Origin of the sequence: Novosphingobium sp. PhB57 (genome assembly GCF_004342985.1) — a bacterium.
In the GTDB taxonomy this organism is placed as follows: Bacteria; Pseudomonadota; Alphaproteobacteria; order Sphingomonadales; family Sphingomonadaceae; genus Novosphingobium.
The window spans coordinates 346,029-403,699 of record NZ_SMBO01000004.1; the positions used below are offsets into that span (position 1 = coordinate 346,029).

Annotated in this window: 49 protein-coding genes (2 of these 49 cut by a window edge); 22 read left to right on the plus strand and 27 right to left on the minus strand. The window is 67.0% G+C overall.

Going from position 1 to position 57,671, the window contains the following annotated elements; all coding sequences use genetic code 11:
* Positions 1-330, plus strand: the 3' portion of a protein-coding gene (locus EDF58_RS14740; RefSeq protein ID WP_132266923.1) for an ATP-binding protein. Its footprint begins 1,179 nt before the window's first position; 330 of the gene's 1,509 nt are visible here — the last part of the coding sequence; the start codon falls outside the window, past its left edge; it ends in the stop codon at positions 328-330.
* A 99-nt stretch (positions 331-429) separates the two neighbouring features.
* Positions 430-1,845 carry a CapA family protein gene (locus EDF58_RS14745; RefSeq protein WP_132266925.1) on the plus strand — a complete coding sequence of 472 codons (1,416 nt, stop codon included), beginning with the start codon at positions 430-432 and terminating at the stop codon, positions 1,843-1,845.
* A 70-nt stretch (positions 1,846-1,915) separates the two neighbouring features.
* On the opposite strand, the gene EDF58_RS14750 is transcribed toward EDF58_RS14745, so the two are convergent.
* Positions 1,916-2,818, minus strand: coding sequence for an alpha/beta hydrolase (locus tag EDF58_RS14750; protein ID WP_243654269.1), 903 nt, complete (start codon positions 2,816-2,818; stop codon positions 1,916-1,918).
* Between the two features lie 293 nt (positions 2,819-3,111).
* On the opposite strand from EDF58_RS14750, the gene EDF58_RS14755 reads away from it, so the two are divergent.
* Together EDF58_RS14755 and EDF58_RS14760 are read left to right on the plus strand one after the other, a co-directional pair.
* Positions 3,112-3,900 carry an alpha/beta hydrolase gene (locus EDF58_RS14755; RefSeq protein WP_132266926.1) on the plus strand — a complete coding sequence of 263 codons (789 nt, stop codon included), beginning with the start codon at positions 3,112-3,114 and terminating at the stop codon, positions 3,898-3,900.
* Entirely contained in the window at positions 3,897-5,051 is a 1,155-nt protein-coding gene (locus EDF58_RS14760) for a PAS domain-containing sensor histidine kinase (RefSeq protein ID WP_207912995.1), read from the plus strand. The genes EDF58_RS14755 and EDF58_RS14760 overlap by 4 nt, the downstream gene beginning before the upstream one ends.
* 15 nt (positions 5,052-5,066) lie before the next feature.
* On the opposite strand, the gene EDF58_RS14765 is transcribed toward EDF58_RS14760, so the two are convergent.
* The 4 genes from EDF58_RS14765 to EDF58_RS14780 form a co-directional block, all read right to left on the minus strand.
* A complete protein-coding gene (locus EDF58_RS14765; RefSeq protein WP_132266928.1) occupies positions 5,067-6,497 on the minus strand; it encodes a DUF1593 domain-containing protein in 1,431 nt (476 codons plus the stop codon).
* A gap of 65 nt (positions 6,498-6,562) precedes the next feature.
* A complete protein-coding gene (locus EDF58_RS14770; protein ID WP_132266930.1) occupies positions 6,563-9,310 on the minus strand; it encodes a TonB-dependent receptor in 2,748 nt (915 codons plus the stop codon).
* An 80-nt stretch (positions 9,311-9,390) separates the two neighbouring features.
* On the minus strand, positions 9,391-10,662 hold the full coding sequence (locus tag EDF58_RS14775; RefSeq protein ID WP_243654270.1) for an MFS transporter: 1,272 nt from the start codon (positions 10,660-10,662) through the stop codon (positions 9,391-9,393).
* Positions 10,662-11,816 carry a mandelate racemase/muconate lactonizing enzyme family protein gene (locus EDF58_RS14780; RefSeq protein ID WP_132266933.1) on the minus strand — a complete coding sequence of 385 codons (1,155 nt, stop codon included), beginning with the start codon at positions 11,814-11,816 and terminating at the stop codon, positions 10,662-10,664. Before EDF58_RS14780 ends, EDF58_RS14775 begins: the two co-directional genes overlap by 1 nt.
* A 150-nt stretch (positions 11,817-11,966) precedes the next feature.
* Here EDF58_RS14780 and EDF58_RS14785 point away from each other — a divergent pair, with 150 nt between their 5' ends.
* Positions 11,967-12,710, plus strand: coding sequence for a FadR/GntR family transcriptional regulator (locus tag EDF58_RS14785; protein WP_132266935.1), 744 nt, complete (start codon positions 11,967-11,969; stop codon positions 12,708-12,710).
* A gap of 43 nt (positions 12,711-12,753) precedes the next feature.
* Here EDF58_RS14785 and EDF58_RS14790 read toward each other — a convergent pair whose 3' ends face one another.
* Entirely contained in the window at positions 12,754-13,113 is a 360-nt protein-coding gene (locus EDF58_RS14790; RefSeq protein ID WP_132266937.1) for an L-rhamnose mutarotase, read from the minus strand.
* Positions 13,114-13,186: 73 nt separating this feature from the next.
* On the opposite strand from EDF58_RS14790, the gene EDF58_RS14795 reads away from it, so the two are divergent.
* The 11 genes from EDF58_RS14795 to EDF58_RS14845 all read left to right on the plus strand — a co-directional run bounded on the left by EDF58_RS14795 (position 13,187) and on the right by EDF58_RS14845 (position 26,027).
* Positions 13,187-14,365 carry an aldose 1-epimerase family protein gene (locus EDF58_RS14795; RefSeq protein WP_132266939.1) on the plus strand — a complete coding sequence of 393 codons (1,179 nt, stop codon included), beginning with the start codon at positions 13,187-13,189 and terminating at the stop codon, positions 14,363-14,365.
* Positions 14,362-15,108 carry an SDR family oxidoreductase gene (locus EDF58_RS14800; RefSeq protein ID WP_132266941.1) on the plus strand — a complete coding sequence of 249 codons (747 nt, stop codon included), beginning with the start codon at positions 14,362-14,364 and terminating at the stop codon, positions 15,106-15,108. The genes EDF58_RS14795 and EDF58_RS14800 overlap by 4 nt, the downstream gene beginning before the upstream one ends.
* Positions 15,109-15,119: 11 nt before the next feature.
* Positions 15,120-16,310 carry a CoA transferase gene (locus tag EDF58_RS14805; protein ID WP_132266942.1) on the plus strand — a complete coding sequence of 397 codons (1,191 nt, stop codon included), beginning with the start codon at positions 15,120-15,122 and terminating at the stop codon, positions 16,308-16,310.
* Entirely contained in the window at positions 16,307-17,443 is a 1,137-nt protein-coding gene (locus EDF58_RS14810) for an extracellular solute-binding protein (protein ID WP_132266944.1), read from the plus strand. Before EDF58_RS14805 ends, EDF58_RS14810 begins: the two co-directional genes overlap by 4 nt.
* Entirely contained in the window at positions 17,440-18,210 is a 771-nt protein-coding gene (locus EDF58_RS14815) for an enoyl-CoA hydratase/isomerase family protein (protein ID WP_132266946.1), read from the plus strand. Before EDF58_RS14810 ends, EDF58_RS14815 begins: the two co-directional genes overlap by 4 nt.
* Positions 18,211-18,212: 2 nt before the next feature.
* Positions 18,213-19,379, plus strand: a complete 1,167-nt coding sequence (locus EDF58_RS14820) for a fumarylacetoacetate hydrolase family protein (protein WP_132266948.1) — start codon at positions 18,213-18,215, stop codon at positions 19,377-19,379.
* Positions 19,376-20,335 carry a D-glycerate dehydrogenase gene (locus EDF58_RS14825; RefSeq protein ID WP_132266950.1) on the plus strand — a complete coding sequence of 320 codons (960 nt, stop codon included), beginning with the start codon at positions 19,376-19,378 and terminating at the stop codon, positions 20,333-20,335. Before EDF58_RS14820 ends, EDF58_RS14825 begins: the two co-directional genes overlap by 4 nt.
* Positions 20,319-21,128, plus strand: a complete 810-nt coding sequence (locus EDF58_RS14830) for a kinase (RefSeq protein WP_132266952.1) — start codon at positions 20,319-20,321, stop codon at positions 21,126-21,128. Before EDF58_RS14825 ends, EDF58_RS14830 begins: the two co-directional genes overlap by 17 nt.
* Positions 21,125-22,255, plus strand: a complete 1,131-nt coding sequence (gene lldD, locus EDF58_RS14835; protein WP_132266953.1) for an FMN-dependent L-lactate dehydrogenase LldD — start codon at positions 21,125-21,127, stop codon at positions 22,253-22,255. The genes EDF58_RS14830 and lldD overlap by 4 nt, the downstream gene beginning before the upstream one ends.
* Before the next feature lie 72 nt (positions 22,256-22,327).
* Complete coding sequence (locus EDF58_RS14840) at positions 22,328-23,953, plus strand: glycosyl hydrolase family 28-related protein (protein WP_132266955.1); 1,626 nt, start codon at positions 22,328-22,330, stop codon at positions 23,951-23,953.
* Between the two features lie 10 nt (positions 23,954-23,963).
* Positions 23,964-26,027 carry a glycoside hydrolase family 2 TIM barrel-domain containing protein gene (locus EDF58_RS14845; protein ID WP_132266957.1) on the plus strand — a complete coding sequence of 688 codons (2,064 nt, stop codon included), beginning with the start codon at positions 23,964-23,966 and terminating at the stop codon, positions 26,025-26,027.
* A 19-nt stretch (positions 26,028-26,046) separates the two neighbouring features.
* Here the strand turns inward: EDF58_RS14845 and EDF58_RS14850 are convergent, their stop codons facing one another.
* From EDF58_RS14850 to EDF58_RS14865, 4 genes are all read right to left on the minus strand, one after another.
* Positions 26,047-29,268 (minus strand): alpha-L-rhamnosidase, encoded by a 3,222-nt coding sequence (locus EDF58_RS14850; RefSeq protein WP_132266958.1) that lies wholly within the window; start codon positions 29,266-29,268, stop codon positions 26,047-26,049.
* Positions 29,265-31,274, minus strand: a complete 2,010-nt coding sequence (locus EDF58_RS14855; protein WP_132266960.1) for a right-handed parallel beta-helix repeat-containing protein — start codon at positions 31,272-31,274, stop codon at positions 29,265-29,267. The genes EDF58_RS14850 and EDF58_RS14855 overlap by 4 nt, the downstream gene beginning before the upstream one ends.
* A 52-nt stretch (positions 31,275-31,326) precedes the next feature.
* A complete protein-coding gene (locus EDF58_RS14860; RefSeq protein WP_132266962.1) occupies positions 31,327-32,055 on the minus strand; it encodes an SDR family oxidoreductase in 729 nt (242 codons plus the stop codon).
* Positions 32,056-32,116: 61 nt separating this feature from the next.
* Positions 32,117-32,965 carry a fumarylacetoacetate hydrolase family protein gene (locus tag EDF58_RS14865; protein ID WP_132266963.1) on the minus strand — a complete coding sequence of 283 codons (849 nt, stop codon included), beginning with the start codon at positions 32,963-32,965 and terminating at the stop codon, positions 32,117-32,119.
* 183 nt (positions 32,966-33,148) lie between these two features.
* Here EDF58_RS14865 and EDF58_RS14870 point away from each other — a divergent pair, with 183 nt between their 5' ends.
* Entirely contained in the window at positions 33,149-33,988 is an 840-nt protein-coding gene (locus EDF58_RS14870) for an amidohydrolase family protein (RefSeq protein WP_243654271.1), read from the plus strand.
* A gap of 2 nt (positions 33,989-33,990) precedes the next feature.
* Positions 33,991-34,995 carry an aldo/keto reductase gene (locus tag EDF58_RS14875; RefSeq protein ID WP_132266965.1) on the plus strand — a complete coding sequence of 335 codons (1,005 nt, stop codon included), beginning with the start codon at positions 33,991-33,993 and terminating at the stop codon, positions 34,993-34,995.
* A 43-nt stretch (positions 34,996-35,038) separates the two neighbouring features.
* On the opposite strand, the gene EDF58_RS14880 is transcribed toward EDF58_RS14875, so the two are convergent.
* Genes EDF58_RS14880 through EDF58_RS14910 form a run of 7 tightly spaced genes read right to left on the minus strand, consistent with a single transcriptional unit; the run spans position 35,039 to position 42,214 of the window.
* On the minus strand, positions 35,039-35,962 hold the full coding sequence (locus EDF58_RS14880) for an SDR family NAD(P)-dependent oxidoreductase (RefSeq protein ID WP_132266967.1): 924 nt from the start codon (positions 35,960-35,962) through the stop codon (positions 35,039-35,041).
* Complete coding sequence (locus tag EDF58_RS14885) at positions 35,959-36,846, minus strand: SDR family NAD(P)-dependent oxidoreductase (RefSeq protein WP_132266968.1); 888 nt, start codon at positions 36,844-36,846, stop codon at positions 35,959-35,961. Before EDF58_RS14885 ends, EDF58_RS14880 begins: the two co-directional genes overlap by 4 nt.
* Positions 36,847-36,851: 5 nt before the next feature.
* Positions 36,852-37,418, minus strand: coding sequence for a nuclear transport factor 2 family protein (locus tag EDF58_RS14890; protein ID WP_132266970.1), 567 nt, complete (start codon positions 37,416-37,418; stop codon positions 36,852-36,854).
* Positions 37,408-38,304 (minus strand): SDR family NAD(P)-dependent oxidoreductase, encoded by an 897-nt coding sequence (locus EDF58_RS14895; RefSeq protein ID WP_132266971.1) that lies wholly within the window; start codon positions 38,302-38,304, stop codon positions 37,408-37,410. Before EDF58_RS14895 ends, EDF58_RS14890 begins: the two co-directional genes overlap by 11 nt.
* Positions 38,301-38,831 carry a nuclear transport factor 2 family protein gene (locus EDF58_RS14900; protein WP_132266973.1) on the minus strand — a complete coding sequence of 177 codons (531 nt, stop codon included), beginning with the start codon at positions 38,829-38,831 and terminating at the stop codon, positions 38,301-38,303. Before EDF58_RS14900 ends, EDF58_RS14895 begins: the two co-directional genes overlap by 4 nt.
* 36 nt (positions 38,832-38,867) lie before the next feature.
* Complete coding sequence (locus tag EDF58_RS14905; protein ID WP_243654288.1) at positions 38,868-39,869, minus strand: NAD(P)-dependent alcohol dehydrogenase; 1,002 nt, start codon at positions 39,867-39,869, stop codon at positions 38,868-38,870.
* Between the two features lie 5 nt (positions 39,870-39,874).
* Positions 39,875-42,214, minus strand: a complete 2,340-nt coding sequence (locus EDF58_RS14910; RefSeq protein WP_243654272.1) for a TonB-dependent receptor — start codon at positions 42,212-42,214, stop codon at positions 39,875-39,877.
* A gap of 251 nt (positions 42,215-42,465) precedes the next feature.
* On the opposite strand from EDF58_RS14910, the gene EDF58_RS14915 reads away from it, so the two are divergent.
* From EDF58_RS14915 to EDF58_RS14925, 3 genes are all read left to right on the plus strand, one after another.
* Entirely contained in the window at positions 42,466-43,548 is a 1,083-nt protein-coding gene (locus tag EDF58_RS14915) for an AraC family transcriptional regulator ligand-binding domain-containing protein (protein WP_165921428.1), read from the plus strand.
* A 91-nt stretch (positions 43,549-43,639) separates the two neighbouring features.
* Entirely contained in the window at positions 43,640-44,827 is a 1,188-nt protein-coding gene (locus EDF58_RS14920) for a MaoC family dehydratase N-terminal domain-containing protein (RefSeq protein ID WP_243654273.1), read from the plus strand.
* 79 nt (positions 44,828-44,906) lie between these two features.
* Positions 44,907-47,669, plus strand: coding sequence for a TonB-dependent receptor (locus EDF58_RS14925; protein WP_132266979.1), 2,763 nt, complete (start codon positions 44,907-44,909; stop codon positions 47,667-47,669).
* Between the two features lie 77 nt (positions 47,670-47,746).
* Here the strand turns inward: EDF58_RS14925 and EDF58_RS14930 are convergent, their stop codons facing one another.
* Together EDF58_RS14930 and EDF58_RS14935 are read right to left on the minus strand one after the other, a co-directional pair.
* On the minus strand, positions 47,747-48,193 hold the full coding sequence (locus EDF58_RS14930) for a nuclear transport factor 2 family protein (protein WP_132266981.1): 447 nt from the start codon (positions 48,191-48,193) through the stop codon (positions 47,747-47,749).
* Positions 48,190-48,915: an alpha/beta hydrolase gene (locus EDF58_RS14935; RefSeq protein ID WP_207912997.1), complete on the minus strand. Its 726-nt coding sequence runs from the start codon at positions 48,913-48,915 to the stop codon at positions 48,190-48,192. Before EDF58_RS14935 ends, EDF58_RS14930 begins: the two co-directional genes overlap by 4 nt.
* Positions 48,916-49,275: 360 nt before the next feature.
* On the opposite strand from EDF58_RS14935, the gene EDF58_RS14940 reads away from it, so the two are divergent.
* The gene (locus EDF58_RS14940; protein WP_165921429.1) at positions 49,276-50,916 is read left to right on the plus strand and encodes an alginate export family protein; all 1,641 of its coding nucleotides are present in this window, start codon (positions 49,276-49,278) and stop codon (positions 50,914-50,916) included.
* Positions 50,917-50,923: 7 nt separating this feature from the next.
* Here EDF58_RS14940 and EDF58_RS14945 read toward each other — a convergent pair whose 3' ends face one another.
* The 8 genes in view from EDF58_RS14945 to EDF58_RS14980 are tightly spaced (at most 22 nt apart) and all read right to left on the minus strand, a layout consistent with a single transcriptional unit that may run on beyond the window.
* Positions 50,924-51,868: a LysR substrate-binding domain-containing protein gene (locus tag EDF58_RS14945; protein ID WP_165921430.1), complete on the minus strand. Its 945-nt coding sequence runs from the start codon at positions 51,866-51,868 to the stop codon at positions 50,924-50,926.
* A gap of 1 nt (position 51,869) precedes the next feature.
* Positions 51,870-53,054 (minus strand): formaldehyde dehydrogenase, glutathione-independent, encoded by a 1,185-nt coding sequence (gene fdhA, locus EDF58_RS14950; RefSeq protein WP_132266986.1) that lies wholly within the window; start codon positions 53,052-53,054, stop codon positions 51,870-51,872.
* Complete coding sequence (locus tag EDF58_RS14955) at positions 53,051-54,073, minus strand: PDR/VanB family oxidoreductase (protein WP_132266988.1); 1,023 nt, start codon at positions 54,071-54,073, stop codon at positions 53,051-53,053. Before EDF58_RS14955 ends, fdhA begins: the two co-directional genes overlap by 4 nt.
* Complete coding sequence (locus EDF58_RS14960; RefSeq protein WP_132266989.1) at positions 54,070-55,122, minus strand: aromatic ring-hydroxylating dioxygenase subunit alpha; 1,053 nt, start codon at positions 55,120-55,122, stop codon at positions 54,070-54,072. Before EDF58_RS14960 ends, EDF58_RS14955 begins: the two co-directional genes overlap by 4 nt.
* 22 nt (positions 55,123-55,144) lie before the next feature.
* Positions 55,145-55,507, minus strand: coding sequence for a protocatechuate 3,4-dioxygenase (locus EDF58_RS14965; RefSeq protein ID WP_132266991.1), 363 nt, complete (start codon positions 55,505-55,507; stop codon positions 55,145-55,147).
* Positions 55,507-56,385 carry a gallate dioxygenase gene (locus EDF58_RS14970; protein WP_132266993.1) on the minus strand — a complete coding sequence of 293 codons (879 nt, stop codon included), beginning with the start codon at positions 56,383-56,385 and terminating at the stop codon, positions 55,507-55,509. Before EDF58_RS14970 ends, EDF58_RS14965 begins: the two co-directional genes overlap by 1 nt.
* Before the next feature lie 10 nt (positions 56,386-56,395).
* Positions 56,396-57,487: an aromatic ring-hydroxylating dioxygenase subunit alpha gene (locus tag EDF58_RS14975; RefSeq protein ID WP_132266994.1), complete on the minus strand. Its 1,092-nt coding sequence runs from the start codon at positions 57,485-57,487 to the stop codon at positions 56,396-56,398.
* Positions 57,488-57,500: 13 nt separating this feature from the next.
* Positions 57,501-57,671, minus strand: partial view of a PDR/VanB family oxidoreductase gene (locus EDF58_RS14980; RefSeq protein WP_132266996.1) — the end only. It continues 813 nt past the right edge of the window; the window shows 171 of its 984 coding nt (coding positions 814-984); its start codon lies beyond the right edge, outside the window; its stop codon occupies positions 57,501-57,503.

A 57,671-nucleotide genomic window follows, 5' to 3' on the forward strand; every position in this document is an offset into this window, starting at 1 on the left:
CTGGCTGCCGAACTGATCGGCAACCTGCTGGACAATGCGATTCGCTACAACCGGCCCGGCGGCGCGGTTTCGGTCCATCTCGGCCGGCGCGGGGAAAATGCCTTCGTCGAGATCGACGATACCGGGCCGGGCATTCCCGCCGAAGAACGCGAACGGGTATGGGAACGCTTCTACCGCGTGCGAGGGCAGAGCCAGGCTTCCGGCACGGGCCTCGGCCTGCCGATCGCCCGGGCCCTGGCCGAGCGGCTCGGCGCGCGGGTGACGCTGGGCGATGGCCGCACCGGGCAGGGCCTCTGCGCCAGAGTGGAATTTTCCGCCGCGGCGGCCTGAGCCCGTTCCCGACTTTGCGCGCGCGACAGGTTCGTGTCAGCCCAAGGCGATAACCCGGAAGGCCAGCCATTATCGGGCCAGTCCAAGGGGAATTCCGTCATGCCTATCCGCCACCGCGCCTTCCGCGCCCTGCTTGTCGCGGGCGCCGCTGCCTTCGCCGCCGTCGCAATGCCTGCGTTCGCGGAAGAAGAAGAGGAAGGCGGCGCGCTGCCGGCCGTCACGACCGTCCCCAGCTCGCCCATCGCCGGCGACTTCACTTTCGCGGCCGTCGGCGATCTCATCTACTTGCGCCCGATGCTGGCGACGCTGGAGCGGCAGTCGCCCGACATGCTCCGCCTCCTGCGCAGCGCCGACGTGACTTTCGGCAATTTCGAGACGACCGCGCTCGATCTCAAGACGTTCAAGGGATCGCCGCAAGCCGAATCCGGCGGCACCTGGATGCTCGCCGACCCCAGAGTGCCGGCGGACGTGGCCGGCATGGGCATCGATATCGTCGGCCACGCCAACAACCATGCCACCGACTGGGGCGTGGAAGGCATGATCGACACGCTGGACCTGCTGGACAAGGCGCATGTCGTCCATGCCGGTACCGGCCGCTCGATGACCGCCGCGCGGGCGCCTGCCTACTTCGACGCCGGCCATGGCCGCATCGGTCTGGTTTCGGCGACCACCACCTTCACGCCGATGTCGCCAGCCGCCGATCCGCTGGGCCAGGTACCGGGACGCGGCGGCGCCAATACGATCCGCAGCACCGAAGTGGGGCTGGTGTCGCAGACCGACCTTGCCGTGATCGCCCGCCTGGCAGGAACGAAGGACGGCGCGCCGGTGAAGATGAAGGGCCGCGAATACCGCCTCGCCGCCGATGCCGTCTCGCCGATGAAGATCGAGTACGACCTCAACTCGAAGGACGTGGCCGGAAACCTGCTGGCGGTCCGGCAGGCCAAGGAGAACGGCAACTTCGCGGTGTTCTCCCTGCACAACCATGAACCCGGCAACGCCAGCAAGACGCCTGCCGGGTTCGCGCAAGGGCTGGCTCATCAGGCGATCGATGCCGGCGCGGATGTCTATGTCGGCCACGGTCCGCACCAGCTGCGCGGGATCGAGATCTACAAGGGCAAGCCGATCTTCTACTCGCTCGGCAACTTTGCGATGATGAACAACTCGCTCGATGACGTGCCGGCCGACATGTACGACCAGTTCGGCGTCACCCCCGGCACCGTCACGACGCCCGAACTTCTGGCCGCGCGCAACGCCAAGGAATTCTCCGACCCCAACCTCTACGAGACGGTGATCGCCACTTCCCGCTACCACGACGGCCAGCTTGCCGAAGTCCGGCTCTACCCCGTCGACCTCGGCGTGAACGCCAGCGGCGCCGGGCGCGGTGTGCCGCACATGGCCGATGCGGCGACCGGCGCCCGCATCCTTGCCCGGCTGCAAACGCTCTCGCAGCCCTACGGCACGAAAATCGTCATCGAGCGCGGCGTCGGTGTAATCCGGGTCGGCGCCTCGAACTGATCCCCGCATCGCCGAGGCGGGCTCCATGCGCTCTCAGGCGTCATGGGGCCGCCTCGGCGCAGTTGGTCTTTCATTTGGGAGTGAGAAAGCCCTGCATGGCCAGCCACGCGGTGAACTCATCCATCACCAGCGTCGTCGTGGTGTTCGGCTTGCCGAGCCCGAACCCGTGGCTTCCCTGCTGATAGCCGTGAATTTCGACGGGCCGCTTCGCCGCCTGCCATGCCTGGGCAATGGGGAAGCCCATCGCAGGGAACAGAGGATCGTCCAGGGCGATCGCATCGAACAGGGGCGGTGCGTCTGCAGGCACCTCGATCCTGGCCTGCGGGCCATAGATGTACCCGAAGAACGCCGGACGTTCGCCCACCCTGGCGGCGAGCACGGTCTGCAGCGAAGTCATGGCGCCGGCCGAAAACCCGATCATGCCCACCCTTGCAGGATCGACGCGCCACTTCGCGGCATTGTCCCGCACCATCTTCAGCGCGGCGAGGCCGTCCTCGGTGGCCTTGGGATTGCCGAGCACGGGCATCTTCGCAGGGTCCGGCATCCCCTCGCTCATCTTCTTCCAGACATATCTGCCGGCCTCCTGCTCATCCTTCGGCGTCGGGAGCAGCCGATACTTGAGGACGAAGGCCGCGATGCCGCGATCGGCAAGAGCCTTGGCAACGTCCCAGCCCTCGTGGGACATGGAGAGCGCCATGAATGCACCGCCCGGTGCGACGATGACGGCAGCGCCCGTCGCCTTGGCCGGATCGGGAAGCACGGGGGTGAGCGTCGGCCGCGTGACATTGCGGACCGAATAGTCCTTCCCGAAATAGCGGGCCCAGACTTCGGTGCCGGTCGAACCCGGGGTCTTGGCGCCGTAGAGCGGGATGGCGCCCGGCTCTGCCGGTGCCTGGGCCGGCGCGGGTGCGGGATAATCCGCCGGCTGTGCATGAAGGCTCTGCGAAACCAGCATGCTCACGGCCGCGAGCATGCGAAAAGCGTTCCTTGCCGGCATCGGCCTCTCTCCCCTATGTTCTGTCTTGCCGTTCGGATGACATGCACCGCAGACAGGGTCAAATAGCCAGATTTTGCGATGCCATAGCCCCTTCCTATAGGGGCGCCGCGCGCCCCTCGCGCGCTTCGTCCAGCCATCGCCCGCTTGCAGGGACGCGGCGAATTCCTACGTTGCGAGCAGGCGCCTGGCAGGCGCCGATGCCCCCTCCCCCGCCAAAGGCCAGCGATTATCGATGGATCGGCCCGAAAACTTGTCCTAGGAAGACGGCTATGTCGCAAGTGTTCGATCGCCAGAATGCCAGGATCAGCGGTTCGGGCACCAGGACCATGCTTTTCGCCCATGGGTTCGGCTGCGACCAGAACATGTGGCGCTTCGTCGCCCCCGCCTTCGAAGACGATTACCGGGTGGTCCTGTTCGACCATATCGGCTTCGGCGGCTCCGACCTTTCGGCCTATGGCCAGCGGCACCGCGAGCTTTCGGGCTATGCAGACGATGTGATCGCGCTGGCGCGCGCGGCCGGTGTCGAGAACGGCATCTTCGTCGGCCATTCGGTCAGCGCGATGATCGGCATCATCGCGGCCCAGCGCGCACCCGAACTGTTCGATACCCTGGTCCTGGTCGGTCCTTCGCCGCGGTACATCGATGACGGCGATTACGTCGGCGGGTTCGCCGAGCACCAGATCGCCGAATTGCTGGAATTTCTCGACAGCAACCATCTCGGATGGTCGCAGGCGATGGCCCCCACGATCATGGGCAATCCGGACCGGCCGGAACTGGGGCAGGAGCTTACCGACAGTTTCTGCCGCACCGATCCGGCCATCGCGAAGCAGTTCGCCCGCACGACTTTCCTGTCCGACAATCGCGAAGACCTTGCGAACGTGAAGGCCCGAACCCTGATCCTGCAATGCCGCGACGACGTGATCGCACCCTTGAGCGTGGGCGAATTCGTCCATGACGCGATTCCCGGCAGCGAACTCGTGATCCTCGAAGCCACGGGGCATTGCCCGAACCTGAGCGCCCCTGAAGAGACGATCGCAGCGATCAAGAGCTTCCTTTGAGCGGAGAAGAACGAACCGCCATCGAGGGTCAGGCCGGGCTGGACGATCTCGAAGACCTGTTCGAGAACGCCCCCTGCGGCTACATTTCCGCCGACAAGGACGGCCGCATCCTGCGTGCGAACAAGACATTGGCGGACTGGATCGGAACCGTGCCCTCGGCGCTGAAGGGCAAGCGTCTCTCCGATCTGCTGACGATGGGCGGCAAGATTTTCTACGAAACCCATTTCGCCCCGCTTCTGCGGATGCAGGGATCGTTCACCGAAGTCGCGCTGGACCTGGCCTGTGCGGGCGGAGATAAACTGCCCGTCCTCATCAATGCCGCCGAGCGCCGCGATGCCGACGGCAATCCCCTGTTCGTGCGGATCACGATCTCCAACGCCGTCGAGCGCCGCCGCTACGAACAGAACCTGCGCACGGCGCGGGCGGCGGCGGAAGCGGACGCGCGTGAAGAGAAAGCCGCCTCCGATTTTCGCGAGCAGTTCATCGCGGTTCTGGGTCACGATCTGCGCAACCCGCTCGCTTCGCTGACGAGCGGGCTGCGCATGCTCGAAAAAGAACCGATCAGCCCGCGCGGCCGCAAAGTCCTGGGCCTGATGGACGGCAGCATCTCGCGCGCATCGGCGCTGATCAACAACGTCATGGACTTCGCGAAGGCCCGGCTCGGGGACGGGATCGGCATCGTTCCCGACAAGGATACGGACATTTCACCGGTCCTCCACCAGGTCGTTGCCGAAATGCGGTCCATTGCCGGCCCGCGCGTGATCGAGGCCCTGATCGAGATCGACGCTCCCGTCGAGGCCGATCGCGGCCGCCTCGGCCAGCTGGTCTCGAACCTGCTTGGCAATGCGCTGACGCACGGCGCCGCGGATCGACCGGTTCGCCTCGGCGCCTTCACGCGGGAAGGGATCTTCGAACTCTCGGTGGTGAACGGCGGCGATCCCATCCCGGCGGAAACCATGAGCCGCCTGTTCGAACCCTTCGTGCGCGGGCCCGGCAGATCCAGTCAGAGCGGCCTGGGCCTAGGCCTTCATATCGCGCTCGAAATCGCGCGGTCCCACGGCGGTGAACTCACGGCCGCGTCGGACGCCGTCGAAACCCGCTTCACTTTGCGCATGCCCTGCCGCCAGCCGGCGAAACGCCTGGACCTCTGACAGGCGCCCGAGCCGTCAGCGCCGGGGGCTTACCGTAACGATCGCGCGCCGGTAGCTGGTGAGCGCGGGTGCCCCCTTGTCGCGGGCTTCGAGGATGACGTGGAAGCGGGTTGTCTCGCTCACATCAGGCACCACGAAACGGGTTTCGACAGGGTCTCCGCGTTGGAGTTCGACGCGCGGGTTACGGTTGACCGCCTCGGACTCGCGGTACTGCCACCAGCCAAAGTCCACCGCATCGCCGTCGGCATCGCGCGATCCTGCCGCGGAAAGACGCACCGTCTCGCCGGGCCGGGCGGCAATCTCCACCGGCGCGGTGCCGGCGGCGCCGTTCAGCACGAGAGTGGGGGCATGGTTGGCGCCCTTGAATGCGGACTGCAGAGTCCACTGGATGCGCGCGGCGAAATCGTTCTGGAAAGCCTCGCGCCAGCGCCAGATCGTCGCCTTGTTGGTCTGCCGGGGCTTGCCGTCGATCCCGGTGACGAGATCGCTGGTGTCGGTCCAGATGCCGTCCCACTCGGAGACCTTGCCGTAACGCCCGCCCCAGCTTCCATAGTCGGGATGCTCGGGATCGCCGAGGCCGTTGGGGATCAGGTAGAGGAAGCTCGGCGTGTCTCCCTCCATGATGAATTCGTAGTCCGGATAAAGCGAACCCAGCGGGCCGATCTGCACGTTCTCGCGCAGCCATTCCTTCGATACGGTCGTGAAGTCCGGGCCGTCGAAGTAGTACATCCGGTCGCCCGAGATGCCGCCCCAGGTCGACAGGTTGTAGTGCCGATGCGCGGTCAGGCTGACGATCCAGAACACATCCGGGAACTGCCGCCGCACCCAGGGCCCGGCGTTGTCCTGGTCGGAGATCGAGTAGGCGCGCAGCCTGGCCGCGAGCCTGGCCACCTCGTCCGCCGGGCGCGTTTCGCGCAGCGACCACAGCGCCTGCGCCAGATCCACCGCCCCGCCCCAGACGCAGATCCACAGCGGCCGGGGATCGGGGCTTTCCAGCGCGGCGACGATGGCGCGCGAGCCTTCGGTGTCCTTGCCCGCACCCACGCCCGCCATGCCGAATTCGGGCCGCCCGGGCTTCACTTTCGCGCGAAGGTCCGCAGCGGAGGGCCAGCCTCTGGCGTGAGCACGCAAGTTGGGGAGAACGGCTTCGTAAGCGTCGATGCGCCGCAGGATCTGCTCGGGGTGGACCGAATCCTTGAGATGCCGCGATGTGGAAGGGATCAGCGCCTCGACATCGAATTCATTGGTGTAGAGCAGGAACCGCACCATCGATTCCATGTCGTCCGGGTCCGATCCCACGTCGGTCAGGACGATCACGCGCGGCTTGGTGGCGGCGGTCTGCACGGCCGCCGCCGCCGCCGCCTCCGCCGGCGCTGTCCATCCCGGCGCCGTCCATCCCGGCAGGGCCAGTGCAAGCAGGGCCGGAGCCAGGCGCTTCATCAACATGCATGTTCCCCGGATGCGCGAAGGACCGGGAGCGACAGGCGCCCCCGGTCCACCACGGATGGTCGTCAGAAGCGGACGCGGACACCGCCCGAGAAGCGGCGACCGGTCTTGCGGTACTCCTTGGTGCGATCGGTGCTGACGGAGTAGATGAACTCCTTGGCATCGTTGAGGTTGAGCGCATCCGCGAAGACGGTGAACTGCGGCGTCACTTCGTAGGACAGGCCCGCGTCAAGCTGGCCATAGGCGTCGAAATACTCCGGCTCGCCGTTGCGGCCCGAGGCCACCTGCAGGAAGTTGTCGCGCCAGGTATAGGCGAGGCGGGCCTGCACGCCGTACTTCTCGTAGAAGCCCACGAGGCTGTAGGAGGTCTTGGAAAGCCCCTCCAGCCCGTAGGAGACGCCCGCCACCTGGTTCGTGTAGTTCGCGTTCGACTTGGTGTAGTTGAAGCTGGTCTGCACGCCGAGGCCGTCGAAAGGCGAAGGCAGGGTGGTGAAGGCCTGGCGATAGCCGAGTTCGAAGCCCTTCACGGTCGCGCCCTTGCCGTTGTCGGGCACGGTCACCTGGAACGTCACCTGGTCTACCAGCTGCGGCGTGGTCACCAGCGTCACGAACGAGTCGATCTTCTTGTAGAACACGGCCGCGGACAGCAGCGCGTTGCCGGTGAAGTACCACTCGATGTCGGCCTCCACCTGCTTGGCCCGGAACGGCTTGAGGTCGGGATTGCCGCGGCTGATCGTCTCGTTGCCGGGGTTCGTCTGGATCGACTGGCGCGGCGAGAGGTCGGTCAGCGTCGGGCGCGTCATCACCTTGGAGGCCGAGAGGCGCAGGATCAGTTCGTTGGTCGCCTCCAGCTTGATGTTCACCGAGGGCAGCCAGTCATGGTACTTGCCCTCGAAGCCGACCGGCACGATGGGCGAGACGACGATGATGTTCTGCCCCTGCCCATTGGGCTGGGCGCTGAGGACCGTGCGCGATGCGCCGGTCGAGGTGTAGGTCGTGCCTTCGTAGCGCACGCCGGCATTGATGGTCAGCGGCATCGAGCCGAGGTCGGTCGTGAAGTTGGCCATGAAATAGCCGATCTTCACCTTCTCATCGACGACCGAGGAGGCCGAAGGCGAGAATACCGCCGGGTTGAATGCCTTCCCGTCCGCGGCCGCGAACTGGTCGATCACGCCCACGAGCTGCTGCGGGCTGTAGATCACCCAGTCGCGGACGATATCGCTGGGGCCACTGCCCTGGAAGAAGTTGCGGTTGGTCGGGCTGAACAGCGAAGCTGGCAGGACCCGGTCGGAGCCGCAATAGGCGCACTGCTCGCCGAAGGGCATCTCGTCGCCCGTCAGCGTCTTGGTGCGCCGCGAATACATGGCGCCCGCGAAGAGCGAAAGGTTGGACGTGGCCTTCCACTCGTTGTCGAAGCGGTATTCCTCGATCTTGTCGTCGACATCGGTGCCGCCGCCCCAGATGTAATAGTGCGCGGTGATACCGTTGGGGTTGGTCGAGGCATTGGGGTAGTTCGGGCTGGTGAAGCCATATTCGTAGATCGGGCTGCCCGACCGGCGATCGAACCACAAGTCGATGTTCTTGCGCCGGATGGTGGTGAAGAGGTTATCCTCCTTGCCGCGCCGTTCCGCCTTGGAACGCGAGGCGTCGAAGCTCATCTTGAGCGTCTCGGTGGGCTTCCACTCGATGTTGCCGCCGAACTGGTTGGTCATGACCTTGCGGTGGTCGTACTGCAGGATCTGGTCGACGAAGCCGCCCTGGTAGCGCTGGTAGACGGCCTCGTTGTCCTCCACGACCTGCTCCACCAGCGTGCCGCCGGAGAAATCGTAGGCAAGGCCGGTCTGCTGCTCGCGGAAGTCCGCCTTGGAGTAGAGCCCGTCGAACGACAGCGTCAGCGTGTCGGTCGGCCGGAACTGCAGCGAGCCGGAGAAGCCGTAGCGTTCGAGGCTGCGCTCGAAGAAGAACGGCGAGAGGTTCGACGGCATCGAGACGCGGCTGAACGGCGCCACGTTCGGCCCGATGCGCGCGCCCGGAACCCCGCCGGCGTTGTAATAGGAGTCCGTGCTGGAGCGATAGACATGGCCCGCGCCGATGGTGAATTCGTCGTTGCGGGTGTCGCGCTTGGTATAGACCCCCGAAATCGACACGCCGATGGTCTTGTCGGCATTGCGCCAGGACGCCACGCCCGAAACCTCGGGATTGAACTTGTCGGCCAGCTCCGCCCACATCTGCCCGGCGGAGGCGCTGATGGCGAACTGGTCCTTCTGGTCGATCGCGCGCAGGGTCTTCACATCAACGGTGGCGCCGATTGAGGCGCCGTTGATATTGGCCTGGGGCGACTTGTAGACGTCCGCGCCCGAGATGATTTCGGAGGGCATGACGTCGAACGAGAACTCGCGGCCGTTGTTGTCGGTGGCGAGCGTGCGGGCATTGACGGTCACCGCGTTGAACTTCGGCCCGAAGCCGCGCACGGTGATGTAGCGGCCCTCGCCGCGGTTGCGCTCGATGGTGACGCCGGCGATGCGCTGGAGCGATTCCGCGACGTTCTGGTCGGGCAGCTTGCCCAGGTCTTCGGCGACGATCGAGTCCACAACCGCGATGGAATCGCGCTTGATGTCGATCGCGACCTTCTGGCTGGCGCGGATGCCCGCAACGATGATGACGTTCTCGGCCTCGCTGTCGGCGGCCTCCGAAGCGCCCTGGTTACCCACGGCCTCCTGCGCCTGCGCCGAAGTTGCCAGCGCTAGCACCGATGCGGCAGAAAAAAGCAGCGCCGACCTGGCCGCACTGCGAAACCTTCCCTCGTTCGACATCTCGACTCTCCCTCCAAATTCTTTGCAGATCTTATGACCTGCTATCGTTTTCATGTCAACTTACATCATATGTATGATGTTTATCGCACCGACTTGATCGGCAGCACGCAGAGTGCGGAGCCGAAGACGAAGACCACCGCCGCGATGAAGATGGCCCGGTAATCGCCGCCGAAGATCCCGAGCAGGACCGCGGCCATGACCGGGCTGATGATCTGCGGGATGTTCACGGCGGTGGTCAGGACGCCCAGGTCCTTGCCCTCATCGCCCAGCGCGGCCTTGGGCAGCACTTGCGTCATCAGTGCCATGTCGATGGACATGAACATGCCGTAGCCCACCCCGATCACCGCCGCGTAAACCCACATCCCGGCCATCGAGGGCGCCAGCAGCGGCGCAACCATCGCCGCGCCCATGAAGAGGCTGCCGCCGATCACGAAGGGCTTTCGCCGCTGCAGACGGTCGGAAAGCCAGCCCGATGCCAGCGACGACACGACGAGGCACACCAGCGTCACCATCGCCATGTTGGCAATGGCCAGGTTCGAAGCGTCGTCGCCCAGCCCCACGTAGTCGCGCAGGATATAGAGCAGGTAGGCCGCCACCGCCTGATAGCCCATGTAGATCGTGAAACGGCTTGCGAAGGCCCAGGCGAAATCGGGATGCTCGCGCGGGCTGATCCAGAAGCTCTTGAAGAAGGCGCCCCAGTGGATCGGGCGGCGCGGCAAGGAATCGCTCGGCGGTTCGCGGTTGAGCGCGACGAAAGCCACGCAGGATGCGGCGATGGCGCCCGCGAAAAGACCGTATGCCAGCATCCGCTGCGAGGCGAGATAGCCTGCCACCACCGTGCCTGCGGTCAGCCCCGCCGTCATGCCCGCGCCGACGATGCCGGAAACACTGCCCCGCGTCTCGGGCGCGAAGCGGTCCGCGATCAGCGTGGTCATCGCCGGCTGCATCGAATTGTAGGCCACCGCCGCCATGACCCAGAGCACCATGAGCGACCAGAACCCGGTCATCATCGACACCCCGAACAGCGATGCAGAGCCGATCAGCGAGCCGATGGCGATCCACGGCGCGCGCCGTCCCCAACGACTGCGCGTGCGGTCCGACAGGGCCCCCGCGATCGGCGTCGCCAGCGTGGAGAAGACCGAAGTGATCGCGAAGAGGAGCGCGAGGCTGTTCTCCTTGGACGCGGGAGAAAGCTCCGCGATCTGGTTAGGGAGCAGCACGCCCAGCACGCCGCTGTATAGCCCCATCAGCAGGAAGAAGTTCACCATGAGCGACAGTTGCAGGCGCCAGCGCGCCGCACCCTGGACCCAGGGCGTTCGGGCCTCTGCGCCCTGGGTTGCAGAGCCGTGCATCATTCCGCCGCCCGCCGCGTATCGGGAACGAGCCGAAGCCCCGCGCCGGCCGGCCGGCGATGCGGGCCGCCGCGTTCGCCCCAGCCGATGGCAGTGACGGACTGGGCCACCGCGGCCTCGTCGATCGAGATCCCGAGGCCCGGCGCGTCGCCGAGGATGATGCCGCCCTCGGCAATCTGCTGGTCGACCGTGAAGCCGGTCGGGAAGCCGAAGTCCTGCACTTCGATGCCGATCATGTTCGGCAGCGCGGCCGCCGCATGCGCGACCGGATTGGCGTTGTAGGCCACCGGCGATACCGGCAATCCCCGCACATGGGCGGCCATTGCGACGCGATTGAAATGTGTGATCCCCCAGACGCTGCCCGCCTGGACGATATCCACCGCCTGCGCATCGAACAACGGTCCGTACTGCTCCAGCCCGGTGAGATTTTCGCCGGTCGCCACTGCCGTCCGCGCGGCGCGGGCGATCTGGGCATGCCCGGCCGCGTCCCATCGGCGCACCGGTTCTTCGATCCACGTCAGGTCGACGCGCTTCTCGATCTCGGCAAGGTGGCGGATCGCCTGCTTGGTGTTCCACGCTTCGTTGACGTCGAGCATGACCGCAGGGCGCGTGGTGTTGCGCGAAAGAATGCCGCGCACCGTTTCGAGCCGGGCGATGTCGCGGTCCAGGTCGCGTCCGCCCTTGATCTTGGCGGCGGTGAATCCGCGCTCGGCCCAAAGGGTGTAATGCGCCGCGAAAGCCTGGTCATCGAGGCCGTAGCACAGGCCCGAGGCATAACCCGGCACGAAACGGTCCCCGGCCCCGAGCGTGCGCCACAGCGGCTCGTCCGCCATCTTGGCCTTCAGGTCCCAGAGTGCCATGTCGATGGCCGCGATCGTTCCGAACGTGGCGCCGGCATGGCCGCTCTTGAAGACATGCGAGAGCATAGCATCGTAGAGCGTAGCGACCCCGCGCGGATCCGCGCCTTCCACGGCGGGAAAAAGCCGGTCGATCTCGCGGTGCGATCCCAGCCCGATGCCGGTCAACCCGCCGTCGGTCTCGACCAGCAGGACCGGCACTTCGGTAATGCCCGATTCGACGATGCCGTTGACGTCGCCCACGGGGCGCTGCCAGTCGTGGAAGGCGGTGAGGCTGCGGTAGCCTGTGATCTTCATTCGGGAATCCCCTGACCTAAGGCCTGTTCGTAATTCGTATTATGTATGATCTATGTCGTTTGACAACCCTTGACGCGCTTGGTCAAGTCGGTTCAGCGTAAATCAGGCGCCAGGAACGCGCGTCACCATGAATCAAGGGCGTAAAAGAGCATGCAGGATAGGGTTGTCGGCCTCGGAGCGCCCGCGAAGACACGGCGGCGTCCGCGCCTTGCGGAAGCGGTGGTCGAGGAACTGGTCAGCGCCATCGTCACCGAAGTCTATCCCGCCGGTTCGGCCCTTCCCCCCGAAAACATGCTGTGCGACCACTTCGGCGTCAGCCGCACCGTGGTGCGGGAAGCGACCACCGCGCTGACCGAAAAGGGCCTCGTTGTCTCCCTGCAGGGACGCGGCACCATCGTGCGCGAGCAGAGCGACTGGAACCTGCTGGACCCGATGATCCTGGCGGCGCTGTTCCGGCGCGAGGACGGCCTGGCCTATCTCGACAACCTTTCGGAGATCCGTTCCTCCCTCGAAGCCTCGATGGCGGCCAAGGCGGCGAAGCGCGCCACGGCAGAGAGCCTGGCCGAACTCAGGGCCCAGATCGACAAACTGGAAAGCCTGGTGGAAATCCCTGCGGCCTATGTGCACGAAGACGTGAATTTCCACGATGTGATCATGCGCATGTCGGGCGACCGCCTGAGCAAGGCGATCATCGACGGCATCCAGTCGCGCGCCCTCAACACCCACGGCTATTCGGGCACGCTCAATGTCGAGCACGTCCGCAACACCCATGCCGCGCATCGCAAGGTCTACCAGGCGATCGTCGATGGCGATTCCGAAGCGGCTTCGAAAGCCATGCGCGAACATATCGAATCGTCATGGGCGCGGCGCCGGGCGAGCGGCCCTCAGGCCTAGCCGCCCGGGTCGGGCCCTCCGGCTCGACCGTGCGCGGGCGCTTTCAGGGCTGCTCCGAAAGCGCGTAGATCCGCTCCATTTCGGCCCAGGTCCGGTCCGGCGCGAAAGGCAGCGGGCGCTGGAACGTGCGCATGAGCGCGTCCCACGCCTGCACTTCCGGATTGGCCGCATCGCGCGCCGCCTTGCCTTCCGCATCGGCGGCCATGGCCGCATCCTGCTCCATCGTCATGAACATGCGGTCGCCCACCAGCCAAATCTGGAGATCGCGCACCCCATCGGCGCGGATCGCTTCGGTCACGGCCGCGGGCGGCCCGCCAGGCGCATGCCAGGCGCGATAGCGCGCGATCATTTCCGGTTCGTCCACCAGGTCCACGGCGAAGCACCTGCGCACGAATTGGCTCATTCCACTCTCCCGGTTGACGCCCCCCATCTCCTTACGTATTCATCATACGTCTTACAAGATGGAGAGGGCAGGCATGGCCTTGCTATATGGCGCGCAGATGTCGAGACGGCATCTCGCCGAGCGTACCGGATCCCTGTCGCAGTTCGCGGGCGTGCGCCTGATGACGCTGGGCGACGGCGTCGAGCGCGGCGTGCGCCTGCTGGAATTCCGCACCGGGTCCGGCCTGCGCTTCACGGTGCTGGTGGACCGCGCGATGGACATCGCCGAGTGCGATCACGCCGGGCGCGCGGTTGGCTGGCATTCGCCCTCCGGCTTCCGCAACCCGGCCTTGCACGACTACGAGGGTGAAGGCGGCCTCGGCTGGTTCCGCTCGATGTCGGGCCTGAACATCACCTGCGGCCTCGACCATATCCTGTTCATGCACGACGATCCGGCAGGCCACTACAATTACGGCCCGCGCGAGGTCGTTTCCTCCTCCCTCCACGGCCGCGTCGGCACCATCCCCGCGCAGCTCACCGGCTACGGCGAGCGCTGGGAGGGGGATTCCTGCACCTTCTGGGCCGAGGGCGTGGTGCGCCAGTCCACCGTCTTCGGCGAGGACCTGCACCTCATCCGGCGCATCGAGGCGGACCTCGGCAGCGACGAGATCCGCATGACCGACCGCGTGGTGAACCACGGCTTCTACACGACGCCGCACATGTTCTGCTACCACATCAACGTCGGCCATCCGGTCGTCGCCGAAGGCGCGCGCTACGTGGCGCCGGTGCGCGAAGTGCTCTGGGCCGCCCATGCCGACGACTACCGCCGGCAAGGCGTGGGCTACCGGACATTGCCGGCGCCCATCGTCAACTTCCACGAGCAGGTCTGGCAGCACGACATGGCGCCCGACGCGGCAGGCCGGGTCGAAGTCGCCCTGGTCAACGAGGCCATCGGGTTCGGCTTCTCCGTCACCACCCGCAAGGATCAGTTCCCCTGCATGTTCGAGTGGCAGAACCTCCACGCCGGCCACTATGCGGTGGGTATCGAGCCGGCGACCAATCATGTCCTCGGCAAGGACTTCGCCCGCGAGCGCGGCGAACTGATCCTGCTCGATCACGGCGAGGAGCGCCGTTACGACACGGTCCTGCGGGTCCTGCCGGATGAGGCCGCCGTCTCTGCCGCCATCGCGCGAATCGAAGGAGCAGCGCGTCAGCCCGAGGACGAGTATCCGGTTCCCACCGGCAACTTCCCCGCCATCGGAGGCGCCGCGTGAAGGGCCGCACCATCCTCTATACCGGCGCCGCCGGCGGGCTCGGCCTCGACACCACGCTGCTGCTGATCGAACGCGGCGCCCATGTCATCGCCCTCGATAACGACGATGCCAAGATCGCCGCTCTCGTGGCTGCCGCCGAAGGGCGCGGTCCCGGCCGGCTGACCGTCTCGCGCACCGATCTCGCAGACCTGCCCGGCCTGCGCGCCACGCTCGATGCCCTGGCCGCGCGCCACGGCGGCATCGACGTGGTGATCAACAACGCCGCGATCTATCCCTCGAAGCCTTTCGAGGACTACACGATCGAGGAGCACCAGTTCGTCCAGCGCATCAATGTGGACGCCGGAATCGTAGCGGTGCAGGCGGTGGTGCCGGGGATGCGTGCGAAAGGCTTCGGGCGGATCGTCAACATCTCCAGCATCACCCTTTCGGGCGGCTGGGCGAACCTGTCCCCCTATGTCGCCTCCAAGGGCGCGCTGGTCGGCCTGACCCGCGCCTGGGCGCGAGAATTCGGACCCTGGGGCGTGACCGTCAACGCCATCGCCCCTGGCGCCTTCCCCACCGATGCCGAGAAAATCCACCCCGATCCCGAGGGGTACGAGCGCATGGTGCTGGATGCGCAGGCGATCAAGCGGCGCGGCACCGCGTCCGACATTGCCCACGCCATCGCCTTCTTCGCCGCCGACGAGGCGGGTTTCATCACCGGACAGACGCTGCAGGTCAACGGCGGCTGGACCATGTCCTGAAGGACCAGAAAATGACGATCCTCAATGGAATCCGCGTGCTCGACTGCTCGATCGCCATGGCCGGGCCTTTCGCCGCCCAGCGCCTGGGCGACATGGGCGCGGACGTGGTCAAGGTAGAGCCTACCAGCGGCGAATGGCAGCGCCATGCCTCGGCGGGCGGCGCGGCGGGCAACAGCATCAACGTCTCGTTCCTCTCGCTCAACCGCAACAAGCGCTCGCTGGCGATCGATCTCAAGTCGCCCGAGGGCAAAGCCGTGCTGCTGGACCTCGTGAAGGACGCCGACGTCTTTCTCCAGAACTACCGCCCCGGCGTGGCCGAGCGCCTGGGTGTCGATTACGCGACCCTGAGCGCCATCAACCCGCGCCTTATCTACGTTTCGATGTCCGGCTACGGCGAGGACGGCCCCTATCGCATGCTGCCGGGGCAGGATCTGCTGCTGCAGGGCATGTCGGGCGCGATGCTCTCGGCCGGGAGCGAAGGCGCGCCGCCTTCCCCCGCCGGCCAGTACCTCGTGGATGCCATCGCCGCCTACAGCGCCTTCGAAGGGGCGCTGGCGGCCCTGTTCCACCGCGAACGGACCGGCGAAGGGCAGCTCGTGCAAGTCAACATGCTCGATGCCATCACCACGGTCCAGATGCAGGAGCTGTCGGTGTTCACCGTCGGCGGCAAGCCGCAGACCCGCTCGGCCGAGCCTCATGCGCACAGCTACATCCGCGCGCCTTACGGTGTGTTCGAGACGGCGGACGGCTACATGACACTGGCGATGGCGCGCTTCGAAACGCTGGCGCGCGAACTCGACGATCCCTTCTTCGCCGGCATGGAGGAGGAGCGCGACGGCTGGACCCAGCGCGATGCCATTTTCGCCCGCATCCGGGGCCACCTCGTACGGCAGCCCACGGCGCACTGGCTGGAGAAGTTCCGCGCCGCCGACATCTGGTGCGGCCCGGTCTACGGGTATGCCGACCTCGTCGAGGATCCGCAGATCAAGCACAACGGCACGTTCGTCGAGTACGATCACCCCACCGAAGGCTGCGTCAAAGTGCCCGGCTTCCCCATTCGCTTCTCGCGCACGCCTTCCGCGATCACGCGCGGCGCGCCGCTGGTGGGCGAGCATAGCGAGGACATCCTGCGCGAAGCCGGCCGCAGCGCCGAGGACATCGCACAGCTCATCGAGTCCGGCGTGGTGCGCCAGCACACATGAGCGACGTTGAAACGGCCGGGCCTGCCTACCGCGGCCTCACCTGGGACCACCCGCGCGGCTACCGCGCGCTGGAGGCGGCCGCCGCAAGCGTCGCGCCCGCGCAGGGGCTGTCGATCGCCTGGGACCGCCATCCGCTCGAAGGGTTCGAATCCCACCCCATCGCCGACCTTGCCGAGCGCTACGACCTCATCGTGCTCGACCATCCGCATGTCGGCGAGGCAGTGGCGCAGGACTGCCTGATCCCGATGGCGCAAGTCGTCGGCGCGGAAGCCCTGGCCGCGCTGGAAACCGCCGCGATCGGCCCTTCGCTGGCAAGCTACCACTATGCGGGCGCGCACTGGGCACTGCCCCTCGACGCGGCAAGCCAGGTCATGGCCTATGCCCCCTCACGGATCGGGACGCCGCCCACGACATGGCAGGCGGTCGTGGACCTTGCCCGGCGTGAGCCGGTGGCGCTGTCGCTGTCCGGCCCCCATGCCGCGCTCACCTTCCAGTCGATCGCGGCGTCGCTGTCTTCGAACGACCGGCCCGGGGACCGCTTCGTCGATCCCGAAACCGGCCGCGAAGCTTACGAATGGATGGCCGCGCTGACGGGCGATGCCACCCGCGCCCGGATCGACCAGAACCCCATCGCCCTGCTCGAAGCCCTGTCGGGCGGGGAGGACCTCGCGCTGGTCCCGCTCGTCTACGGCTACGTGAACTACGCCAAGGAAGGCGCCGCCTTCGCCGATGCCCCGCGCGGGCGCGCCGGGATCGGCTCGATGCTCGGCGGCACCGGCATTGCCGTATCGCGCCGCTGCACGGTGACTGACGAACTGCGCGCGCATCTGTCGTGGCTGATGGGCGAGGAAGCCCAGCGCCGCTTCATCCCGGCCCACGATGGCCAGCCCGCCTTGCGCCGGGCATGGGACGATCCGGCCGTCGACCAGGAGTGGAGCGGCTTCTACGCCGCCACCCGTGCCACGCTGGAAGCGGCCTCGCTGCGCCCCCGCCATGACGGCGCCATCGCCTTCCAGACCGAAGCCTCCGCCCGCCTGCGCGAAGGCCTGCTCGCCCATGAACCCGCCGCGCCGGTCCTCGCCGATATCGAGGCCGCCTTCGCCCGCCACCACATCGAGGGAACCGAGACATGAGCGCCAACTTGCGCTTCGAAATCGCCGATCACATCGCCACGATCACGCTCGACCGCCCGGAAAAGCTCAATGCCATGACGCCGGACATGGCCCAGGCGCTGGTCGAGGCCGTGGCCACCTGCAACACCTCGAACGAGGTCCGCGTGGCGATCGTCACCGGGGCGGGGGCCAAGGCGTTCAGCGCCGGCTCCGACATCGCGACTCTCGATGCTTATGCAACGCCGTGGGACTTTCGCAACCGGCAGGACTACTGCGACGCGCTGCGGGCCTGCCGAAAGCCCGTGATCGCGGCGATCAACGGCTATGCGCTCGGCGGAGGGCTGGAAACGGCCATGGCCTGCGACATCCGCATCGCCTCGGTCCATGCCCGCTTCGCCGCGCCGGAGATCAAGCTCGGCTGGATCGGCGGCGGCGGCATGGCAGTGGGATTGACGCACTCCGTCGGCATGTCGAACGCGGCGCTGATGCTCTATACGGGCGAGATGATCGACGCCGCCCGCGCCGAGGCATGGGGCCTCGTCAGCGAAGTCACCGAGCCGGACGCCCTGCTGCCCCGCGCCCGCGAAATCGCTGGCCAGATCGCCGCGCGCGCGCCGATCGCGGCAGAGACCGCCAAGCTCAACTTGCGCGCCGCCCACCAGATGCCCTACGAAAAAGCCATCGAGTACGAGCGCGACTTGCAGGCCATCTGCTTCGCCACTGCCGACGCCGCCGAAGGCCGCGCCGCTTTCGCGGAGCGCCGGGCGCCCGTGTTCGAAAGGCGCTGAACATGGACCTCTCGCCCGCGGCCATCCTCCCGGCCGACCCCCACGCCCTGCTGTTCGGCCGCGTCTGGCGGCCCGAGGCGGAAGGCCCCTCGCTGGTGCGTATCGACGGCGAACGCGTGACCGACATCAGCGCCGCTTTCCCGACCGCGCGCGACTTGTGCGAAGCAGCCGATCCGGCAACCGCTCTGCGCCAGGCTCAGGGCGAGGACCTCGGCCCGCTGGCGGCGATCCTTGCCAACAGCGATCCGGCAAGGCGCGATGCCGCGCGCGCCTGGTTGCTTTCGCCGATAGACCTCCAGGCCGTGAAGGCGGCCGGCGTCACTTTCGTCACGTCCATGCTCGAACGTGTGATCGAGGAACGCGCGCGCGGCAATCCCGAGGCCGCCGCCGAGATCCGCGCACAAGTCCGGGGCCTCGCCGGTGACGATCTGCGCGCCCTGCGGCCCGGCTCGCCCGAGGCCATGGCGCTCAAGCAGACCCTGATCGAGGCCGGCGCCTGGAGCCAGTACCTCGAAGTCGGTATCGGTCCCGACGCCGAGATCTTCACCAAGGCCCAGCCCATGGCCAGCGTGGGCACCGGCCACGAAATCGGCGTCCACCCCGCCTCGACCTGGAACAATCCGGAACCCGAAGTGGTGCTCGTCATCGCCTCGGATGGCCGGATCGTCGGCGTGACGCTGGGCAACGACGTCAACTTGCGCGACGTGGAAGGCCGCTCCGCCCTGCTGCTCGGAAAAGCCAAGGACAACAATGGCGCTGCCGCGATAGGGCCGTTCGTGCGCCTGTTCGACGGAGCGTTTGACCTTGCCTCGGTAGAGACCCTAAGCCTCACGCTGACAGTGACCGGCGAGGATGGCTTCGTGATGCAGGGACGTTCGGAAATGCGCGAGATCAGCCGGGCGCCGGCAGACCTCGCGGCGCAGGCACGCAACGCGCATCACCGCTACCCGGACGGCTTGGTCCTGTTCCTGGGCACGCTGTTCGCGCCGACGCAGGACCGTGACGAGCCGGAGCATGGCTTCACGCACAAGGCGGGCGACGTGGTGCGGATCGCCGCCGGCCCGCTGGGCGCGCTGGTGAACCGGGTGACCGCCACGGACCGCTGCGCGCCCTGGGACTTCGGCCCCGGCGCCCTGATGCGCAACCTGGCGGGGCGCGGGCTGCTATGAGCGCGAAGCCGAAAATCCTGCTCACCCGCCGCTGGCCGGACGAGGTCGAAACCCGGCTTGCCGCCGCTTACGACGTCACCCTGAACGATACCGACATGCCGCTGGGCGAGGCCGAACTGGCCGCGGCGATGCGCGAGCATGACGCGCTTTGCCCCACCGTCACTGACCGCATCACCCGCGCGGTCATGGAAGTAGACGATCGCCGCGCACGCATCATCGGCAATTACGGCGCCGGCTTCGAGCACATCGATCTTGCCGCCGCGCGCGCCCTCGGCATTGCCGTCACCAATACCCCGGACGTCCTGACCGAGGCCACCGCGGACATCGCCATGACCCTGCTGCTCATGGCCAGCCGCCGCGCCGGAGAAGGCGAGCGCGAGCTTCGCGCCGGGGCATGGACCGGCTGGCGGCCGACGCACCTTGTCGGCCAGTCGCTGTCGGGCAAGCTGCTGGGGCTCGTCGGATTCGGCCGGATCGCACGAGCGACGGCGAAGCGGGCCCAAGCCTTCGGCATGCGCATCGCCTACCACAGCCGCCGCCCTGCGCCGGACATGGCGCAGGACGCCTACTTCGCGGACCTCGGCGAACTGGCCGAGCGCGCCGACATGCTGTCCCTCCACGCGCCCGGCGGCGCCGAGACGCGGCACATGGTCGATGCCGCCCTGCTGGCGCGAATGCCTGCCCACGGCGTGCTGGTGAACACGGGGCGCGGCACCCTGATCGACGAAGCGGCGCTGGCCGAGGCCCTCGCTGCCCGGCAGATCGCCGCCGCGGGCCTCGACGTCTATGAAGCCGAACCCAAGGTCCACCCCGCGCTCGTCGACCTTCCCAATGTCGTCCTGCTGCCGCATCTCGGCAGCGCGACGATCGAGGCGCGTACCGCCATGGGCATGAAAGTCGCTGACAACCTCGACCGCTTCTTCGCGGGGGAACCACTGCTTGACCCAGTCGTCTGAGCGGGTCGCCGCGGCCGTCCGGGGCTGGCTGGAGGCGCCGCGCAGCGGCCCGCTGGTGCTGGGCCTGTGCGGATCGCAGGGCTCGGGCAAATCCACGCTGGCCGAAGACCTCAAATCGCGGATGGAGGCGCTGGGCCGCCGCGTCGCGGTCCTTTCCCTCGACGACCTCTACCTCGGCCGCGCCGCGCGCGCGGATCTGGCGCGCGAAGTCCATCCGCTGTTCGCCACGCGCGGCGTACCCGGCACCCACGATGCCGCGCGCGGTACCGCCCTGCTCGACGCCATCCGCGCCGGCGCGCCGGTCACCCTGCCCCGTTTCGACAAGGGCCGGGACGAACCCGTGCCCACCGGCGATCCCGTTCCCGCCGGGCTAGACCTGCTCGTTTTCGAAGGTTGGTGCCTGGCTGCCCACGCTCAGGACGAATCCGCGCTGGCGGCGCCGATCAACGCCCTCGAACGCGACGAGGATCCGGACGCCGTCTGGCGCCGCCATGTGAACTGCTTGCTGGAAAGCACTTACGCCGCGCTTTTCGCGCGCATCGACCGTCTCGTCCTGCTCGCCGCGCCCGGCTTCGAGGTTGTGCGCGGCTGGCGCGGACAGCAGGAGGCCGTCCTGCGAGACCGCATCGCCCGCGGCGAAGCGCAAGGCTCGCAGGTCATGGATGACCCCGCGCTGGACCGTTTCGTGCAGCATTACGAGCGCCTTACCCGCCACATCCTCGCCGAGATGCCGGACCGGGCCGACCTCGTGCTCCACCTCAATCCCGACCGCAGTCTCAGGGACCCTTCATGATCGTTTCCTCTCCGCTCGACTTTCGCGAAGCGGCGCGCCGCCGCCTGCCGCCGTTCCTGTTCGACTATGTCGATGGCGGGGCCTTCTCCGAGGAGACGATGGACGCCAACCGCACAGCGCTGAAAACCGTGCGCCCGCGCCAGCGCGTGCTGCGCGATGTCTCCGCGCTCAGCCTCGAGACCCGGATTCTGGGCGAGACGATGGACATGCCGGTCATGCTGGCCCCGATCGGGCTTGGCGGCATGATGCGGCGGCGCGGCGAATTGCAGGTGGCCCGCGCCGCGCGGGCGGCGAACGTGCCCTATATCCTCTCCACCGTCAGCGTCTGCCCTCTGGCCGACGTGATCGCGGCCAGCGGCGAGCCGATCTGGTTCCAGCTCTACGTGCTCAAGGACCGCGGTTTCATGCGGCACGCGCTGGAACGGGCGCAGGCGATGGGCGTGACCAAGCTGGTGTTCACCGTGGACATGCCGCTGCCGGGTGCCCGCTACCGCGATGCCCATTCCGGCATGAGCGGCCCCGCCGCGCCGATGCGCCGGATGCTGCAAGCGGTCACGCACCCGCGCTGGGCCTGGGACGTGGGCCTGCTGGGCCGGCCGCACGATCTCGGCAATATTTCCCACTACCGGCAGAAGCCGACCGACCTTGCCGACTACATCGGCTGGCTGGGCGCCAACTTCGATCCATCGATCACCTGGTCCGACCTCGAATGGATCCGCGACTTCTGGCAAGGCGAGATGATCGTCAAGGGCGTGCTCGATCCGGCCGATGCGCGCGACGCAGTGCGGCTCGGCGCCGACGGGGTGATCGTCTCCAACCACGGCGGCCGCCAGCTCGACGGCGCGATCTCGACCGCGGAGGCCCTGCCCGCCATCGCCGATGCCGTGGGTGACGAACTGACCGTGCTGGTCGACGGCGGCGTCCGCACCGGCCTCGACGTGGTGCGCATGCTGGCGCTCGGTGCGCGCGGTGTGTTGCTGGGGCGGGCCTATATCTACGCGCTGGCGGCGGAAGGCGAGGCCGGCGTGACCCGGCTGCTCGACCTCATCGCCCAGGGCATGAAAGTGACGATGGCCCTGAGCGGGGTGACATCGGTGAAGGACATTACCCGCGACATGCTGGTGTAACCGGCCGGAAAGAGTTGGCAGCGCCCCTTGCTTATGTAATACGTCATACAACATAAGTTTGAGGGAGCAGGAATGGACCGCGTTATCGAACGGGCGGAATTCAGCCGCCGCGCCGTGACGCTCGGCTTTGGCGCGGCCTTTGCGATGAGCGCCGTGCCGGTGCGCGCGGCAGGCGCTCTTTCCGGATTCCACGACGTTCGCGACCACGGCGCCAGAGGCGACGGGGCGGCCATCGATTCCGACGCGTTCAACCGCGCCATTGCCGCCGCGAGCGATGCGGGCGGGGGCACCGTCGTGGTGCCTCCCGGCCATTACTTGTGCTTCTCGATACGCCTGCGCAGCCACGTTACCTTGCTGCTGATGCCCGGCAGCGTCATCGAGGCGGCCGACCCGCGCCGTCACAAGGGCGGGTACGACCTCCCCGAAGGCGTCTTCGAGGAGCAATACGTAGACTACGGCGTCGCCCACTTCCGCAATGCGCTGATCTACGGCATCGACCTGAGCGACGTTGCGATCATCGGGCGCGGCATGATCCACGGCCTCGGGCTGGACCGCGAGGGACCGGCGCCGCGATGGCACGGTATCGCGGGCTGGAAGTCCCCCCGCGAGCAGGGCCTGTCCCCCGATGCCGCCCGCCGCGCCATCCCGCGCGAGATGGCCTACGAAGGGCGCGGCAACAAGGCCGTGGCGCTCAAGCGCTGCCGCAACGTGCTGCTGCGCGACTTCACGATCCTGCAAGGCGGTCACTTCGCCTGCTACGTGCTGGGATCGCAGGGCGTCACCATCGACAATCTTACCGTCGATACCGACCGCGACGGCATCGACATCGACTGCTGCCGCGACGTGCGGGTGACCGGCTGCACGGTCAACGCCCCGAAGGACGACGCCATCGTCCTCAAGAGCAGCTATGCCTTGAACGCGCCGGTGTTCTGCGAGGATATATCGGTGATCGGCTGCAAGACCAGCGGCTACGATCTCGGCTCCTTGGTGGACGGCACGTATCGCCCCTCGCTCTATCGCTCGGTGGATGACGTGGGCGTGCTCGGACGGATCAAGCTCGGCACCGATTCCGCCACCGGCTTCCGCAACATCCTGATCGCGGACTGCACGTGCGAGAACACGCGCGGATTGCAGTTGGGGGCGATCGACGGCGGCGTTCTGGAGGACGTGACCTTCCGCGACATCAACCTGAAGAATCCCGTGAACCATCCGATCTTCGTCCGCCTCGCCGCGCGCAACCGCGCGCCCGTGGGGACCGGACCCTCGAAAGTGCGCCGCGTGCGGTTTTCGGGCATCAACGTCTCGGGCGCGCCCGGTCCCTATGCCTGCGGCATCGTCGGCAATCCCGGTGCGCCGGTGGAGGACGTGACCTTTTCCGACGTCCACGTTCGCGCGGCAGGCGGCGGCACGACCGAAGACGCCGCCCGCGCCATCCCGGAACGGCCTGCCTCCAGTCTCGAACCCAGCTTCATGGGCACGTTCCCGGCCCACGGCCTCTACGTGCGCCATGCCCGCAACGTGGTGCTGCACGACGTGACGTTCGATGTCGCCGCGCCCGACGCGCGCCCTGCCGTGCTGTTCGACGACGTGGCCGGCGCAATGGTCGATGGCCTGCGATCCCCCCACGCGCGCGGCGAAGCGATCCGCGCCACCGCCAGCAGCGACATCGCCATCGGCGCCGTCGTGAAACTCGCCTGAGAGACCGACCATGATCCAGAGATCCCTGCGCCCCCTGCTCGGCCTGCTTCTCGCCGGAGCGCCGGTTCCCGTACTGGCCGCCAGCGAGCGGCCGCTGGCCGAGGGCTGGCATTTCGTGAAGTCCGATGCCGCCGGTGCCGAGGCCCCCGCCTTCGACGACCGCGCCTGGCAGAGCGTCTCGGTGCCGCACACCTACAATGCGCAGGACTCCGGCATCGGCGGCGCCAAGGCGCGCGGCGAGCCGGAGGGCGTCTACTATCGCGGCCCCGCCTGGTACCGCCTCGGCTTTGCGGCCAGCCCCCAAGCGGTCAAGCGCTATCTGCTGAACTTCGGCGGAGTTTCGCTGAAGGCCGAGGTCTGGCTGAACGGCCGCCGGCTGGGCCAGCACAAGGGCGGCTACGGCGCCTTCCGCTTCGACGCCACCGAGGCTCTGCGCAGCGGTGACAATGTCCTGGCCGTGCGCGTCGACAATGCGCGCGACACGCAGATCGCCCCGCTCAACGGCGACTTCAACGTTTTCGGCGGCCTGGCCCGCGCGGTCGGCCTGATCGAGGAAGACGCGCTGGCTTTCGACCGGCTCGACCATGCCGGACCCGGCGTGCAGGTCCGCACCACCTCGCTGAAGGGCCGCGAGGCGGCGGTGGCGCTCACCGCCGCGCTGAGCAACGCGCGGACCTCGGCTGCACGCTTCAGCCTCGACACCCGCGTGCTCGACGCCGCAGGCCAAGTCGTCGCCCGCGCCTCGCGCACCGTCCTGCTTGGGGCAGGCGAGAAAACCAGCATCGAGCAGTCGCTGGCCTTGCACAATGCGCGGCTCTGGCAGGGCGTGAAGGCCCCCTATCTCTACCGCGTGGTCACCGAAATCGCCGAATCCGGCCGCGTGATCGACAGCGCCAGCGTACCGCTCGGCGTGCGTACCGTGGCGGTGCGCAAGGACGGCACCTTCCTGCTGAACGGCGCGCCCTACCCGCTTCACGGCGTCAACCTGCAACTGCCCACCCGCTTCGGCCGCGGCCCGGTCGTGACCGATGCCGAGATCGACGAGGACCTGGGCCTGTTCGCGGAGATGGGCGCAACCGGCCTGCGCCTGGCGCACATGCAGCATCCGAGCCGGGTCTACGAACGCGCGGACGAACTGGGGCTGCTGGTGCTCACCGAAGTGCCGCTGATCGACGATCACGATCCTTCCGACGCCTTCCGCGAGAACCTGGTCGAACAGATGCGCGAGCTGATCGCGCAGACCGGCAACCACCCCTCCGTGGCGCTCTGGGGCATCGGCAACGAGATCCGCAAGTCGGATGCAGCCTCGAACCGCATCCTGTCCGAACTCCAGGCCACGGCAAAAGCCCTCGATCCCACGCGTCCGACGACTTACGCACATTGCTGCCTAGATGACAGCGATCCCATCGCGCAGCACAGCGATACGGTGTCCTACAACCGCTACTTCGGCTGGTACTGGACGAATTCGGAGGACATCGGGCCCTGGGCCGACGCGCTTCACGCCAAGATGCCGGGCCGGCCCTTCGGCGTCAGCGAATACGGCGCGGGCGCCAGCGTGCTGCACCAGGAAGACCCGGTGATGAAGCGCCCGGAATCGAACGGCTACTGGCACCCAGAGCAGTACCAGACCGACTTCCACATCAAGCACTGGCGCGAGATGAAGAAACGACCGTTCCTCTGGTCCAGCTTCGTGTGGGTGGGCATCGACTACCCCTCGTTCAAGCGCAACGAGGGGGATCGTCCCGCGATCAACGACAAGGGCCTCGTCACCGAGGACCGCAAGACGCGCAAGGATGCCTGGTACTGGTATCAGGCGAACTGGTCGGACACGCCGATGCTGCACCTCGCCAGCCGCCGCGACGTGAACAAGCGCACGCAGCGCGTCGTGGCGCAGGCTTTCACCAACCGCCCCGAAGTGGAGATGCGCCTCAACGGCGGCGCCTGGACGAAAGTGCCGGTGGACGACCATATCGCCGCATGGACGGTGGACCTCGCGCCGGGCAGCAACCGCGTGGAAGCGCGCGCCGGGACGTTGATCGATACGGTAACCTGGAACTGGACGACCCGGCCCTGAGCGTCCCCCTCGCCCCGGATCAGGTCGGGGACGAGGGACCCTGGGCCGTGAAACGGTACTCGCCCGAACCGACCTCGATCACCAGACGATCGCCGCGCATGCCGACGATCTCCACCCCCGGTGCGTCCGGGAGCGCGCGCCCGCTCTCGCGAACGGCATCGGCCGAGCCGGCCGGCAGGCAGACTTCCGCGCGCGAGTTCGCCGGCACCACCAGCCGCGCATCGAACTGCCCGGCCGCGTTGCTCCACTCCGTGACGATACGCCCGAGCACGCTTTCGTAGCTTGCCCCGCCGCGCGGCAGGCGCGGGTCCAGCACCGGGTCGAAGCGCCACTTGAGGAAGCCCGCGTCGAGCGGGTCGATCCCGGCCACGCGGCGGAACACGAAACCCGTCACCGCGCCCAGCGCATAGTGGTTGTACGAATTCATCGAAGCATCCGCCATGTCGGCGTTCCAGCGCTCCCAGATCGTGGTCGCGCCCTTGGCGATCATGTAGCCCCACGAGGGAAAGGCGGTGCGCAGCAGCAGGTCGTAGACCAGCGCATGCTCGCCTTGGTCCGCCAGCGCATCGAGGCTGAACGGCGTGCCCAGGAACCCGGTCGAGAGCAAAGTGCCGCGCCGCCGGATATCCGCTGCGAGCTTCGCCGTCGCCGCCGCGCGCAGGCCCTCGGGCACCAGTCCGAAACGCAGCGCGAGGATGTAGCCGCATTGCGACCCGTTGCCGACACTGCCGTCCGGCCGCACGAAGGCCGCGGCGAAGGCGGCGGTGATGTCCTTCGCCAGTTGCTCGTAGCGTTCCGCCTCGGGCTGGCGCTTCGCCCCGCGCGCCATCTGCGCCATGGCATCGGCCGAGCGTTTCCACATGGCCGTCGCGATGAGGTCCTTGGGCGTGGTCTCGTCCCCCGGCTCCTTGGCGTCCAGCGCCACCCAATCGCCATAGTCGTAGCCGCGCAAGTGGCGCCAGACATGGTCCGGGTTGCTGTCGGCGATGAAGCGCATGTAGCGCGTCATCGCCGGCCAGTTGCGCTCGACGATCGCGGTGTCCCCGTAGCGCTGCCAGACCGTCCAGGGCAGGATCACCCCGGCATCCGCCCAGCCCGGCGAGGCGCCGAGCAACTGGTCGCGCCAGCCGGAAGGCGCATAGTCCGGGAATTCCCCGCGCGGCCCCTGGGCGTCGCGCATGTCGCCCATGAAGCGGCGGGTGAACGGGCCGACGTCCATGGTGAAGGCCGCCGCGTCCCAGAACACGTTGGCGTCCCCCGTCCAGCCCAGCCGCTCGTCGCGCTGCGGGCAGTCGGTAGGCACGCCGAAGAAGTTGGAGCGCTGGCTCCAGCGGCTGTTCTGCCACAGGCCCTGGATGATCCGGTTCTCGATCAGTGGCCGCCCGGTTTCGGGCAAGGCGCTGGATACGACGATCCCCGCGATCTCGTCTGCGGTGGGTGCGCGGCCCAGTCCGCTGACCTCGACATAGCGAAAACCGAAATAGGTGAAGTGCGGCTGGTACGTTTCGCCCGCCGGATCGCCGCGCAGGGTATAGAGGCAGGCGCAGCGCGCCGACCGCAAGTTCGCCTGATCGACATGACCGTCCGCGCCGAGGATTTCGGCAAAGCGCAGCGAGACCTGCTGTCCGGCCGCGCCGCGGGCCTTCAGTTCCACCCAGCCCGCGAAGTTCTGGCCGAAGTCGATGACGTGCCGGTCTCCTTCGAAGCTGGTGATGGATTTCGCCGCCATGCGCTCGATCGGGCGGATCGGCGGGCCGACGTGAGCGACCAGCGCACAAGGCGGGGCCTCGCCGATCCGCGCGGGTACCCAGCCGGCGGCCCGGAACCCCGGCTGCGACCAGCCGGGCTGCTCCAGCCGGGCGTCGTAATCCTCGCCGTAGTAGATTTCCGCCTGCGTCACCGGACTTTCGGGGCGCAGCTGCCAATCCTTGTCGGTCGCGACAAGCGAGCGGGTGCCGTCGGTGTGCTCGACCTCGAGCTGCGCGAACAGCCGCAGCGGCGGATCGCCGAAAGCATAGCGCCCGGCCGGGGCGTGGTAGCTGCCATACCATCCCTCTCCCAGCATCGCGCCGATGGCGTTGGCGCCCGGACGCAGGAGTGCCGTCACGTCGTAAGTGCGGTAGAGCGCGGTGGAACGGAAATCGCTGCTTTCCGGCGCAAGGCAGACATCGCTGATACGCGCGCCGTTGATTTCCGCCACATAGGCGCCGAGCGCCGTCATGCGCAGCCTTGCCTGCCGGACCGGCTTGGCCAGCCGGAACTCGCGCCTGAGCATGTAGGCACCGCTCCTCGGCCAGGCCTGGGGCTGGTCGGCGGAGCGGGTCGCCGCGGCCCAGCGCGCATCGTCGAAAGACGCGCCGGACCACCCCTCGGGCGCATGGACGGCCGTACGCATCGTTTCGCTGGTCAGGCGCCGGCCAGCGGTACGGATCATCGCGGTAGCGGCGATCTCGTGGATTTTCGGCCCATTGAAGCCGCGCGGATTTTCCACCCGGAAGCCCAGCACATGACGCCCCGCCGCCAGCCGGCGCGTCGTCACCGCCACCGGATCGATACCGAAACGCTTGAAACCCACGGGGACTTCCACTTGCGTCCCATCCAGCCAGAGCGTCGACTTGAAGTTGGCCGCCGTGAACAGCGTCACGTCCCCGGGTTCTGCCAGATCGAAGGCGAGGCGGAAGAAGCGCGGAGACTCGTCCGCCGTGCGGTCACCGCGCATCCACACGAGACCGGCCGCGCGGTCGGCGCGTTCCAGTTCGGTCTGCGCCTCGATCCACTGCGCCTGCCAGTCCGCCTTGTCGAGCAGGCCCATTTCGAACGTGGCGACCGGACTGGTCGCGCGCAGGCCCGCATCGTCGCGCACGAGGACGCGCCAGTAGACCTTCTGCCGGGACTTCAGCGGCGCACCGAGCCAGCCCATGTCCATGCTGCGCCGGGTGAGCACTTCGCCCGCGTGCCACAAGTCCGGCGTGCCCGCCTCCAGCAGCGCGGCGCTTGACGCGGCCTGAACCTCGCAGCGGGTCTGGGTCACGCCGCGCCGGTCGCTTTCCAGCCGCCACGAGAGCCGCACGTCCTGCTGGTCGAGCCCGATCGGCGCGACCAGTCCCTCGGCGCGAAGATCGACCACGCGCAGCGCCGCCGCGTCCTGCGCCAGGGCCGAACCCAGCGGCATCCCTGCGGCTGCACCCAGCGCGCCGGCGCTCTTGAGCAGCGCACGGCGGTCAAGGCCGGCCCCGCTCACTTGCGCACCCCGGCCGCGTCGATCACGGCCTGCGCCTCGGCGGGCCAGTTCCGGTCGGGCACCAGCGGATTGTCCCGCGCGACGTTGCCGATCTCCTCCAGCCAGCGCCCGCCGGTGGTGTTGACCGTGTGCCAGTTACCGGTGGCCAGGTTGTCAGTGGAGATGCGCCGCTTGTACATGGCGCCCGCGGTGTTGATATTGAGCCACTTGCCGCCCGTCTCGACGACGTTGCCGGCGATCCTGAAGTGCTTCGAGCCCTCGTCGAGATAGATCGCGATGCGGTTGCCAATGTCGAAGATGTGATTGCCCCGGACCACCGAGTCCGGGTTGGCCGAAAGGTTGTAGATGGCGCCGCCGTCCATGAACCAGGTCTTCACGCCGTGGATGCGGTTGCCCTCCACCACGGTATCGCGCAGCGTCGTGGGCGTGGTGAACCTGGTGTTGTGGACGTAGCCCTTCGCGTTCTCGTCGTAATTCGGGTTGCCGCCCGCATCGTTGTAGCCCCAGCCCCAGCCGACGGCGATCCCGTCATAGGGGGCATCGCTGATGTCGTTATGAGCGATGCGCGCGCCGGTTACGTAAGTGGTGAGGATCGCCGCGTTGTCGCGGTAGTCCTGGCTGACGGTAACGACCGTATTGTCCTCGATCGCGAGGTCGCGGTTGACGAGGCGGGGATCGGCCGGGTGGTGCGCCTCGACCCGGACGCCGCCCGCCATGATCGCGCTGCCCGAGAGCACGGCGAAGCGATTGCGCGTCACGCGCACACCCTGCGCCGCCAGCCCCACGCCCGAAAGGTTGGCATTGGCGTCATTGCCGATGCCAAGCGCCACCTGGCCGAGCTGCGAGAAGGTATTGCCTGCAAAAGTGACGTCGCGCGCCGCGGAGACCTGCACGGCGGCAGGCATCTGGTGCCATTTCTGGCGCATCGATTCGAACTCGGTACAGCCCCAGCCGCAGCTTTGCCAGGCATCGGCGGGGCGGATCGGAGAGGTCTCGTAGAGGAACGCGCCGCTCTGCTGGTTGGCATAGCCGGTGGGGCGCGAGGGGCCGAGCCAGCTCGTATGCGAAAAACGCAGGCCTTCGAAGTGCAGCCGCTCCACCGGCGCCTCGGGCGTGCCCGCGATGGAGACCAGCGCCTCCAGCCGGGGCACGATCACCTCGCGTCCGGCGATGTCCTCGTCCAGCCCCATGCGCAGATAGAGCTTGCCCGCCTGCGGGTCGATCACCCACTGATAGGGGCGCGAGTGCCACTCGTTCGCCTTGCCGACGAATTCCAGCGCATTGGTCAGGAACAGGCGGCTGTCGTCGGGGAAGATCGGCTTGGAGATCGTGTCGTAGCCCCAGGTGTTGTTGTCCCAGGCGGGCTGCTGCATCGTCACCCGGCCGCCCGCGATGGCCTTCACCGGAGAGAAGCGATCGGTGAAGAAGCCGGTCGCCTCCAGCTCCACCCGGTCGGGCCGGGCCAGCGTGGAGAGCCAGTCCAGCTTGGGGTTCACCACGGTGAAGCCCTGCGCATCGAACGTCACGTCGGCGGCGCGGATCTCCACCCAGGGCCGCTCCGCCAGCGTGCCGTCGACCCAGACCTGCCGGGTATCGAGGCCCTTGGGCACGTCCGCGACCCAGATGCGGCGCTCGGCATCGTAAGGCTTGAACCCCGTCACCGCCATGCCGCCGGAAATCGTGGGATGCGCGCCCGGCGCCGCTTTCCATGTCACCGCATGACCGCCCAGCCCGCCATCGCCGCGCCGGAACGAGAGCGGCGCCTCCAGGCGGTAGGTCCCCTCTCCCAGCAGCACCGTTACATCCGCCTTGGCATTGCTGCGCCGCACCAGGGCCTGTGCGCGGGGAAGCGAGCGGACCGGCCGCGCCGCCGTGCCGGGATTGCGGTCGTCGCCTTGCGGAGAGACGTGCACTTCGACGGCGCGCTCCTGGGCGATGGCCGGCAGGGCGCTGGCGCCCGCCGCCAGCATGGCCAGAAGGCGCGCGATGCGGCGGGCCTCGATCATAGTTCCGTCTCCCTTTTCTTGTTCTTGTCCGGATTCTTGTTCTTGTGCGGAATCAGCTGGTCCAGCCGCCGTCGATCACATGGATCCCGCCGGTGGTGAAAGCGGACTCGTCTGAGGCCAGATAGACCGCGAGCGCTGCCAGCTCCCCCGGTCGGCCAAAGCGGCCCATCGCCTGCCTTGCCGTGAATTCCGCATAGGCTTTCTCGAAATCGCCGGTATCGCGCAGGCGCTGGAGCAACGAGGGCGTTTCCACCGTGCCGGGGCAGATCGCATTGCAGCGGATGCCCTGAGTGACGAAGTCCACCGCGACCGATTTGGTCAGCCCGATCACCGCCGCCTTGGTAGTCGAATAGGCGAAGCGGTTGGGCACGGCCTTCACGCTGGATGCCACCGACGACATGTTGATGATAGAGCCCCGCCCGAGCGCGATCATCTGCGGCAGCACGGCCCGGATCATGCGGTATTGCGCCGTGACATTGAGCGCGTTGGAAAAGGCCCAGGCCTCCTCGTCGCAGTCGAGAATGGTGCCGGGATGGACGAAGCCCGCACAGTTGAACAGCACGTCGATGTCGGGGTGCGCCGCCGCAGCAGCCTTCACGGCATCGGCATCGGTCACGTCGAGCACCAGCGTTTCCGCGCCCTCGAAGTCCGCCAGCACATCGGCGCGGATGTCCGTCGCGATCACCCGCGCGCCTTCGCGCAGGAACGCTTCGGCACTGGCGCGGCCGATACCCTGTCCGGCCGCCGTCACCAGTGCAGTCTTACCAGCAAGACGCCCCATACCCTCTCCATCACCACATAATACGTATGATGAATTAAGCGCATGGGGCGCATGCTGTCAATCAGTCTATCGCGACGAACTCCTGCCGCTGCGTGCCCAGCTTCTCGATACCCAGGGTCACCACGTCACCCGCCTTGAGGTACCAGGGTTCCGGCTTCTGGCCGAGGCCGACGCCCGGCGGGGTGCCGGTGGTGATGACGTCGCCGGGAAGCAGCGTCATGAACTGGCTGAGGTAGGACACGATCTGGGCGACGGTGAAGATCATCGTCGAGGAACTGCCGTCCTGCACGCGCTTGCCATTGACCTCCAGCCACATGCCCAGCGCCTGCGGATCGCCCACTTCATCAGCCGTGACCAGCCAGGGTCCGATCGGCCCGAAGCCGGGGAAGCCCTTGCCCTTGTCCCAGGTGGCGCCGCGCTCCTGCTGCCACTCACGCTCCGACACGTCGTTGACGACGCAGTAACCCGCGACATGATCGAGCGCCGAAGCTTCGTCCACATTGTAGGCCTCGGTGCCGATGATCACACCGAGTTCGACTTCCCAATCGGTCTTTCGCGAGGCGCGCGGGATCGTCACCGGATCGTTCGGCCCCTGGATGCAGCTCACCCACTTGTTGAAGACCACCGGTTCCTCGGGGGTCGGCAGGTTGGATTCGGCGGCGTGGTCGGCATAGTTGAGGCCGATGGCGACGAACTGGCGCGTCCCGCCCACGCAAGGGCCATAGCGCACCGGGCCTTCGATCAGCGGCAGCGAAGCCAGGTCGATCTGGGCAAGGCGCGACAAGGCGTCCGACGAAATCGCCCCGGAATCGATGTCTCCCACATGGCCGGAAAGGTCGCGGATGCCGCCCTCGGCATCGATCATCGCTGGGCGCTCGTTTCCGGCTTCGCCGACGCGGCAGAGTTTCATTCTTGGCATCCTTTCGTCTTGATTTGTCAGGGCGGCATGGACAGCCGCATCGCATGTTGTATGATGTCGTATGTTTATTCAGGGCGCAAGGCCGGAAGGCAAGGGAGAGGACATGACCGCCGCGTTTCGGACGACCCGCTGCAGAGCCGCGGCGCGCCGTCGGCCCTATCCGGGGCGGCGCCGGTGACGCGTCCGCGCATTCTCGATTCGCATCAGCACTTCTGGCGCATTTCCGCGCCGGAATGTAGCTGGCCCGATGCCGACTGGCCACTGTTGAACCGCGATTTCCTTCCGCCCGACCTGGCCGCGGCCACCACGGGTGTCGATCTTGCGGGCACGGTGCTCGTCCAGTCCCAGCCCGACGACCGCGATACGGACTGGCTCTTCGCCCTTGCCGCCGAACAGCCCATGGTGCTGGGCATCGTCGCCTGGGCCGCGCTTGACGCGCCCTGCGCGCCGGAGCGCATCGCCGCGCTGGCCGGGCGCCCCAAATGCGTGGGCCTGCGCCCGATGCTCCAGGCCATGGCCGACAGCGAATGGCTCCTGCGACACGAACTGCACCCCGCAATCAAGGCCATGGCCGAGCAGGGCCTGCGCTTCGATGCCCTCGTCGAGCCGCGGCACTTGCCCGCCCTCGCCCGCTTCGCAGAGGCCTGGCCGCAGATTCCCATCGTCATAGACCACGCCGGCAAGCCCGGCGCGGCCGCCCTTGCCATGGACCCCTGGCGCGCGGACCTTGCCGCCCTCGCCCGGCTGCCGAACGTGTGGTGCAAACTTTCGGGTCTGCGCACGCAGCAGGCAAAGGGGCAGGACGCCGCCGCGCTGGCGCCTTATGCCGCGCATGTGTTCGAATGCTTCGGCGCGCGCACCATGTGGGGCAGCGACTGGCCCGTGCTCCTGCACATGGGCGACAGCTATGCCGACTGGATCGACGATACCCTGATGCTGGTGGGCGATCTTGGCGCGGCCGACCGGCAACGCCTGTTCGAAGGCGCGGCACGTCAATTCTACGGACTGGAGTAAGCATGGCGACGCAATCGTTCCCGGCACCGCTGAGCTTCGGCTCGGCCGCGATCGGCAACCTCTATCGCCCGGTCCCCGACGCGGAGGCCTTCGCGGTGATCGAGGCTGCCTGGGCGGCGGGCCTGCGCTATTTCGACACTGCGCCGCACTACGGCTTCGGGCTGAGCGAAAAACGGCTAGGCGAAGCGCTGGCCACGCTGGACCCGGCCGGCGAAGCCGTCATCTCCACGAAAGTCGGCCGCCGCCTGGATCCGGCCCCCCTTGCCGATCTCACCGCCCTACGTCAGGGTTTCGTCTCGCCCGAGCCTTTCGAAAGCGTGTTCGACTACGGCTACGACGCCGTCCTGCGCTCGCACGAGGCCAGCCTGAAACGCCTGCGACGCGATCGCGTGGACATCCTGCTGGCACACGACATCGGCAGCTATGCCCATGGCGCCGACCATGCCGAAAGGATGCGGCAGTTCCTGGGCGGAGGCCTGCGCGCCATGCAGGAACTGCGCGACGGCGGCGCGGTGGTCGCGATCGGCCTCGGCGTGAACGAAACGGCGGTCTGCGAGGAAGTCCTGGACCACGCCGATCTCGACGTCATCCTGCTGGCCGGGCGCTATACCCTGCTGGAGCAATCGCCGCTCGATCGCCTGTTTCCCTTATGCGCCGCGCGCGGAGTGCGCATCGTCGCCGGGGCGCCCTTCAACTCCGGCATTCTCGCGCGCGGGGTGCGGAATGGCCTGCCCGCGCCTTACGAATATGGCGCGCCCTCTGCCGATATCATCGCGCGGGTGGGCCGCATCGAAGACTTGTGCGCCGAATTCGGCATTCCGCTGGCGGCGGCGGCATTGCAGTTTCCGGTACGGCATCCGATCGTGGAGGCCGTGATTCCCGGCATCGCCACGAAGGCCGAACTGGGTGCCGCGCTGGCGTTGATGTCCACGCCGATCCCCGAGAGCTTCTGGAGCGCCCTTGCCCAAGCCGGGCTGGTCGACAGCCGCGCGCCTCAACCCGCCTGAGCCGAACCTTTCCGCACGGCCGTCAAACGATGGAACCGAACGCCTAGCCCGCCTCCACGCCTCGGCGCACCAATTCGAAACTGCGCGCCATATGCTCGGAAAAACCGTCCTCGGCGGGGTGGAAGGTCCACTGGCGGGACATGTCGCGGATCTCGCCGATTTCCGCCGCCACGCGGTCGATGGTCCAGTCTGGCCGGTAAACGCCCTCGGTCTCGGCGATGAAGGCGCGGGCCACGCGGCCACCCATCGAGACGTACATCTCGCCCGTCACCGAACAGCTTTCATGCGCCAGCCAGCCCACCACCGGGGCGACCAGTTCCGGGCCCATCGCGGGATATTGCGAGGTATCCAGCCCTTCGGCCATGCGCGTCACCGCGCCCGGCAGGATGATGTTCGATTTCACCCCGTGCGCCGCGCCCTCGATGGCGACGATGTTGTTCAGCCCGATCATGCCGGATTTGGACACGGCGTAGTTGACCACGCTCGGCATAGAATAGAGCCCACCGATCGACCCTGTGAGCACCACCCGGCCGTAGCCCTGCTTCACCATGCGCTCGAAAGCCGGGCGCACGACGTGGAAAGCACCCAGCAAGTGCACGTCCACCACGCTGCGGAAATCGTCGTAGCTGATCTCGTCGAGCATCGCGAAGCGGTTGTTGCCCGCATTGTGGATCACCACGTCGACCCGCCCGAAGGCATCCAGCGCGGCCTCGACAATGGCTTTGCCGCCCGGTTCCGTGGCCACGCTCTCGGTGCAGGCCACGGCCTCGCACCCCGCAGCGCGAAGGGCCTGTGCCGCCTCTTCGGCCGGGCCGGCATCCGATCCGGAGCCCGAGAGCGCGCTGCCGTTGTCGGCGACCACGATCCGCGCGCCCAGCCCGCCCAGCAGTTCGGCATAGGCACGGCCCAACCCGCGCGCGCCGCCGGTGATGACGGCCACTTTTCCATCGAAACGGCGTTCGCTCATGGCTTGCTCCAGGTGGTTTCGCCGGCGCTCCACAGCGGCGCCCCGCGCGTTTCGCGCAGCGAGGGGATCGTGCGGCCGTCCTTGTCCGTCACGCCATATTCGGCGGCGAGTTCGGCATTGATGAACGTCCCGCCCGACCGCGCCCGAACCTGCGGGTCCATTGCCAGCGCGGCGATCACCCGCCCCGGGAACTCGGGCGAGGAGCCGACCGCGCTGTTGAGCTGGCCGGCCATGCCGGGCACCGTCTTCAGGTTTTCCCTCGCCCGCTCGGTATACGTGAAGCCCTGCCAGAGCGAGACGGCACTGACGCCGGTATCGCGCAGCTCGTGCCCCATGTCGCGCATCATCCGGTCCGTGGCGGTCTTGGTGGTGCCGAACACGACATCGTAGGTATACGTCACGCCGACATAGCCGGAGAGCGCGGCGATCAGGCCGGAACCCTGCGGCACCATGATCCGCGCCGCATGCCAGGCGGCAATATAGGCGGCACGCATGCCGGTATCCCAGATTTCCCACGCATCCAGCGGCTTTTCCCAGAACCCGTCGCGGCGGGTCATGGCCTCCGGAATGGCCATGGCATTGTTGGCGAGGATATCGAGCCGCCCTTCGTCCCGGCGCACTTGCGCGAACAGTGCGGCGATCTGCGCGTCGTCCTTGAGATCGAGCGCGACGGCCACGCCCTTGCCGCCGCGTGCCTCCACCTCCGCCACCGTTTCCGCAAGCGTTCCCGGCAAGGGGTTCTGGCCCGCGCCCGTCGTCCTGCCCGTGACGTAGACGGTCGCGCCATGCTCCGCGAGCGCGCAGGCGATGCCCTTGCCGATTCCCCGCGTGGCCCCGGTCACGACCGCGACTTTCCCGACAAGTCCGTCGGAGATCCGGCCCACCTCGCTCACTTCCTTGCCGGATTGCTGGGCGCGCGGCGATTGACGAGCGGCCGCTGGTAGGACGGATCGTCCTTGTCGCGACTGGACACGCCGTTCAGCGCGATGCCCGGAACGTCCGAGAAGGGGACGGCCATAGGCGGCGGCATGGAACCCCATTCGATGACATTGGTGCGCAGCGCGATCCGCCAGACATCTCCCCGCCGCTCCAGCCGGTCGATGTAACGGCCGCCTGCGATCCACAGCAGCTCGCCGCGATTGCGACCGACGAACTGATAATAGGTTTCGGTATGGGCGGTGTCGCCGTCGAGATCGATGGTGGTCTGGAGCAGCGCGTGATGGGTGAGGATCTGCCCGGCCTCGTGCATCGGCACCGCCCAGTCCCAGCAATCCGCCGCCGACCCCACGAAAGGCCCGGCCGCCATCGTCGCATCGTCCCAGAACGCCGAGAGGTATATGTCCCGGTCGAACCGGTCCATCCCGCGCGAAAAGCGGGTCAGGCATTCGCGAATGTCCTGCTTGTCCAGCAGTTCGTCCAACCGCGCCGCGCGGTCTCGGGGGGTGTCACTTGCCACGGTAGTCTACCTCCGCAATGGGCTTCCATAGGGGCGAACCGCGCGAGGCGCGGGCGGATTGGATCACTTGGCCGTCCACGTCGGTCAGGCCGTATTCCTGCGCGAGTTCGGCCGTGACGAACTCTCCGCCGGAGCGCTTCATCACAGCGGGATCGGCGGCCAGCGCGGCGATCACCCGGCCCGGATGCTCCACGCTGCTGCCGTGCATCTGGGTGATCGAGGCGGTCATCTTGTCGCCCATCCTGGCTAGATTGTCCTGCGCCTTCTCGGTCAAGGTCAAGCCCTGCCAGAGCGTCAGCGAGGCGACGCCGTGCGGTTCCAGTTCGATCGCCATGTCGCGCGCCATGCGGTCCACCGCCGACTTGGACGTGCCGAAGATGACGCTGTACGTGTAAGTGACGGCCGCGAAGCCGGAAATCGCCACGATCAGCCCCGATTTCTGCGGCGCCATGATCCTGGCAGCGTGCCAGGCCGCGACGTAGTTGGAGCGCACGCCCACGTCCCACATCTCCAGGTTGGAGAGCGGTTTTTCCCAGAAGGCCTTGGGCTCCAACAGATCGTCCGAGAGCGTGAAGGCATTGTTGACGAGGATGTCGAGTCGTCCCTGCTCGGCGGCTATCCGCTCGAACAGCGCGGCCACGGCGGCATCGTCGCCATGATCGCAGGCAACCGCGATACCGCGTCCCCCGCTCTCCTTGCCGCGCGCGTCGCATTCGGCCGCCGTTCCGCCGACGGTGCCGGGCAGGTAGTAATCCCCCTCCCGCACGGTGCGCCCGGTGACGTAGACGGTCGCGCCCTGCTCGGCCAGGACCAGCGCAATGCCTTTGCCGATGCCGCGGCTGGCGCCGGTGACCAGCGCGACTTTGCCGGCCAGCGGCGCGCTCATGCCGTTTCTCCGGCGAACCAGCGTTCGCTGAAGTCGCCCTTGGCGCGGCCGGGGAAATGCTCGGCGGTGAAGGGATAGCCCATCACCCCCTTCGACCAATCGGCCGCCGCGCCCCAGTCCTGCTCCCAATCGTAGAGCATAACTCGATCAGCGATACGCCATTGCCCGTCGCGCTTCTCGAACGTGTCGAGGTAGCGACCGCCGATGCAGGTATCGCGATCTCCCTCCCCCATGTCGACGCGGTGGTAGGAGAAGACGTGGCTTTCGACGCGCGCGCTATCGCCGTCCAGTTCGATCTCCGACTGGCCGATCAGGTGCTGCGTATCCTTTATGGCATCGGCGCCGGGCACGACCCAGGCCAGATAGGCGTCGAAATCACCGGCATAGACGCCGTAATCGAACCGCGCCTCCGGCCACCAGCAGGAGCGGATCAGGTCCGCGCTGCGCCGGTCCTCACCGCGCGCAAGGCGGGCGACGCAATCGCGGATCGCCTCGCGGTCGAGCAGGGTCTGGATGTCTGGCGTCATTGGTCCTCTCCGTTTTCGGTGTCAGCCCGAATTCGTTCAAATTTCGATGCAGATCTTGCCCACCTGCTGGCCCGAACGCATGTGCGCAACGGCGTCTTCCAGGGCGTGAAGCGGGAACACCCGGTCGATCACCGGATGAATATCATGCGCCTCGATCGCGCGAACCATCTCGATCTGGTCGCGGTGGCTGCCGACCGTCACCGCCTGAAGGCAGAGGCGCTTGGCCTGGACCGCGGCGAAGGGCATCGTATCGACGTCGAACCCGGCCACCGCGCCGATGATCGCGATATGGCCGCCGGTCCGCGCCGCCTTGAAGCTTTGCGCCAGCGTGTTCGGTCCGCCCACCTCGATCACGTGCTCGACGCCGAGACCGCCGGTCAGTTCCAACACGGCGTCTCCCCAGTCCGGCGTGGCGATGCGGTCTATCACATGGTCCGCACCCAGTTCGCGCAGGCGCTCCTGCTTCTCCGGGGTCGAGCCGATGGCGATGACGGTGGCACCCGCCGCCCTGGCGAATTGCAGCGCGAACAGCGAAACGCCGCCGGTGCCCTGCACCAGCACATGCTGTCCCGGGCTGACGCGCCCGTCCGTGATTACTGCGCGCCATGCCGTCACGGCCGCGCAGGGCAGACATGCAGCTTCCACCAGCGAGAGATTGCCCGGCGCGCGCGTGAAGTGCGAGGCTGGACGCACCGCTTCCTCGCAAGCGAAGCCATTCGCGGGACCGCCCGGCGCATTGTCGAGTTCGGCGCGGTCGACATGGCCGTCGCGCCAATTGGGGTGGAAAGTGCTGATCACCCGGTCGCCCAGGGCAAACTGCGTCACGCCCGCAGCGACTTCCACCACTTCGCCCGCGCAGTCGGACAACGGGATCAGCCCCGGCGGCGAGGGAAACATGCCCCCGATCACCAGCCCGTCGCGAAAGTTCAGCGATGCGCCGTGCACGCGGACGCGTATCTCGCCCGGCCTCAGAGCCTCCGCTGCCGGCATCTCCACCAGTTCGAGCTGCCGTTCGCCGCTGGCGGGCGCAAGGCGCATGGCCTTCACCGGAACTTCGCGCCCAGCTGGATGCCGTAGGTCACCGGCGCGTTCCAGACCGAACCCGTCCCCAGCGTATTGAACAGCACCTGCGTGCGATAGCGCGTGTTGGTGACGTTATCGCCGAACACCGCCACGGTGTAGCGCTCCGACGGGTCGGTCCACTCCGCCCGCAGCGCCAGCACTTCGTAGCCCTTCTGCTTGAACTGCTGCTCGGGATCGAAATAGAAGCTGGAGGTGTAGTAGAGATTGCCCGACAGCGTCAGCCCGCCGCCCGCCAGATCGAGGCGATAGCTGGCACCGATATTGCCGGTGAAATCGGGCGCGCGCTGCATCTTGTAGCCGGAGGCATCGGTGGAGGTCTGCGTGATCGCGCCCGGTCCGAAACCGCCCAGAGCGGTGGGGATGCAGGCCATCGCATTGCTCAGGTCCGCAATCGCCGGATCGCAATAGCTGTAATAGGGCGCGTTGGTGAAGGACTTGTACCGCGCATGAGTCCAGGCCGCACCGCCCAGCAGCGAGAACGCATCGCTGACCTTGTAGCGAAGCTGCGCCTCCAGCCCGTAGATTTCCGAGGACGCGGCATTGCGGATCTGCGCCGCGCCATTCTGATAGCTGGAAACCTGCAGGTTCTTGTAATCGTAATAGAAGCCTGCAAGATCGGCGGAGAAGCGGCGATCGTCGTACTTGAAGCCCACTTCGAAAGCATCGATCTTCTCGGGCTTCACCGGCTGCTGCGAATAGCCGCCGACGTTCAGGATGCCCGCCTTGTAGCCCCGCGTCCACGATGCGTAGAGGCTCGATTCCTCGCTGGGCTTGTAACGGACCACCACGCGCGGCGTGAAGCTGTCGTTTTTCAGCCTGTTGACCGGGACGCGCACGCCCGCGCCGCCCGAATAGGGCACCGGCAGACCGTCCGGCCCGATGTAGGACGTGGTCGTCGCGTTGGTGACGAAGTAGGCATCGCCCACCGTGTCATGGCTGTACCGGCCGCCCAGCGTGAAGAACAGCTGGTCGCTCACCGCATATGTCGCGTCCAGGAATGCGGCGTAGGACTTGGTCGTCGTGCTCGATCCGCCGAACGGGCCATAGGGCGATCCGCCGAAGCTGGCGCCGATGTCCCAGGTGTCGCGGATCTGGAAGTAATTGAGGCCCGCCGTCCACTGCAATGGCGATCCCGCCTTCGAATTGACGAGGAATTCCTGGCTCCAGGTCTCGTCATTCACGCCAACGTAGATGTTGAAGAACGGCAGCGCCGTCGCGTCCAGATCGCCGTGATAGGGCGACAGATCCTTGCGGTACTGGGTGTAGGAGGTGAACTCCGCAAGGCCCAGATCGGCCTTCAGCGTTGCCTGAAGCGCGTCCGAATTGGTGCGGAAATCGACCGGGGTGTTGAGCAGGACTTGCCCCGGCTTGGTGGCATAAGTCGATGAGGGCGCATAGAAATAGACCAGCGGCAGCCCCTGGGAGCTGGACGCCCCGTAGATAGCCTGAGCGGCGGGCGAAACCTTGTCGAGGAAGCCCGCGCCGCCGCTCTTGTCGACATAGGCATTCACCAGCTGGGTGGTCGGATCGTCGGTTTCCGCATGGACCCAGCGCAGCAGCAGCGAGACGTCGTCGGTCAGATCGGCCTTCATGCCCACGCGCAGCGACCAGTTTTCGTACTTGCCGATATCATCGTCATCGGTGGCAAGGTCGGTGAAATAGCCGTCGCCGCGGCGATAGAGCCCCTCCACGTCGATCGCGACGCGGTCGCTGATGCCGAAGGTGGCATAGGCTTGCGCTTTCAGCGCATTGAAGCGGCCATAGCTGACCTTGGCCTCCGCGCCGGTATCCGTGCTGGGATCGGCCGTGGTCACCAGGATCGCGCCGCCCGTGGTGTTGCGGCCGAACAGCGTGCCCTGCGGTCCCTTCAGCACCTGGATATTGCGAACGTTGAGCAGGTCGAAGTCCGACATGTAGGTATTGGCCTGGAAGAACCCATCCACATAGATGCCGACATTGGGACCGCCGCCCGAAGTGGTTATGGCCGTGCCGACGCCGCGAATGGTGGGCTGCACCGCCGGTCCCTGGCTGTCGAAACGCAGGCCCGGCGTTACCCGCGCGGTATCGGAAAGCTGCTGGACATTGGCAGTCGCCAACTGCTCCGCCCCCAGCGAGGTGACGCTGATCGGCACGTCGCGCGACTGTTCGGCGCGGCGCTGCGCGGTGACGATGATCTCGGAGGAGGCGGCTGCCGGCTGCGACGCGGCCTGATCCTGCGCATGTCCGACTTGCGGAAACATCAGCAATGCCGCCATCAATCCATAAAACGATGCAGCGCCCGCGAAACGCGCTTCAGCCATGACACTCTCCCCTGTTGCGCCTGACCCCGTGATCGGATCTGGCACCCCCGCAGCCGACTCCGGCCGGACGCCAGAGCCTTGCCGGGCATTCCCGCGCCCGACTTGCTGGATCGGGACAATCCGTCCGGCGCGCGTTCCGACTTCGGCCAGGCGATGAAAAGCGGTGGAGGCACGCGAACGCTTGATCGAAACGCGCGGAGAAAGCATGCCTGAAAGGCGTGTCCCCCATCGTTCGAGGTTTGCGGATGGAAATGGAAGCAAGGCACCCGGCTCCTCAGGGCGGCAGGGCTTCGAACAGCGAAGCCGGCGGCCATCTGCTGGGCGCGCGCCTGCTGCGCCACTTTCCCGAACTCGTCCGCGAACTGGGCGGCCAGCCGCAGATCATGCTGGCCGAATCCGGGCTCGACGAAGCCGACTGCGAACGGGAAGGCGCCGCCTCTTACGAGCAGTGGATGGCCCTGGTGGACCGCGCCGCGCGGGAACTGGGTGCGGCCGACTTCGGCATGCGGCTCGCCCTGCGGCAGGGCGGCCGCGGCGTCTACGGCCGGCTCGGGACGCTCATGGCCCATGCCCGCACTTTCGGCGAAGCCACGACGCTGGCGGTGGTCCACAACAATGCCCACTCGCTTGCTGCCCGGGTCTGGAAAGCCGCGACGGCTTCCGGCGCCCATGTCTTCCTGGGGCACGACGTGCTGGTCGGCACCCTGCTGGGCCGCTGTCAGGCCGTGGAGCAACTCATGTTGCTGGGCCACCTCGGCGCCATGGTGCTCACCGGAGGCCGGGCGCGGGCGAGGGACGTGCATTTCCGGCACGGCAACCTGGCGACACTGCGCAGCTACCGCCGCTATTTCGGCTGCGAGGTGCGTTTCTGCCGCACCGAGGACGGCATAGCCTTCCGCGCCGCCGACATGGCCTTCCCCATCCATGACGCGGATGCCCACGCCCGCACCGAAGCCATCGCCCACTTGCGCTCGACCTTCCGGGATGTCCGTCCCTCGGTGAGCGCGCGGGTGCGCGGAATCGTCATGCAGTGGCTCAGCACCAACGAATGCACCAGCGAACGCGTCGCGCGGTTGCTGGCGCTTCACCCCCGCACGATGAACCGGCGCCTCCACGATGAAGGGACGAGTTTCCAGCGGATCAAGGACCAGGTCCGCTGCGATTACCTGGCCTATTACATCGGGCGAACAGACGTCGAATTGCAGGTCATTTCACGCCGGCTGGGCTTTGCCGAGCAATCCGCCCTGTCCCATTTCTCGCAGCAGATGCTGGGTTCCAGCCCCCGCGACTTGCGGGCGCGCGCCTTGCGGGAAAGCGCTCTGGCCAGACTGTAAATCCGGCCGGGCCATGATTGTCCGGATACGACAAGTCTGATCCGGGCCGGTGCAGCATCTCTCCTTTGCATAACGAACGGAGGATGCACCTTTGGCTGAAACGGCAGAAGACGCGATCATGGACATCAGCGACGTCGAATGGCGGCTGGGCCATCAGGTCGGCGGCGGCGAGCTTTGGGAGCCCTGCAACAAGACTGATATCCGCCGCTGGGTCATGGCGATGGACTACGTGAACCCGCTACACTGGGACCAGCGCTTCGCCCAGCAGAGCAAGTTCGGCGATCTCATTGCGCCGCAATCGATGCTGGTGGCGCTCGACTACGGCCATGGCAACAATCAGGCCTGCGTCGGACGCATCGAAGGCCAGCACATGATCTTCGGCGGCGAGGAATGGTGGTGGTACGGCACCAACGTGCGCCCCGGAGACCGGATTTCCCACGAGCGCATCTTCACGGGGTACAAGCTGACCGACACCCGCTTCGCCGGCCCCACCCTGTTCCAGCGCGGCGATACGATCCACCGCAACCAGCGCGGCGATCTCATTGCCAAGTCCTGCCCCACGGTCATCCGCTATCTTGCCAAGGAAGCGGAAAAGCGGGGAATGTACGCCTCCACCGCCGGCACCCCGCACAAGTGGACCCAGGCCGAACTTGCCGGGATCGACCAGGCGCGGCGCGATTGGTTCCTGTCCAACCGCGACGGTGTCTCCCCCCGGTTCGAGGCGGTCGCGGTGGGCGACAAGCTTCCGCGCCGCGTCATCGGCCCTCACTCGATCGCCAGCTTCACCACCGAATACCGCGCCTTCGTGTTCAACATCTGGGGCAGCTTCTACTGGCAGGGCATCGAAGGCGTGCCCGATTGCTGGGTCAATCAGGACATGGGCTGGATCGAGGGCTTCTCGTTCGACGAGGAAGGCGCCCTTGTCGACCCGCGCCTGCGCGACGGCCTCTACCTCGGCCCCTCGCGCGGCCATATCGACGACGGCCGCGCCAGCGAGATCGGCATGCACCGTGCCTATGGCTACGGCGCCACGATGGCCGCCTGGAACACCGATTACCTGGCCTTCTGGGCCGGCCACGACGGCATGGTCCGCCACGCCAAGAGCGAGTTCCGGGGCCCCGCCTTCGAAGGCGACGTAACCTGGATCGAGGGTGAGGTGATCGAGAAGATCGAGAATTCCGAGTGGGGTTTCCCCGTCGTGCGCATCGAGGTCCGCATGACCAATCAGGACGGGAAGGTCGTGGTGACTTCGGTCAACGAGGTGCAACTGCCACTCTGAATCGTCTCGATCAGATCAAAGCTGACGAGACGGATTTGAAGACGGATTCCAAACATTTTTCCAGGGGAGGAAACAGGAAATGGCAAACATCTACACGCGTTCGGCGACCCGGCTGGCACTGGGAGCGGCAACCATCGCGCTGCTACCCGCCGCAGCGATGGCCCAGACCAAAACCCAGGCACCAGCTCCGGCGCCCGAACAGCCGCTGGCAGACCAGGTGACCAGCGAACCGATCGTCGTGATCGGCACGCTCATTCGCGGCATCGCTCCGGCCGGCAACAACGTCATCAATGTCGATACCGACCAGATCGCGGCCACCGGCGCGGCCTCGACCAGCCAGGTGCTCAGCACCATTCCGCAAGTCGGCAACTTCTTCAATGCCTTGCCCGCCGGCATATCGCAGCAGCCCGGCTCCAACGGGTCGAACCCGATCAACCGTCCCAACTTGCGCAACCTGCCCGGCGCCAACACCAGCGGCGGCGCCCAGACGCTGGTCCTGTTCGACGGCCAGCGTGTCGTCGGTGCCGGCATCCAGCAGGTCGCGGTGGATCCCGACATCATCGCGCCCGGCGTGATCGCGCGCGTCGAGGCCATGACCGATGGCGGCTCGGCGGTATATGGCTCGGACGCGATCGGCGGCGTCATCAACTTCGTCACACGCGACCGGTTCGACGGCATCCAGGCCGATGCCCGCTATGGCATCGGCGAGGACTACCAGTCGATCGAGGCCAGCGCGCTGGCGGGCAAGGACTGGGGCTCGGGCGGTTTCTACGTCGCCTACGGCTACTCCCATCACGACAGCGTCTACGGCGCGGATCGGGACTGGGTGAAGCAGGTCGACTGGAACACCGACATCCCCACCGGCCGCAACTGCGCCGCGCCCAACGCGACCATCGGCACCACCGCTTATGTGCCTTCCGGATCGGGCCTCGTCGCGGGCGGGCCCAATGTCTGCGATTTCTCGGATCCGGTCGCCATCTATCCGACTTCGACACTGCATACCGTGTTCGCCCGGCTCAACCAGCGGCTTTCCGGCGGCGTGAAATTCGACATGACCGCGCTCTACGCCAATCGCGCGATCAGCCAGGTCAACGGAACCCTGGGCACCGGCGCCCTGGGCACGGGTGCGGCAGGGCAGGCCACGCTGACGGCCGCCTCGCCGTTCTACCGCCCGACCGCCGACGCCAATGCCGGGCTGCCGCAAGTGGTCAGGTTCGATTACAGCCCGCTCTTCGGAACCCGATCCGCCACCCAGCAGACCGATCTGGAAACCTGGCGCATTGCCCCTTCCGTCTCGGTGGAGCTTGGCTCGGACTGGGAATTCAGCGGCCTGTTCAGCTACGGAATCGCCACGACGTCCTTCAACAACGCCCAGATCAGCGCGGCCGCCCAGTCTGCCGCGCTCGCGGCGCGCACTCTCAATCCCTACGACGTCGGCGCCACCGCGCCCGGCGTGGCATCCGGGTTGCTGCGCTATGCCAGCGGCAGCGGACGGAATGAGTTCTACGACTACCGGGCCATCGTCAATGGACCGCTCTTCGCACTGCCGGGCGGCATGCTGCGCGCGGCCGCGGGCTACGAGCACATGCAGGACAATTTCACCCGCCGCACCACGAATGCGTCCACTTATGCGCTCCAGAACCCGGCCACGTATATCCAGAAAGTGGATTCGGTATTCGGAGAACTGTCGATCCCGATCGTCGGCGATGAAAACGCGATGTCCTTCATCAACGAGCTGACCCTTTCCGCATCCGGCCGCTACGACAAGTACAGCGACTTCGGCGACACCTTCAATCCGAAGCTCGCCGCCACCCTGCGCCCGGTCGAATGGATCGCGATCCGCGGCAACTGGGGCAAGTCGTTCACGGCGCCTTCCCCGGTCGACCAGCTCGGCGTCCTGGCCTCCGCGGTGGCGACGGTGCCGGCTGCATTCCTGCGCACGCCCCCCGGCGTGACTGCGGCTCCGGGTGAAATCGGGCTGTTCGTTTCGGGCACCGCGCCGGGCCTTCAGCCGCAGAAGGCCACCAACTGGTCGATCGGAGCCCAGATCGAACCGCCGTTCCTGTCGGGGCTGACGCTGAATGTCAGCTATTACAACATCGACCTGAAGGGAACGATCGGAAGGCCCGTCACCGGCGCCGACCTCAGCGACTACTACGCCAATTTCCCGCAGCTCTATTCGGTGCGGCCCAGCGGCCAGGAACTGGCGGCCTATCTCACGCAGTTCGATCCGGCCAATTTCAACTTCACCGTGGCCAACCCGACCTCCACGGGCCAGGCGCTCATTACTTCGGGCGGCACCAGTTCACCGGTGCTGGTGGCGCTCGACACGCGTTCGCGCAACCTGGGCACCGCCACGCTGGACGGGATCGACTTTTCCGCGAACTACGTGCTCGACACCAGGTTTGCCTCGTTCGATGCGAGCGTGAACGGCAACTACCGTCTTTCGCAGGAATCGCGTGCCCTGCCCTCGCTGCCGCTGTCCGACGATCTTGCCTTCAACACCCCGGTGTTCCGCATCCAGGGCACCCTGGGCACCAGAGTTGGCGGGCTGCGCGCGCAAGTGATCTGGAACCACACGTCCGGTTACAAGCGCGGCCTTGTGGAATTCGGCCAGACCAAGGTTTCGGCCTTCGACACGATCAACCTGTTCTTCAAGTACGACGTCAAAGCGAAGTCCGCCTGGGCCAGCGACCTGTCGTTCACGCTGAATGTCCAGAACCTGTTCGACGTTTCGCCTTCCGAGTTCCGCTCGGCCGCGAGCCTCGGTTTCGACACTACCCAAGGGACGGGCTTCAGCATCGGCCGCATCGTCCAGTTCGGCGTCAGCAAGAAGTTCTGATCCGCAGGGCGCACCGTCCGGGCCAGGGCGCTCGGACGGTGCCGCTCCGAACCGTCAAGACCTGGGCCGGGGCGCCGTCACTCCGCGAATGCCAGCGATCCGCGTCTGCTGACAAAGCGCCAGACGCCGTCCGGCTCCAGGTGCAGTTCGTCATCGAAGTCACCCACCAGAACGGTCTCGCCGCGCTCGCCGCTATAGAGCACGACATAGCTGCGCGCACGGGCGCGCGACACGCCGAGCACGTCGACGACGGTGTTGGCCATGACGTGGCGGGTGCGCCGCGCCGGGCGGTCGCGAAAGAAGGCGCGTATGGCCTCGCGTCCGCAGACCGGGGCGCCGGGTGCCGTCGGCCGAGCGAACGTGCCGTCCTGCGTGAACATGGCAGCCAGGGCATCGTGATCGTGCGCGTCGTTCGCCTGGGCAAAGCGATGGATCTGGCGCACGACGGCCTGCTCGATCGCCAGGCTCCCGGCAGCGCCGGGTATCTCCGAAGCGTTTGAAATATCTTGAACCTCGCGTGTCATGCGGTTCCCGCTTCCTTGTCCAGGGGCAATCCCATCCATCGTTCCAGCGCCGCGGTCACGGCTTCGGGCGCTTCCATCGGCGCCATGTGGCCGCTGCCATCGAACACCGCGTAGAGCGAGCCCGGCAGCGACGCGAGGATCTCCTCATGCTGGGCGGGCGGGCTCCACGCATCCTCGCTGCCGACGCCGATCAGCACCGGGCAGCGCACTGCGGCAAGGGCGGCCACCGCGTCGGGCCGTCCCAGCAGCGCGGCGATATGGCCGCGATGGACCGCCGCGCCCATCCGGTGCACCATCGCATGAAGACGCGCGTTCAGTTCCGGATCGGCATTGAGGCGGCCCTTGCGCACCATGGGCGGGAGCCAGACGTTTGCCAGGGCCTCCATGCCTTCGCGCTCGCCAAGCTCGATCAGCGCCTGACGCCGCTCGGCCTCGCCCGGGCGGACGGGATGAATGCCGGTGTCCAGCAGCGCCAGTCGCTCGACCCTGTCCGGCGCCATCCGCACCGTTTCCAGCGCGACCCGCGCGCCCATCGAATGGCCGGCCAGCGAGAAGCGCGCGGGCGCTTGCTCCAGCACATGGCGCGCCATGGCCGCGATACTGTCGAAATGCCGCAAGTCGGGCACTTGAACCTCGTAGGATCGGCCGAGGTGCTCCACCTGATGTTCCCACACGCAGGCATCGCACAACAGGCCGGGAAGCAGGATGATCGTCTGTCGCACAAGCGCTCGCTGGTTGCCGGGTTGTCCCACCGGGTAGAGCACTGCGGGACGATCCGGTCCTATTCAATTGCCGCGCCACGTTATGCGCTTCCGGCATGTCGCCGCTATCGCAATTGGTGATAGCGGCCTCGGCGGAAAGCATACGCCCTATGGCCGGATCGATGCGTAACCTCTGCCCATCGGTTCCATCGGAGCCGCGAAGATAGAAGCGACCTGCACAGCAGGCGGAAGAGGATGCACCATGACAGCCGCACTGCGTTAGCCAGGCCCTTCGTGCCCGCCCTCCCCTGCATCGTGGCGGGGAAAGCGCCGGGCATGTTCCTGCACCGACATACCCTTCCGATAGACGAGGATTCCCGAATGGCCCTTGGGCTTTTCCCAGAGATGACGGCTGCCTGCGCCCTGCTGGCGCTGGCCCAGCCCGCCTTGGCGCAGCAGGCCGGCGGCGAGGCGCCGAACCGCGATGTATCTTCCGCCGAGCCCGCCTCTGCAGTCCCCTCTGCGCCGGGTGCCCCGCCTGTCCTCACGCCTGTCCCCGTGCCGGTGATCGTGACCGCCGCCGCTGCGCAGGAACGCGCCATGCGCCCCCTTCCCCCCGTGGAGATCGGCGCCCCGCCACCGGTTCCGCCGCCCGCCTCGCCGCCTATCCCGGAGCCGGTACCGGGCGGGCGGACGGCAAAGCCCTGCACCCCGCAGAGCCTGCGCTGGACCGAGGACTGGACCTGCCTGGCCAATCCCGCCAAGCGCACTTCTCCGCTGGAAGCGCTGCGCTATCTGCCGCTGGGCGACGATCCCGAGGTCTATCTCTCGATCGGCGGCGAGGCCCGCTACAACTATACGTACTGGAGCGCGCTCAACCTCGGCGCCAAGGGCAAGGACAAGCTCTCCGCCCTGCAGCAGCGCCTTCGCCTGGTGGCCGACCTGCACCTGGGCCGCAACGTGCGCGCTTTCCTCGAACTGGGCGATAACCGCGAATTCTTCGAGACATTCGCCACGCCGCCCAACCGCGACAAGCTGGACATCAACCAGGCCTTCATCGACGTGACGCTGCCGCTCGGCGACACCACCAAGCTCACGCTGCGTCCGGGGCGTTTCGAAATGCCGATCGGCAATGGCAAACTCGTCGGCCTGCGAGACGGCGTGAACGTGCGCTACGTCTATCAGGGCATTCGCGGCACCTTGATCGAGGAAGGGAAGGTCCGGGTCGACGCCTTCGCGGTCAAGCCGGTGACGTTCGAACCCGGCATGTTCGACGACGGCCCGGAGAATGGGCGCCACTTCAACGGCGTATACGTAGCCACCGCGCCGGGGCTGCTGGCGCCCAACCTGGCGGTCGATGTCTACTGGTACGATCTCTACCGCGAGAATGCCCGCTACACCACGCTGACCGGAACCGAAAGCCGCCGAAGCTGGGGCCTGCGCCTGTCCGGACGCGCCAACGGCTTCGACTGGGACGCCGAAGGAGCCTATCAGACCGGCAGCTTCGCCGGGCAGAAGATCCAGGCCTGGGGCATGCTGCTGGAGGGCGGCTACACTTTTGCCGATCTTCCGATGAAACCGCGCCTCGGCGGCCGGTTCAACTGGTTCAGCGGCGATGACGATCCGAACGACGGCAAGATCGGCACGTTCGCGCCGCCTTTCCCGCGCACGCCGCTCTACAGCGATGCGGGATGGCTCAACATGTCCAACCTGATCGACGTGACGCCCACGCTGACGCTCAAGCCGAGCAAAAAGCTCACGCTGGTCGGCGGACCGGAGCTGTTCTGGCGGGCCACGGCGGCCGACGCGGTCTATGCCGGACCGACCAACTTTCCGCTTCTGCGCCCGACGGACGGCGGCCGCTTCGTGGGCACCGGGCTGAACCTCCAGGCCGATTATCTGGCGACGAAGAACCTCAGCTTCCACGCCTATTTCACGCACTTCATCGCCAGCGATTCGTTGCAGTCCGGCGGCGGACGCAGTTCGGACTACTTCGGCTTCTGGGCCGATTTCCGCTTCTGATGTCGGGTCAGGCCACGCTTTCGACGATGTCGCTTTCCTCCAGCCGGGCAACTTCGCGTTGCAGTTCGGCCAGCAGCAGCTTTCCAGCCTCGCCCAGCGGTCCGCGGTGGATGATGCCGGCCGGGCGCGGGGCTGACGGCACTGCCACCGGCAGGATGCGCATCGTGTCGCGCGCGAGGTCGCCCGCGACCAGGACTCGCGGCACGGCACTGACGAACGTGCCCGAAAGCAGCAGTTCGCGCATGAAGCCCACCGATGTCGATTGCACGGCCGCATCGGTATCCAGCCGAAGCTGTTCCAGTATCTCGCGCACGTCGCGTTCCATCAGCGTGCTGACCGAAGGCAGCACCAGCGTATAGCGCTGCACGTCCGCGGCGCTGACGGAGGGAAGCGCGAAAAGCGGATGGTCGCTGCGGGCCACCAGCGAGATCGGTTCGTCGTAAAGCACCCGGCGGACCAGATCGTCAGGCTGCGACGGGGGATAGAGGCGGCCGACGATGACATCGATTTCGCCTGACAGCAGCGCCGGGATCATCTGGTCGGTCTTGCCCTCGATGACGGAGATCGTCAGGCGGGCGGCCTGTTCGCCGGCATTGGCCAGAACGGCAGGCAGCAGGCCATGCGCGGCCACCGGAAGCGCGCCGACGCGGATGGTTCGCCGCTGGCCGTCCGATAGCCGGTCCAGCTGCCCTTCCAGCTCGCGAATGGTGGTCAGCAGCTTGCGCGCGCCCGCGGTGAGGACCGCACCCGTGGCATTGGGGCGCACGCCGCGAGGATGGCGCTCGAATATTTCGGCCCCGATGATCTCCTCGACCTCCTGCAAGGTGCGCGACAGGGCGGGCTGGCTGACCCGCAACGCACGCGACGCGCGGAGCAGGCTCTTGTGCTGCTCCAGCGCGTCGATCACCCGCAGATGGCGGATCTTCAGTCTTTGTTCGAGATAGTGCGCCAAGTCAGGATGCCACCATGCCATTGGGATCGATGACGAACTTGGCGGCGGCGCCCTTGTCGAAAGTCTCGTAGCCCTTGGGGGCATCCTCCAGCGAGATCACCTGTGCGTTGACGATGTCCGCGATGGGCAGACGATCGTGCAGCAGCGCCATCATCAACTGCCGGTTGTATTTCAACACCGGCGTCTGCCCGGTGTGGAAGCTGTGCGACTTCGCCCAGCCCAGCCCCAATCGCAGGCTGAGATTGCCGGTCTTCGCCTGCGCCTCGTGCGCGCCGGGGTCTTCGGTGACGTAAAGCCCCGGAATACCGATGGAACCGGCCGCGCGGGTCACTTCCATCATCTGGTTGAGCACGATGGCAGGCTGCTCCTTGCCGCCGTGGCCGACCGCCTCGAAGCCGACGGCGTCGATGGCGCTGTCCACTTCGGGCACGCCGATTACCTGCTCCACCAGGTCGCCCAGCCGATCGTGGCTGGAGAGATCGATCGGCTCGAAACCGACCTTCCTGGCATGGGCCAGGCGATCCGGGTTGAAATCGCCGATCATCACCACGGCCGCACCCAGCAGGCGGGCGGAAGCCGCTGCCGCGAGGCCCACCGGCCCTGCCCCTGCCACATAGACGGTCGAACCGACGCCCACGCCCGCGTTGAGCGCGCCGTGGAAGCCGGTGGGCAGGATGTCCGTCAGCATCGTCAGGTCGCGGATCTTCGCCATGGCCCGGTCGCGGTCGGGAAACTTGAGCAAGTTGAAGTCGGCATAGGGCACCATGACGTAGCGCGCCTGTCCGCCGATCCAGCCGCCCATGTCCACATAGCCGTAAGCCCCGCCGGCACGGCCGTCGTTCACGGTCAGGCACACGCCGGTGTCGCCGTGGCGGCAGGTGCGGCAGCGACCGCAGGCGACGTTGAACGGCACCGAGACCAGATCGCCCACGTCGAGCATCTCGACATCGGCCCCCTTCTCGATGACTTCGCCGGTGATCTCGTGACCCAGCACCAGACCCGCCGGAGCGGTCGTCCGGCCGCGCACCATGTGCTGGTCGGATCCGCAAATGTTGGTGGTCACGATCTTGAGGATGACCGCGTGATCGATCTTCCGGCCGCGCGGATCCTCGAACTTGGGGTCGGGGATGTCCCGGACCTCCACTTTGCCGGGTTCCAGATAGACGACGCCGCGATTGCTGCTCATGCAGGTTCTCCCATGGAAAGTTCAGGTCCGCCGAAAGCGAAGGCATCGTCGCCTCGCCAGGCCGGTTCGATCGTCACGCTGCCTCCCGCCACGCGCGAGACACAGGCGCACATCTGGCGGTTTTCGCGGTGCTGGCGCGAAGAGAAGAAGACGTCGCGGTGATCCATCTCGCCTTCCGCCTCGACGATATCGACCGCGCAAAGGCCGCATTCTCCGCGTCTGCACTCGAAAACGACCTCGACGCCTGCCGCTTCAAGCGCATCCAGCATGGATTCGTTCTCGCGGACCAGCACTTCTGCGCCAAGGCGCGGGACCTTCACGGTGAATGCCTGAGCCGCGTGGCTGCCGCTCGATCCGAACGTCTCGTAGCGCAGCCCGGCGCGCGGACGACCGGCTTCTTCCCAGGCGCTGCGTACTGCTTCCATGAGTCCCAGCGGCCCGCACATGTAGAGTTCGCCGTCCGCGGGCAGGCGGCGGATCTCGTCCGCGATGTCGATCTGCTCGCCGCGATCGGACGCGAAAAGGCTCAGCCGATCACCCAGGAACCCGGCCAGTTCCTCGCCATAGGCGAACTCGTCGGCCGAGCGCGCCGCATAGACCATGCGCAGGCCTGCTCCGCGCGCGGCGAGCTGCGCGGCCATCGCCACCATCGGCGTGATCCCCACGCCCCCGGCCACGAGCAGGTAGTGCGGGGCGCCATGCATGAGCGGAAAATCGCAACGCGGCGGCGCGACGGCCAGGGAGTCACCGGGCTGGAGGCGCCACATATAGGCCGAGCCGCCCCGGCTCTCCGGCTGGCGCTTCACGGCGATGCGCAAGGTGGAACCCTCCTGGCCGACGACCGAATAGGACCGCTGGTCGATCCTGCCGCCGACATCGACCTGCACCTTGACGTGACTGCCGGGCGGGCAGGCGGCGGCGCGATCGAGGTCGATGCCGAACTCTCGAATGGTCGGCGTGACATCGCGAATGGAGGTCACGCGGCCCGATTGCCAGCCGGCGGGAATCTCGCCGCTCATTCCGCAGCCTCCGCCAGGACCGGCGCATTCTCTGCCGCGATCATGCGGTCGATGGCGCGGCGCGCCCACATCGAGCCCGCATCGATGTTGAGGTTGTAGAAGACGTAATCCGGATGCTCGTCGATGGCGCGCTGCTGCGCTTCGATCACCGTCTCGTCTTCCAGCATGATGCCGCCGCCTGCATTGAGGACGCGGCGCGTATGGCCCTGATCGCCTATGTTGTAGTTCCGGAGATGGGCCCAGAAATAATAGCAGGTCTTGTCGGTCGAGGGGGTGGGCAGATGCAGCACCCGCATGTCCACGCCTTGCGAGCGATCGCCCTCCGGCGCGCCGGTTCCGGCGGGCGCCACGCCCACTTCCAGATAGATCACCGAAGGCGCCAGGAAGTTGATGACCTGCCAGCGATCGGTCTTGCCGGGCTTGCCGAGCTGCCCCGCCCAGAACGGCGGCGCCTCCTCGTCCAGCACCCAGCGTTCGACGCGCGCGGTGCGTTCGCCGTGATAGGCATCGAACGGCGCCTCGGCGAGCGCCTCGTTGCCGATGCTGGAGGAATGGACGAACGTCTCGTGAGTCAAGTCCATGAGGTTGTCGATCACCAGGCGGTAGTCGGCCTTCACCTCGGTCATGCTGCCGTCGCCCGCCCAATCCGGGTGGTCCGGCCACGGCAGGTCGGGGATGAGCGCCGGGTCGGCCAGTGCGGCATCGCCCGGCCAGACCCAGACGAAGCGATGGCGCTGCGCCACCGGGAATGCGCGCACGCAGGCGGAGGGGTTGATCGTTTCCTGCGAGGGCATGTGCGTGCAGCGCCCGTTGGGGCCGAACACCAGCCCATGATAGCCGCAGCGGACATCGTCACCCTGGAGCGTGCCGATCGAGAGCGGCACCAGGCGGTGCCAGCAGGCATCCTCCAGCGCCACCGGCGTGCCGTCCTGCCGGCGATAGAGCACCATCTTGCGGTTGCAGATCGTGCGCGACAGCAGGCTGCGCCCAACTTCCGCGTCCCACGCGGCGACATACCAGGCGTTCATCGGAAATGTCTGTGTTGTCATGGTTTTTCTCCCAAGCCCCGCTTCACCGTGCGTGCGGCACGGCGCGGGTCTGCATGAATTCCTCGAAGCTCTCGCCGCGCATGATCGCGTAGACTTCCAGATTGGTTTTCCTGACGACGCGGGCCCACTTTTCGAGGACGAAGAAGTTGACGCCGGCCTGCACGATGCCCAGCCAGTCGCGCGCGCGCACCAGCGCCATCTCCTCGTCGTCGAGACCCGCCGCGCGCATCGCCGCTTCCTCGTCGTCCCAGAAGGCCTGGCGCGCCTCGGGCCGGATCATGTTCCAGAAGAAACGATTGAACGCGAGGCGGCGATTGCAGGTGCGCAAGTCGAAGACGTAAGTGCCCTCGGGCATTGCCACGGTCTGCGGGTTCTGCGTGAACATCAGGCGACCTCCTGCTCGCGTTGCTGCGCCGCCGCCGCAGTCTCGCGTTCCTCGTAAGTGACGACGGTCATCGCCGTGGTGGTCATGAGGTAGTAGTTGCGGTGCATCTCCTCCAGCGAAGCGCCGAGCGCGCCGCGCATCGCCAGCCACATGATCTGCTCGACGCTTTCCGCGCCGCCCAGCCGCACGTAATCCGCATGGGTAAGCTGAGTCAGCCGCTCGGGTTCGTCACGCAGGGTTTCAAGGAAATCGAGATCCCACTCGGTATTGTTGAAGCCCGTGCGCTCGCCGTGGATCTGGTGCGAAAGGCCGCCGGTGCCGACGACGACGACCTTCAGATCCTCAGGGTAACTTTCCACCGCGCGGCGCACCGCCTGCCCCAGCCGGTAGCAGCGACGGGCCGTGGGCAAGGGATATTGCAGGACGTTGATGGCGATGGGCACGACGGTGCCGGGCCAGTCCGGCTCATGCGGCCAGAGCAGCGGCAGGGGCGAGGCGATGCCATGGTCGATCGGCTTGTTCTGGAAGAACGCCAGGTCGAATTCCTCGTTCACCAGCGCTTCGCCGATATGCGCCTGGAAGTCCACGTCCCCCCGGATATCCGGAAGGCCCCGAAGGCCCGCGCCTTCGTCGGCAATCGGGAAGCGCTCGCCCACACCCAATGCGAACGTCGGGTAGAGGTCGAAGAACAGCGTGGTCGCGTGGTCGTTGTAGAAGAACAGCAGCACGTCGGGCTGCTTCTCGGCCAGCCATTTCGCGACGGGCTTGTAGCCCTCGAACAGCGGGGCCCAGACCGGGTCCTCCTGTCGCCCCTTGTCGTAAGCGACGCCGATGGTGGGTACGTGCGACGTGCCGATACCGCCGATTATTCTGGCCATGTCTGTCTCCTCAGAGCCCGCGGGCCTGCTCGGCCTCGGCACGCTCGAAGATCGAGCGGCGCATCAGCAGGCCGGGCTTGTCGGGGGCGAAATTCAGGTCGAACTGGGGTTCGGCATCCTGCGCGACAGTCTGCGCGATCCATTCCAGCGCATCCACGTCTTCCAGGTACGCCTTCTCGGATGCCGTGCGCAGGAACTCGTCCGCATGCTCGTCCTCCAGCTTCCGGTCGCGCGAATTGAACCACCAGTAGTGGAGCGAAGTCTGGGTTTCCGGCGTGATGAGATGAGTGATGTTGAAGCGGTACTTCTTCGGCGCGCCCGAAGCGTCCGCGTTGTCCGTGACGCTGGCATAGGCGGTGTGGAGCGCCGGGGAGACGTACCGCGCTTCCGAGAAGCGATCGACGCGCTTGTCCATCAGTCCCATCGGCACGCCGTAGATGCCGGGCGGCGGCGCGTCCCTGAGCGCGCGGTAGATGACGACGACATCGCCCTCCAGCCGCACGTCCAGCTTGGACCGCGCGAACTCCGGCGTGCCCACGGTGCCGGGATGAAGGAACGGAAAATGCGTCTGGTCGAGCAGGTTCTCGTGCATCGCCACATAGTCCGACTGGATGTGATAGGCCCCGCGCACGCTTTTCCACTCGGGACTTGCCAGCCAGGACGTATCCGGGATCAGCGCCTCGTCCGCATGGTCGGGGTCGCCCATCCAGATCCACACCAGCGGGCCGCGCTCCGCGGTGGGGAAAGCGGCGACATTGGCATTGGTCGGCACGATCGGCATCGAGGGCATGGCCAGGCAGCGCCCCGAAGGATCGAACTGCATGCCGTGATAGCCGCAGACGAGCACGTCGCCCTCCAGCCGCCCCTTGGCGAGCGGGAAGGAACGGTGCGGGCAGCGGTTGCGCACCGCCACCGGCTCTCCCGCCAAGGTCCGGTAAAGCGCGACGTCCACGCCCAGCAGCCTGCGACTGATGATGTCGCGGCTGATCTCGTCCGCGAAGCCGGCGACATACCAGCAATTGCGCACGAGCGGCGTGTTCTGGTCGGCAAAGCGGCCCATTTCCAGCGGAGAGGCGGCGGGAATAGCGGTCATCTGGTTCATGTTGGGACTCCGGTCAGGCGTCGAGTACGAGGGTGCCGCCCGGCAGGCGCGACACACAGATGCACAGCGTGTCCCCGGCGGCGCGTTCCTCGTCGGAAAGATAGCTGTCGCGGTGGCTGATCCGCTCTCCCCCTTCCAGGACGGGGAGCGGGCACAATCCGCATTCCCCGCGGCGGCAATCCGA

Excerpts from the sequence above, each read along its gene's own strand:
- EDF58_RS14745 (WP_132266925.1), top strand. The coding sequence starts at position 430 with ATGCCTATCCGCCACCGCGCCTTCCGCGCCCTGCTTGTCGCGGGCGCC.
- EDF58_RS14750 (WP_243654269.1), bottom strand. The coding sequence starts at position 2,818 with ATGCTCGCGGCCGTGAGCATGCTGGTTTCGCAGAGCCTTCATGCACAG.
- EDF58_RS14755 (WP_132266926.1), top strand. The coding sequence starts at position 3,112 with ATGTCGCAAGTGTTCGATCGCCAGAATGCCAGGATCAGCGGTTCGGGC.
- EDF58_RS14765 (WP_132266928.1), bottom strand. The coding sequence starts at position 6,497 with ATGTTGATGAAGCGCCTGGCTCCGGCCCTGCTTGCACTGGCCCTGCCG.
- EDF58_RS14770 (WP_132266930.1), bottom strand. The coding sequence starts at position 9,310 with ATGTCGAACGAGGGAAGGTTTCGCAGTGCGGCCAGGTCGGCGCTGCTT.
- EDF58_RS14775 (WP_243654270.1), bottom strand. The coding sequence starts at position 10,662 with ATGCACGGCTCTGCAACCCAGGGCGCAGAGGCCCGAACGCCCTGGGTC.
- EDF58_RS14780 (WP_132266933.1), bottom strand. The coding sequence starts at position 11,816 with ATGAAGATCACAGGCTACCGCAGCCTCACCGCCTTCCACGACTGGCAG.
- EDF58_RS14785 (WP_132266935.1), top strand. The coding sequence starts at position 11,967 with ATGCAGGATAGGGTTGTCGGCCTCGGAGCGCCCGCGAAGACACGGCGG.
- EDF58_RS14790 (WP_132266937.1), bottom strand. The coding sequence starts at position 13,113 with ATGAGCCAATTCGTGCGCAGGTGCTTCGCCGTGGACCTGGTGGACGAA.
- EDF58_RS14795 (WP_132266939.1), top strand. The coding sequence starts at position 13,187 with ATGGCCTTGCTATATGGCGCGCAGATGTCGAGACGGCATCTCGCCGAG.
- EDF58_RS14805 (WP_132266942.1), top strand. The coding sequence starts at position 15,120 with ATGACGATCCTCAATGGAATCCGCGTGCTCGACTGCTCGATCGCCATG.
- EDF58_RS14810 (WP_132266944.1), top strand. The coding sequence starts at position 16,307 with ATGAGCGACGTTGAAACGGCCGGGCCTGCCTACCGCGGCCTCACCTGG.
- EDF58_RS14815 (WP_132266946.1), top strand. The coding sequence starts at position 17,440 with ATGAGCGCCAACTTGCGCTTCGAAATCGCCGATCACATCGCCACGATC.
- EDF58_RS14820 (WP_132266948.1), top strand. The coding sequence starts at position 18,213 with ATGGACCTCTCGCCCGCGGCCATCCTCCCGGCCGACCCCCACGCCCTG.
- EDF58_RS14825 (WP_132266950.1), top strand. The coding sequence starts at position 19,376 with ATGAGCGCGAAGCCGAAAATCCTGCTCACCCGCCGCTGGCCGGACGAG.
- lldD (WP_132266953.1), top strand. The coding sequence starts at position 21,125 with ATGATCGTTTCCTCTCCGCTCGACTTTCGCGAAGCGGCGCGCCGCCGC.
- EDF58_RS14840 (WP_132266955.1), top strand. The coding sequence starts at position 22,328 with ATGGACCGCGTTATCGAACGGGCGGAATTCAGCCGCCGCGCCGTGACG.
- EDF58_RS14845 (WP_132266957.1), top strand. The coding sequence starts at position 23,964 with ATGATCCAGAGATCCCTGCGCCCCCTGCTCGGCCTGCTTCTCGCCGGA.
- EDF58_RS14855 (WP_132266960.1), bottom strand. The coding sequence starts at position 31,274 with ATGATCGAGGCCCGCCGCATCGCGCGCCTTCTGGCCATGCTGGCGGCG.
- EDF58_RS14860 (WP_132266962.1), bottom strand. The coding sequence starts at position 32,055 with ATGGGGCGTCTTGCTGGTAAGACTGCACTGGTGACGGCGGCCGGACAG.
- EDF58_RS14865 (WP_132266963.1), bottom strand. The coding sequence starts at position 32,965 with ATGAAACTCTGCCGCGTCGGCGAAGCCGGAAACGAGCGCCCAGCGATG.
- EDF58_RS14875 (WP_132266965.1), top strand. The coding sequence starts at position 33,991 with ATGGCGACGCAATCGTTCCCGGCACCGCTGAGCTTCGGCTCGGCCGCG.
- EDF58_RS14880 (WP_132266967.1), bottom strand. The coding sequence starts at position 35,962 with ATGAGCGAACGCCGTTTCGATGGAAAAGTGGCCGTCATCACCGGCGGC.
- EDF58_RS14895 (WP_132266971.1), bottom strand. The coding sequence starts at position 38,304 with ATGAGCGCGCCGCTGGCCGGCAAAGTCGCGCTGGTCACCGGCGCCAGC.
- EDF58_RS14900 (WP_132266973.1), bottom strand. The coding sequence starts at position 38,831 with ATGACGCCAGACATCCAGACCCTGCTCGACCGCGAGGCGATCCGCGAT.
- EDF58_RS14905 (WP_243654288.1), bottom strand. The coding sequence starts at position 39,869 with ATGCGCCTTGCGCCCGCCAGCGGCGAACGGCAGCTCGAACTGGTGGAG.
- EDF58_RS14910 (WP_243654272.1), bottom strand. The coding sequence starts at position 42,214 with ATGGCTGAAGCGCGTTTCGCGGGCGCTGCATCGTTTTATGGATTGATG.
- EDF58_RS14915 (WP_165921428.1), top strand. The coding sequence starts at position 42,466 with ATGGAAGCAAGGCACCCGGCTCCTCAGGGCGGCAGGGCTTCGAACAGC.
- EDF58_RS14925 (WP_132266979.1), top strand. The coding sequence starts at position 44,907 with ATGGCAAACATCTACACGCGTTCGGCGACCCGGCTGGCACTGGGAGCG.
- EDF58_RS14930 (WP_132266981.1), bottom strand. The coding sequence starts at position 48,193 with ATGACACGCGAGGTTCAAGATATTTCAAACGCTTCGGAGATACCCGGC.
- EDF58_RS14940 (WP_165921429.1), top strand. The coding sequence starts at position 49,276 with ATGGCCCTTGGGCTTTTCCCAGAGATGACGGCTGCCTGCGCCCTGCTG.
- fdhA (WP_132266986.1), bottom strand. The coding sequence starts at position 53,054 with ATGAGCAGCAATCGCGGCGTCGTCTATCTGGAACCCGGCAAAGTGGAG.
- EDF58_RS14955 (WP_132266988.1), bottom strand. The coding sequence starts at position 54,073 with ATGAGCGGCGAGATTCCCGCCGGCTGGCAATCGGGCCGCGTGACCTCC.
- EDF58_RS14960 (WP_132266989.1), bottom strand. The coding sequence starts at position 55,122 with ATGACAACACAGACATTTCCGATGAACGCCTGGTATGTCGCCGCGTGG.
- EDF58_RS14965 (WP_132266991.1), bottom strand. The coding sequence starts at position 55,507 with ATGTTCACGCAGAACCCGCAGACCGTGGCAATGCCCGAGGGCACTTAC.
- EDF58_RS14970 (WP_132266993.1), bottom strand. The coding sequence starts at position 56,385 with ATGGCCAGAATAATCGGCGGTATCGGCACGTCGCACGTACCCACCATC.
- EDF58_RS14975 (WP_132266994.1), bottom strand. The coding sequence starts at position 57,487 with ATGAACCAGATGACCGCTATTCCCGCCGCCTCTCCGCTGGAAATGGGC.